Raw genomic sequence first — 57,671 nt, forward strand, 5'->3', positions numbered from 1 at the left:
CCGTCGCGGCCGCCTCCGAGGCCGCCGCGCTGGTGTTCACCGGGTTGCTCGGCGTCGCCGGCACCCTCGTCGTCGTCACCTCCGCGCCGTCCCGGCGCTGGCGGGCCGCGGCCCACGAGGCCCACTGGCTGGGCGCCCTGCGCTCCTCGGCGCTGGTCGCGCTGCTGGCCGCCTGCCTGTGCGTGGGCGTGTCCCTCGGCGCCTTCGCGCTGGCCGCCGTCGCCTACGCCGACCGCCACGGCGGCGGGGGCGCCGCCTCGTGCCTGCTGGCCGCCAACGGTGCCGGCGCCCTCGCCGGAGGCCTCCTGTACGGCGCCCGCGCCTGGGAGGGCGCGCCCGAGAGGCGGCTGTGGCCGCTGGTGGCCGGCCTGGCCCTCTGCTATCCGCTGCTGATGCTCACCCCCGGGCTCGGCTGGATGCTGGCGCTGTCGGCCCTGGCCGGGGTGTTCCTGGCCCCCGCCCTGGCCTGCGCCTTCCTGGTGGTCGACCGGCACGCGCCGGCCGGCACCGTCACCGAGGCGTTCTCGTGGGTGGTGACCGCCATCGGCGTCGGCAGCGCGGCCGGCACCGCCCTCGCCGGCGCCGAGGCCCAGCACGGCGGCGGCCGGGCCGCGTTCGCCGTCTGCGCGGTCGGCGGTGTCGCGGCGCTGGCCGTACTGCTGTGCGCCGCGCCGGTCCTGACGCCTCCGAAGGCGGCGGCCGAGGGTGAAAAAGATCGGAACCCGGGCGCCGATCCCCGTTTCAGCACGTCGGATCGGGCGTAATGTTCAGACATGGACCGCCGCATTTTCGGGCTGGAGAACGAGTACGGCGTCACTTGCACGTTCAGGGGACAGCGGCGCCTGTCTCCTGACGAGGTGGCTCGGTACCTCTTCCGCCGTGTCGTGTCATGGGGTCGCAGCAGCAACGTGTTCCTGCGCAATGGCGCCCGGCTCTACCTGGACGTCGGTTCACACCCGGAGTACGCCACTCCGGAGTGCGACAACGTCACCGAACTCGTCACGCACGACAAGGCCGGCGAACGCATCCTCGAAGGGCTCCTGGTGGACGCCGAACGGCGCCTGCACGAGGAGGGGATCGCCGGGGACGTCTACCTGTTCAAGAACAACACCGACTCCGCCGGCAACTCCTACGGCTGCCACGAGAACTACCTGGTGGCCCGGCACGGGGAATTCTCCCGGCTGGCGGACATCCTCATTCCGTTCCTGGTCACCCGGCAGCTGCTGTGCGGTGCCGGAAAGGTGCTCCAGACCCCCAGGGGCGCGGTCTTCTGCGTCAGCCAGCGGGCCGAGCACATCTGGGAGGGCGTCAGCTCCGCCACCACCCGCTCGCGCCCCATCATCAACACCCGGGACGAGCCGCACGCCGACGCCGAGCGGTACCGCCGGCTGCACGTCATCGTCGGCGACTCCAACATGTCCGAGACCACCATGCTGCTCAAGGTCGGCGCCACCGACCTGGTGCTGCGGATGATCGAGGCCGGCACCGTCATGCGCGACCTCACCCTGGAGAACCCCATCCGGGCGATCCGCGAGGTCAGCCACGACATCACCGGCCGCCGCAAGGTCCGGCTCGCCTCCGGCCGCGAGGCGTCCGCCCTGGAGATCCAGCAGGAGTACTACGACAAGGCCGTCGAGTTCTGCGAGCGGCGCGGCATCCGCAGCGGCGTGATCGACCAGGTGCTGGAGCTGTGGGGCCGCACCCTGGAGTCGATCGGCAGCGGCGACCTCGACCGGATCTCCACCGAGATCGACTGGGTGATGAAGTACCAGCTCATCGAGCGCTACCGGAACCGGGACAACATCACCATGTCCCACCCCCGGGTCGCCCAGATAGACCTCGCGTACCACGACATCCACCGCCGCCGCGGGCTCTACTACCTGCTGGAGCGCAAGGGCCAGGCCCGCCGGATCTGCAGCGACCTGAAGATCTTCGAGGCCAAGTCGGTGCCGCCGCAGACCACCAGGGCCAGGCTCCGCGGCGACTTCATCCGCCGCGCCCAGGAGCAGCGGCGGGACTTCACCGTCGACTGGGTCCACCTGAAGCTCAACGACCAGGCGCAGCGCACCGTGCTGTGCAAGGACCCCTTCCGGGCCGTGGACGACCGGGTGGAGAAGCTGATCGCCGGCATGTAGCCGTAGCGGTCCGCCCGGCCCGCCTCCGCATCCGGGTCCTCCTGGGCACCCGGGTCCTCCCGGCCCGTCCCTCCGGAGGGCCACCCGCCGCCCCGGCGGCACCGCAGGCCCCGTGCGTACCTCGTGCGGGGCCTGCACCACGTCCTAAGGTGTGGGGGCGTCATATCGGACCAGCTGATCCGCCCCCGCGACCCCTGCCCCCACACCGACCCGAACGAGGACCCCGTGCGCCGACGCTCCGCCCTGCTCGCCGTGCCCGCTCTCCTGCTCACCGCCGCCGGCTGCGGCAGCGACAACAAGGACAAGGGCGGTTCGGCGACCGCCAGCCCGACCGGCTCCACCCCGACCAGCCCCGGGGCGTCCGGCACCACGGCCACGCCCTCCACGCAGATCGTCTCCGGCCCGGTCCCGGAGATCACCGCCGGCAAGGGCTTCGGCCAGAAGCCCACCGTCGCCAAGGGGACCGTCGCCCCCTCGCCGCAGCTCGCCGTGAAGACGGTGGTGCAGGGCAGCGGCCCGACCGTCGCCGGCGGCGACTACGTCACGGTCAACTACCTCGGCCAGATCTGGAACACCGCGAAGGTCTTCGACACCTCCTTCGGCCGCGGCCCGTACACCACCGTCATCGGGCAGGGGCAGGTCATCCCCGGCTGGGACGAGGGGCTGCTCGGCCGGAAGACCGGCAGCCGACTGGAGCTGGCCATCCCGCCCTCGCTCGGCTACGGCGACTCCGGCAACGCCCAGGCGGGCATCTCCGGCACCGACACGCTGGTCTTCGTCATCGACGTCCTCGACCGCTTCAACGGCACCAGCTCCGCCACCGGCAAGCCCGTCCCGCAGAAGAACCCCGACCTGCCGAAGGTGGGTACGAACACCGACGGCAAGCAGCCCTCGGTGACCATCCCCAAGGGCGCCAAGGAGCCGACGAAGCTGGTCGCCGAGTACATCCTGGAGGGCTCGGGGCCCGCGGTCACGTCCAGTTCCACCGTGCTCGCCCAGTACCAGGGCCTGGTGTGGACGACCGGCAAGTCCTTCGACTCCAGCTACAGCCACGGCCAGCTGGCCCCGCTCCAGCTCAGCCAGCTCATCCCCGGCTGGCAGCAGGGCCTGGTCGGCAAGAAGGCCGGCAGCCGCGTCCTGCTGGTCACCCCGCCCGCCCTCGGCTACGGCAAGACCCCGCCGAGCGGCAGCGGCATCCCGGCCGACGCGACGCTCGTCTTCACCCTGGACATCCTCGCGGTGATGTGACCGGCCGCCGACCGGGGGAGGGGGACCTGTGACCGGGTGCCCCCACCCCGCGCCGTGCCCCCGGCGCCCCGCCGTGCGGGCCGGGCGCCGGGGCCGCCGCGCCCGGTCTGCAAGACTGTGCAGGTTGCCCGCACCACTACAAGGAGCACGCAGTGAGCACCGAAAAGCCCGAGGTCGACTTCCCGGGCGGCGAGCCGCCGGCCGACCTGGAGATCAAGGACCTCAAGGTGGGCGACGGCCCCGAGGCCAAGGCCGGCGCCGTCGTCGCCGTCCACTACGTGGGTGTCGCCTTCTCCACCGGCGAGGAGTTCGACACGAGCTGGAACCGCGGCGCCCCGCTGCGCTTCCAGCTCGGTGCCGGCCAGGTCATCACCGGCTGGGACCAGGGCGTCGAGGGCATGAGGGTCGGCGGCCGCCGCCAGCTGACCATCCCGCCGCACCTCGCCTACGGCGACCGCGGCGCGGGCAGCGCGATCGCCCCGGGCGAGACGCTGATCTTCGTCTGCGACCTGGTCGCGGTCTGAGGTTCCCGGGCGGGCTCGGGGCGGTGGCGCTGCCGGCGCCGCCGCCCCGAGCGCCTTCCGGCACCCCCGGGCCCGTCCTGGCCTGGGACGGGCGGGGTTTGGGGAGCGGCCCCCGGGGGCGGTACGGTCCCTCTGCGAGGGCACGGACAACGGCCAGACCCAGCCGTACGCCGCGCCGTACGGCCGCAGGCTGCCCGGTGCGAGGGCGAGCCGGTGAGTGAGCCGAAGGGGGCGCCGCCGCCGTCGGGGAGAACGCGCGGAGATCCGTGACCGGGTCCTGGACGGAACCCGGGGGAGAGCGGGTCGAGCGCGATCGACCGTCGGCAGCGGGTCGCGCTCCCGGAGGCGGGCGGACACACAAAAGGGGAACTATGGCGATCGCCAAGGCCGAGCGGCTGATGAACCTCGCGCTGTGCCTGATGAACACCCGGCGCCCGCTCAGCAAGCGTGAGCTGCGCGCTTCCATCGAGGCGTACCACGAGGTCACCTCGGACGAGTCGTTCAACCGGATGTTCGAGCGCGACAAGGACGACCTGCGCGAGCTCGGCCTGGTGATCGACACCGTGGAGAGCGTCGACGGCGAGTTCGGCTACCAGGCGCGCAGCGACCGCAACCGGCTGCCCGACATCGTGCTGGACCCGGAGGAGGCCGCCGCCCTCGCGCTGGCCGCTAAGGTGTGGCAGCAGGCTCGGCTCGCCGAGGCGGCCAGCGGCGCGCTGCAGAAGCTGCGCGCGGCCGGGGTCCCCTACGAGGACGTCAACAGCGCCCTGGAGCCGCGTATCCCCGCGCCCGAGCCCGCCTTCGAGGCGCTGATGCTCGCCACCCGGGAGCGCCGGGCCGTCGCCTTCGACTACCGCAAGGCCAACGCCGCCCGGCCCGAGCCGCGGCTGGTGGAGCCGTGGGCCCTGGAGTGCTGGCGCGGCCACTGGTACCTGGCCGGCCACGACCGGGACCGCGGCGCCGTACGGGTCTTCCGGCTCTCCCGGATCACCGGACGGGTGAAGGTGCGCGGCGCGTTCACCGCCGAGGTGCCCGACCACGTGGACGTGCGCGAGGCCGTGGCCCGGTGGGCCGGCGACGGGGCCACAGCGGCCACCGCCCGGCTGCGGCTGCGCCGCGGCAGCGGCTACCCGCTGCGGGCCCGTGCGGTCACCACGGAGCCCATGGACGCCGACTGGGACGAGCTGGAGGTGCCCTACGGCCACGGCCTGGACGCCTGGCTGGCCGAGTTCGGGCCGGACGTCGTCGTCCTGGCCCCCGAGGAGCTGCGCGCCGACCTGCTGGACCGGCTGCGCGCCGTGGCGAAGGGCTGAGGGGGAGAACGGCGTGAGCAACGCGATCGACCAGACCCGGCGGATGCTGTCGCTGGTGACCTATCTGCGGGAGCGGCCCGGGGCGCGGGTGAGCGAGGTGGCCCGCGCGTTCGGCGTGACCGAGGCCGAGCTGATCGGCGACCTGAACGTGCTGCCGCTGTGCGGCACCAGCTTCCGCGGCGGCGACCTGCTCGACATCGACACCGACGGCGAGCGGATCTGGTGGCACAACCCCGGCACGGCCGACGACGTGGCGCAGCCGCTGCGGCTGGCCGCCGACGAGGCCACCGCGCTGCTGGTGGCCGCCCGCGCGGTCGCCGAGCTGCCGGGCCTGCGCGAGCAGGACCGGCAGGCCCTGCAGCGGGCCGCCGCCAAGCTGGAGGCCGCGGCGGGCGAGGCGGCCGGCGCCAGCGGACGGCTGTCGGTCACCTTCGAGGCCGAGGGCAGCGTGTTCGCCACCGTCGACCGGGCCCTGACCGAGCGCCGCCGGCTGTGGATGCGCTACTACTCGCCGGCCCGCGACACCCTCACCGAGCGCGAGGTGGACCCGATCCGGCTGTTCACCGTCGGCCACACCTACGTCGAAGGCTGGTGCCGGCTGTCGGAGGACCGGCGCACCTTCCGGCTCGACCGGGTCGCCGAGATCCGGCTCCTCGACGAGCCGTCGGACCCGCCCCGGATCGAGCCGCGGGACCTGTCCCAGGGCCTGGTGCAGCCGGCCGGCGACGACCCCGAGGTGGTCGTGGAGGTCGGTCCGGGCGGCCGCTGGGTCGCCGAGTACTACCCGCACGACAGCGCCGAGGAGCTGCCCGACGGCGGCCTGCGGATCACCCTGCGCACCCCCGACCCGGGCTCCCTGCGCCGACTGGCGCTGCGGCTGGGCCGGGACGGCCGGATCACCTCGCCGTCCGACCTCGTCGACGAGGCCCGCGAGGCCGCCGTCCGCGCCCTGGCCGCCTACGGTGAGTGACCGCACCGGCGGCGGGGCCGTTCCTCCGGCGCCGGCCTCCGACCGGGCGCCCCGGAGCGTCGCGGCCGCCGCGGAGATCCCCGCCCCCGCCTTCCGGGCCGGCTGCCCGCACTGCCGCACCTGCTTCGAACTCCCAGCGGGGGCGCTGCGGCTGGCCATAGGGGCCTCCGCGCGCACCACGTTCTACTCCTTCACCTGTCCGGAGTGCGGTGAGGCGGTCCGCAAGCCGGCGGGGGAGCGGATCGTGGAGCTGCTCACCGGCGCCGGGGTGCGCACCATGCGGCTCACCGGCCGGTAGGCTCGCGGCCCATGTGGTGGCTCTTCCTCTCCGTCGGGCTGGCGGCCGCCGGCCTGGCCGTGCTCGCGCTGTGCGCCGTCCGGGTCTTCACGGCCGTCCGCCGGCTGGCCCTCCAGGTGGCCGCCAGTACGGAGGCGCTGGGCGCCGCGAGCGACCGGTTGCGCCGGGCGGCTGAGCCGCTGGCCGTGCGGGCCGGCGAGATCTCACGCCGTTGAACCTGCCGCTATGACGGGGGGTGCGGGTACGCTGGCCCAGGCGGTGGCACCCAAGCGCGGCGGGGGCGGCCGCCTGGTGGCCACCGGCAGTCCGCCGGGCGTTCACCGTGCCACGTTACGATGCAACGCACACGCCGCCCAGGTGAGAAGGTGGAACACTGATGCTCGGCAACCTGAAGCCCCTGGAACTCCTCCTCATCCTCGCTGTGATCGTCGTCCTCTTCGGCGCCAAGAAGCTGCCCGATCTGGCACGCTCCCTCGGCAAGTCCGCCCGTATCCTCAAGAGCGAGGCCAAGGCCATGAAGGACGAGGTCAAGGACGAGTGGGCGGGCAAGGGAGAGTCGGCCGCCGCGCAGCAGGCCGCCGCCCGCACCATCCAGTCCGCGCCCGGCGACACCGCCAGCGCCCGCCCGGTCGCCGAGCCGGAGCACACCTCCGCCGCGAGCTGACCGCCCGGACAGACGACCGACCGGCCCCGCCCCCGCCGAAGCGGACGGGGCCCTGGTGAAGGACGAAGCCGTCACGGAACGATGACGGCTGCCGCACGAGACGAGGACGTGGGTGCCCAAGACCGCCCCCAAGCAGGACAAGGACCCCGAAGGGCGGATGCCCCTGGCGGACCACCTGCGTGAGTTGCGCAACCGGCTGGTCAAGTCGGTGCTCGCCATCATCGTGATCACCATCGTGGCGGCGTTCTTCTACAAGCACATCATCGAGCTGCTCCAGCACCGCATCCCCGCGAACGTGCGCTGCGTGAACGGGGCCACCCACCAGAAGAGCACCGCGCCCTGCGCCCAGATGACCGTCAACGGTCTGCTCGGCGGCTTCTCGATCGCGCTGAAGGTCTCGCTGATGGCCGGCGTGGTGCTCTCCTCGCCGGTGTGGCTCTACCAGCTGTGGGCGTTCCTCGCGCCGGGCCTGCACAAGAACGAGAAGCGCTACACCCTCGGGTTCGTCGCCGCCGGCGTGCCGCTCTTCCTGGCCGGTGCCACGCTGGCCTACGAGATCCTGCCGCAGACCGCGCGGATCATGATCGGCTTCGTGCCGAACGACACCACCAACCTGCTGGCACTGGACGACTTCCTGGACCTGGTGGTCCGCATGGTCGTCGTCTTCGGGCTCGCCTTCGAGCTGCCGCTGGTGCTGGTGCTGCTCAACTTCACCGGCATCGTCACCGGCCGCCGGATGCTCGGCTGGTGGCGGTGGATGGTCATCGGCATCACCGTCTTCGCGGCCGTGGCCACGCCCACCGGCGACCCGCTGACGATGTGCCTGCTGGCCGCGCCGATCGTCTTCCTGTACTTCCTCGCGATGGCCGTCTGCTTCCTCAACGACCGCCGCCGCGCCCGGCTCCGCGCCGCCGACCCGGACTTCGGCCTCGACCCGGACGAGGCGTCCGGCCTCGCCCACGTGCCGGAGCAGATCGCCGCCGAGCCCTTCGACGCCGAGGCCGAGCGCCGCGCCACCGACGCGGACTACGACGACGCCACCTGAGACCGGTGGTCGGCCCGGGCGCACCCGAGGCGCCCGGGAGGTTCGGCGGAGCGCAATCCAGGGGATGTCCCGCGGGCCGGGGGAGCCGGTAGGGTCCGCCCGTGACCCGCGACATCGCGCTCCTCGTCAACCCCTCGGCGGGCCGCGGCCGGGGCGCCCGGGCTGCCGTGCCGGTGCTCGAAACGCTGCGCCGCGCCGGGCACCGGGTGCGGACCGTGGTCGGCCGCGACGCGGCCGAGGCGCTGGACCTGGCGCGGGCCGCGGTGGCCGGCGGCCCGGACGCGCTGGTCGTCGTCGGCGGGGACGGCATGGTCGGGCTGGCCCTGCGGGCGGTGGCCGGCACGGATACCCCGCTGGGCGTGGTGGCCGTCGGCACCGGCAACGACTTCGCGCGGGTCAACGGCCTGCCGGTGCGCGATCCGCGGGCCGCCGCCGAACGGGTCGCGGAGGCCGTCGCCGCGGGCCGGACCCGCCGGCTGGACCTCGGCCGGGTCGAGGGGCGCTGGTTCGGCACCGTGCTGGCCTCCGGCTTCGACTCCCGGGTCAACGACCGGGGCAACCGGATGTCGCTCCCGCTCGGCCGGTTCCGCTACGACGCCGCGATGCTCGCCGAGCTGGCCGCGCTGCGCCCGATCCCGTACCGGGTCACGTTCGACGACGGGCCCGAGCGGGAGCTGGAGGCGGTGCTGATAGCGGTCGGCAACGGCTCCTCCTACGGCGGCGGGATGCGGATCTGCCCGGACGCCGACATGGCCGACGGCCTCTTCGACGTGTGCGTGGTCGGGCCGTGCAGCCGCACCACCCTGGTACGGGTCTTCCCGCTGGTCTACTCCGGTTCCCACCCCCGGCACCCGGTGGTGGCCGTGCACCGGCCGCCCGGGTGCGGCTGGCCGCGCCGGACGTCACGGCGTACGCGGACGGTGAGCGGGTGGGCCGCTGCCGGTGGCCGCGGAGACGGTGCCGGGGCGCTGCGGCTGCTGGCCTGAGCGGGCGGCCCGGCGCGGACCCGTACCGCGGGCTCGTCCGGGTGCGCCCGGGCGGCTTCGTGGCAAGGTGGGACAAGCCAGGGCAATGTTGCCCCCAGGTGCTGTCCGACGGGAAGAAAGATCACGCGCCGTGTCGGTCCCCTTGGGTACGCTCAAGGAGAGATGACCGAAGAGATGCCGCCAGCCGAGCGCTACGCCGCCAGCCTCCGCCGCGCCGCCGAGAACGCCACCGCCCTCGCCCAGTTCCGCGAACTCTACGAGTTCGGCCTCGACCCGTTCCAGACCGAGGCGTGCCAGGCCCTGGAGGCCGGCAGCGGCGTCCTGGTCGCCGCCCCCACCGGATCGGGCAAGACCGTCGTCGGCGAGTTCGCCGTGCACCTGGCCCTGCGCGAGGGCCGCAAGTGCTTCTACACCACCCCGATCAAGGCGCTGTCGAACCAGAAGTACAACGACCTCGCCAAACGCTACGGCGCCGACCGCGTCGGCCTGCTCACCGGCGACAACAGTGTCAACGGCGACGCGCCGGTGATCGTCATGACCACCGAGGTGCTGCGGAACATGCTCTACGCGGGCTCCGCCGCCCTCGACGGCCTCGGCTACGTGGTGATGGACGAGGTCCACTACCTCTCCGACCGCTTCCGCGGCGCCGTGTGGGAGGAGGTGATCATCCACCTGCCGCAGTCCGTCACCCTCGTCTCGCTGTCGGCCACCGTCTCCAACGCCGAGGAGTTCGGCGACTGGCTGGACACCGTCCGCGGCGACACCAGGGTGATCGTCTCCGAGCACCGCCCCGTCCCGCTGTGGCAGCACGTGCTGGCCGGACGCCGGATGTACGACCTCTTCGAGGAGAAGGCCGGGGTCGCGGGCGGCAAGCGCGAGGTCAACGCCGACCTGGAGCGGCTGGCCCGGATGGAGAGCCAGCGCCCCTACACGGGCCGCGGCAAGCGCGGCCGGGAGGCCGACCGGGAGCGCGAACGGCGCGCCCGCAGCCGGGTGTGGACGCCGAGCCGGGCCGAGGTCGTCGACCGGCTGGACTCCGAGGGGCTGCTGCCCGCCATCACCTTCATCTTCAGCCGGGCCGGCTGCGAGGCCGCCGTCCAGCAGTGCCTGTACGCCGGCCTGCGGCTCAACGACGACGCGGCCCGCGCCCGGGTGCGGTCCATCGTCGAGGAGCGCACCAGCGCCATCCCCGACGAGGACCTGCACGTCCTGGGCTACTTCGAGTGGCTGGAGGGTCTGGAACGGGGGATCGCCGCCCACCACGCCGGCATGCTGCCGACGTTCAAGGAGGTCGTCGAGGAGCTGTTCACCAAGGGCCTGGTGAAGGCGGCGTTCGCCACCGAGACGCTGGCGCTCGGCATCAACATGCCGGCCCGCTCGGTGGTGCTGGAGAAGCTCGTCAAGTGGAACGGCGAGACCCACGCCGACATCACCCCCGGTGAGTACACCCAGCTCACCGGCCGCGCCGGGCGGCGCGGCATCGATGTCGAGGGCCACGCGGTGGTGCTGTGGCAGCGCGGCTTCAACCCGGCCGCCGTGGCCGGCCTCGCCGGCACCCGCACCTACCCGCTGCGGTCCTCCTTCAAGCCCTCGTACAACATGGCGGTCAACCTCGTCGGCCAGTTCGGCCGGCACCGCTCCCGGGAGCTGCTGGAGACGTCGTTCGCGCAGTTCCAGGCCGACCGCTCGGTGGTCGGCATCTCCCGGCAGGTGCAGCGCAACGAGGAGGGCCTGGACGGCTACGAGGAGGCGATGACCTGCCACCTCGGCGACTTCGGCGAGTACATGGCGCTGCGCCGCGACCTGAAGGACCGCGAGGCGGAGCTGTCCCGGCAGGGGTCCGCCCAGCGCCGGGCCGAGGCCATGGGCGCGCTGGAGAAGCTGAAGCCCGGGGACATCATCCAGGTGCCGGCCGGCAAGTACGCCGGGCTCGCGCTGGTGCTGGAGCCGGGCATCCCCGGCCGGGCCGCCGGTGCCCACCACCCGCGCGGCGGCGAGTTCCACGAGGGCCCGCGCCCGCTGGTGCTCACCGCCGAACGGCAGGTCAAGCAGCTGGGCCAGATGGACTTCCCGGTGCCCGTGGTGGTGCTGGAGCGGATGCGGGTGCCGAAGTCCTTCAACCCGCGCAGCCCGCAGTCCCGCCGCGACCTGGCCTCGGCGATGCGCAGCAAGGCCGGCAGCGCGGGCTGGGCCGGTCCGGTCCGGCACCGCCGGGAGCGGTCGGCCGCCGCCGACGACACCGAGATCGCCCGGCTGCGCACCGCCATCAGGGCCCACCCCTGCCACGGCTGCGAGGACCGCGAGGACCACGCCCGCTGGTCCGAGCGCTACCACCGGCTGCGCCGGGACACCCAGGCGCTGGAGCGGCGGATCGAGGGCCGCACCAACACCATCGCCCGCACCTTCGACCGGGTCTGCGGGGTGCTCGCCGACCTGGACTACCTCGACGGCGACACCGTCACCCCGGACGGCCGCCGGCTGGGACGCCTCTACGGCGAGCTGGACCTGCTGGCCAGCGAGTGCCTGCGCGAGGGCGTGTGGGACGGCCTGGGGCCGGCGGAGCTGGCCGCGTGCGCCTCGGCGCTGGTCTACGAGGCCCGGCAGTCCGACGACGCCGTGGCGCCCCGGCTGCCCACCGGCAACGCCCGGGCCGCACTCGGCGAGATGGTGCGGATCTGGGGGCGGCTGGACGCCCTGGAGGAGCAGCACCGGATCAACCAGGCCGAGGGCGTGGGCCAGCGCGAGCCCGACCTCGGCTTCGCCTGGGCCGCCCACCGCTGGGCCTCCGGCCACACCCTGGACGCGGTGCTCTCCGACGCCGACATGCCGGCCGGCGACTTCGTCCGCTGGTGCAAGCAGCTGATCGACGTCCTCGGCCAGATCGGCAACGCCGCGCCGGAGGCCAGCCCGGTGCGCGGCAACGCCCGCAAGGCGGTCGACGCACTGCGGCGAGGCGTTGTGGCGTACTCCTCAGTCGGGTGAATCGTGCGGCGCGGGGTTGACGCACCCCGCGCCGCGGCCCGGCCGGCGGTCCGAAACCCCGCATTTCCTCAACTTCCCCTGGTCCCCGCCTTGATGGCCGGCCACGGAGTCGCGCAGACCGGCCCTCCTGGCCTTCCGCTCCTGTCCGGGTCATGGGCAGGACCTGTGCGGATCGTGTGAAACGGGGGTTCCGTTTTATCTTTTGCTTACCTGAGCACTGGTTGGCTAGAGCCGATGTATTTGCCATCGACAGCCGAATGCCGGGAAGCGGTACCTGCGTGAGCAGCCGACCCTCCGCCACCACGTGGCCCAGCGACAGCACAGGTACGCGCCTCAGAGCGGACGCCGACCCCCCCGGGCCGGCGGGATTCCCCTGCGCGGTGCGGAAGTCCGGCAAACGGGTCGACGGCATCGACGGGCTGCGCACCTTCGCCGTCATGCTGGTGATCATCTACCACTTCCGGCCCGACCTCCTGCCCGGGGGCTCCATCGGGGTCGACATCTTCTACACCATCAGCGGCTTCGTGATCACCCGGCTGCTCATCGCCGAGTACGCGAGAACCGGCGGCATCAGCCTGCGGCAGTTCTACCGACGCCGCTGGCTGCGGCTGGTACCCGCGCTGCTGGTGGTCTGCGCGCTCACCGCGGGCCTCACGTTCGCACCGGTGCCGGGGTTCCGGCACGGCTGGTCCGCCGCGCTGCTGGCCGCCGGCTCGCTGGTGAACATCGTGCGGGCCGCCCAGTCCGGCGCCTACTCCGCGGTGACGGCGCCGCTCGGCCACACCTGGTCGCTCGGTGTGGAGGAGCAGTTCTACCTGCTGTGGCCGCCGGTGCTGGTCGCCCTGCTGCACCGGTTCAGCAGCCGCACGGTGCTGCTGAGCGCCGGCGCGCTGGCGGCGATCCCGGTCTTCTGGCGCTTCCACCTGTGGTCCGACACCGCCGCCCACCGCATCTACAACGGCCCCGACACCCGCGCCGACCAGCTGCTGGCCGGTGCCGTGCTGGCCATCCTGCTGGCCCGGCTGCACACCGCCAGCCCCTGGCGGGACCGGCTGCGGACCTGGTCCACACGGCTGTGGGCGCCGGCCGTGGTGCTGCTGGGGCTCATCGTCTGGCAGGTGCCGATCACCGGGCGGAGCGCCTGGGAGGAGCCGGTCTACACCATCGGCTTCCTCGTCATCGCGCTGCTCACGGTGGTGCTGCTGGCCTGCGTCGAGCTGCGGCCGGACGCAGCCCTCAACCGGCTGCTGTCGCTGACGCCGCTGGTCTGGGTGGGCCGCAACCTCAGCTACGGCCTCTACCTGTGGCACTACCCGCTGATGCACCTGCTGTCCGGCCTGGGCGTGGGCAGGATGCTCTTCCCGTCGACGATGCTGGCCACGTTCATCCTGGCGACGGCGTCGTACTACCTGGTCGAGGAGCCGTGCCGACGGCTGAAGAGCCGCCGCCGGGCGCCGCGTCCGGCGGCCCTGCCGGAGCCTGCGGCCGGTGCGGGCGCGCTGCCCGCCGCCGGCCTGGCGGCGGGCACCACCGCCGCCGCGGTGCCGGCCCAGGCGCTCGCCTCCCAGGACGGCCCCGCCGGGTCGGCCTGGGAGAAGCCGCGCGAGCTGCCATAGCGGCACGCGCCGCACCCGACGGCCAGGCGGCCGCCCCGCCGTCGGGTCGCGTGAAGGGCCGGGCGGGACCGGCCGGGCGCCGCGTCCGCCGGCGCCCGGACGTCGGGGCGAGGCGTACGCCGCGGACGCGGCCGCCGCCCTCCCGCCGGCGTTCCTCGACGGCACCGCACCGCAACCGCCGGGAGCGCGGCCGGCCCCGGTCCCGTACGCGGCGTGTACGGGACCGGGGCCGGGGCTGCCTTCGGCGGCGGGGGTCAGGCGGCGGGGGTGCCGCCCTCCTGCTCGCGCTCCACCTCGGCGTTCCACTCCCGCTTCGAGGACTGCCAGCCGTCCTCGTCCCGGCCCAGCCGCCAGTAGCCGGAGATCGACAGGTCCTCGCGGGGCACCCCGCGCTCCATTCGGAACTGGCGGCGCAGCTCCCGTACGAAGGTCGCCTCGCCGTGCACGAAGGCGTGCACCCGGCCCGGCGGGAACTCCAGCGCGGCCACGGCCTCCACCAGTGCGGCCCCCACCGCCCGGTCGCCGCGGTGCAGCCACACGACCTCGGTGCCGGCCGGGCCGGACAGCTTCTGCTCCTCCTCCGGCCCCGGGACCTCGACCAGCACCACCGCGCGGGCCCCGGCGGGCAGCCGCTCCACCGAGGCCGCGATGGCCGGCAGGGCGCTCTCGTCGCCGGCCAGCAGATGCCAGTCCGCCGCCGGGTCCGGCAGGTAGCCGCCGCCGGGCCCCATGAAGTGCAGCACCTCGCCCGGCTGCGCGCCGGCGGCCCACGGGCCGGCCAGCCCCTCGTCGCCGTGCACCACGAAGTCGAGGGCCAGCTCCCGGGTGCCGGGGTCCCAGGAGCGCACCGTGTACGTCCGGGTGCGCGGCCACCGCTCACGCGGCAGCTCCGCCCGCAGCGCCTCCAGGTCCAGCGGGTCGGGCAGCCGTTCGCCCGGAGCGGGGAAGAGCAGCTTCACGTAGTGGTCGCTGAACCCGCCCGCCTCCAGCGGCGGTTCCGGGTCCACGGTGAGCACCACCCGGACCATGTGCGGGGTCAGCCGCTCGGTGCGTGCCACCGTGGCCCGCTTCGGGGCCCTGCGCCGCGGTTGCTCCGCCATCGTTACCCGCTTCCTCGCGCCTCCCGGGCGCGCGATCCGCCTCGGCCGTGCGTCAACTTAGGCAAGCCTAACCCGAAGGGGTGCGGCGGTGCCCTCCGGTCCGTGCCTCGGCTACCGCGGAGGAAGGGCGGCGGCCCGGCCCGGCGTCGTCCAGGTCCGGGTACAGGCGTCGACACGGCGGCGGCCCGGTGCCAGTATCAGTGGGATGCCCGATGATCCCGGCCGCGGTCCCTCGTTGTGGCGCCATGGTGACTTCCTGCTCCTGTGGGGCGGTCAGACCGTCAGCGAGACGGGGTCGCAGGTCACCGTCCTCGCTCTGCCGCTGGCCGCCGTCGTGCTGCTGGGGGCCTCCGCGTTCCAGGTCGGCCTGCTCTCGGCCGCGCAGACCGGCGCGTACCTCCTGGTGGCGCTGCCGGCCGGGGCGGTGGTGGACCGGCTCGCCAAGCGCCGCCTGATGATCGCCTGCGACCTCACGCTGCTCCTGGTGATCGGCTCGGTGCCGCTGGCCCGCGCCGCGGGGGCGCTGACGCTCGCCCAGCTCTACGCCGTCGCGGCGGTCTCCAGCGTCCTCTCCGTGTTCTTCTCGGTGGCCTACCAGAGCTACCTGCCCGTGCTGCTCGACCGCGGCCGGCTCATGGACGGCAACGGCAAGCTGGCCGTGTCCCAGTCGGCGGCGCAGATCGCCGGGCCGAGCCTGGGCGCCGGGCTGGTGGCGCTGGTCGGCGCCGCGGGGGCGATGGGTGCCGACGCCCTCTCCTTCGCGGTGTCGGCGGGCTCGCTGGCGGCGATCCGCAGCCGCGAGCCGCGCCCGGCTCCGACCGGGGGGCGCGCACGGCCCAGGCTGTGGCCGCAGATCCGCGAGGGGCTCGCCCACCTCACGGGCGATCCCATCCTGCGCGCGGCGGCCGCCTTCAGCGGCACGGCCAACTTCTTCGTGATCATGGTGGAGACGCTCGGCCCGGTGTTCCTGGTCCGCACGCTGCACCTGCGGCCCGGCCTCGTCGGTCTGCTGCTGGCGCTGGGGGCGGTCGGCGGTGTGGCCGGCGGGGTGGCCGCGCGCCATCTCGCCCGGACGGTCGGATCGGCGCGGATCAGCTGGATCTCGATGACGGTGCTGTCGCTGCCCGGCCTGCTGATCCCGATGGCCGGGCCCGGCTGGTGGGCGCTGCTGTTCGGCCTCGGCTGGATCTCCTGGACCTTCGCCTCCACCGTCGCCGGCGTCTCGCTGACCAGTTACCGCCAGGCCGCCTGCCCGCCGGAGCTGCTGGGCCGGGTCAGCGCCGCCGCACGCTGGATCAACTGGGGCACGCTGCCGCTGGGCGGCCTGGCGGGCGGCGCGCTCGCCTCGGCCTGCGGCGTCCGGGAGGCCCTGTGGATCGCCGTCACGGGCGGCTGCTGCGCGGGGCTGTGGCTGCTCTTCTCACCGTTGCGCGGCATGCGCGACATCCCCCTCGGACAGCCCGAACCGGCCGCCGGAGCGGCGTGACGTCCCTGCGGGCCGCCCGGCGGGCGGGGACCGGCGCGGCGGCTTCAGGACCTGAAGCCGGTCCGACCCCTTGACGCCCCGGCACCGGCGTCGCTTACATGCAGGGAGCGGCACCATGGGAGCGCTCCCACTCCCGGCTGCCGCGAGTTCCGCCATGCCACGACAACACGCGTTCCGCCCCCCACCGAGAGGAATCGCACCGTGGTCTCCCTTCCGGGCCTCCGGAGCCCCCTGAGCAATCCACCGGCACGACCCCGCAGGCTGCGGGCCCTGGTAGCCGCAGGCGCGGCCGCCGCCCTGATGGGACTGCTCGCGCTCGTGGGCCAGCCGGCCGCCACCGCGGCTTCCCTCGCCGCCGCGCCCGCGGCGCCCGCCGCGACGGCCGCGGCCGGCACGGGCTACTGGCACACCAGCGGGCGGCAGATCCTGGACTCGGCCAACCAGCCCGTACGTATCGCGGGCGTGAACTGGTTCGGCTTCGAGACGTCCAACGACGTGGTCCATGGCCTCTGGTCGCGCGACTACAAGGACATGATGAACCAGATGAAGTCGCTGGGCTACAACACCATCCGGCTGCCGTACAGCGATGACATCTTCAAGCCGGGCACGATGCCCAACAGCATCAACTTCTACAACATGAACACCGACCTCCAGGGCCTGACGTCCCTTCAGGTGATGGACAAGATCGTGGACTACGCAGGGCAGATCGGGCTGAAGATCATCCTGGACCGGCACCGTCCGGACGCCGGCGGCCAGTCCGCCCTGTGGTACACGAGCTCGGTCCCCGAGTCGACGTGGATCACCAACCTCAAGGCGCTGGCCACCCGTTACCAGGGCAACCCGACGGTGGTCGGCATCGACCTCCACAACGAGCCGCACGACCCGGCCTGCTGGGGCTGCGGCGACACGACGATCGACTGGCGGCTGGCCGCCGAGCGGGGCGGCAACGCCGTCCTCGGCGTCAACCCGAACCTGCTGATCTTCGTGGAGGGCGTCCAGACCTTCAACGGCACCTCCGGCTGGTGGGGCGGCAACCTGATGGGCGCCGGCCAGTACCCGGTGGAGCTCAACGTGGCCAACCGGGTGGTGTACTCGGCCCACGACTACGCCACCAGCGTCTCCCAGCAGAGCTGGTTCACCGACCCGACCTTCCCGGCCAACATGCCCGGCGTGTGGGACAAGTACTGGGGCTACCTCTTCAAGCAGAACATCGCCCCGGTGTGGGTCGGCGAGTTCGGCACCACGCTCCAGTCGACCACCGACCAGCAGTGGCTGAAGGCGCTGGTGGACTACATGCGGCCGACGGCCACGTACGGCGGTGACAGCCTCAGCTGGACGTTCTGGTCCTGGAACCCCGACTCCGGCGACACCGGCGGCATCCTCAAGGACGACTGGCAGACGGTGGACACCGTCAAGGACGGGTACCTCGCGAGCATCAAGGCGCCCGGATTCGGCGGCACCGGCGGCACGTCGGGCGGTACGTCGGCGGGTACGACCGCGGGTACGTCGGCGGGCACGACGTCCGGCACCTCGGCGGGTACCACCACCGGTACGTCGGCGGGCACGACATCCGGTACCACCGCGGGCACTTCGAGCGGCACCACGTCCGGCACGTCGGCGGGTACCACGTCCGGCACGTCGGCGGGTACCACCACCGGTACGTCGGCGGGCACGTCGAGCGGGAGCAGCGGCGGCAGCACCGGGGGGACGGGGAGCGGCGGCTGCACCGCGACCCTGCACGTGGACAACCAGTGGGACAGCGGCTTCACCGCCACGGTCACCGTCACGGCCGGCGGTTCTGCCGTCAACGGGTGGACGGTGGCGTGGACCTGGCCGGGCTCCCAGCAGGAGACCAGCGGCTGGAGCGCGACCATCACGCAGACCGGCGCATCCGTGAAGGCCGTCAATCTCTCCTACAACGGCGCGCTGGCCGCGCAGGGCTCGACCACCTTCGGGCTCCAGGGCACCGGCACGGGAACGCTCACCGCGCCCGCGCTCACCTGCACGGCCTCCTGACCGGCAGCGGCGTGCCGCCGCATCCGTGACCGGCACGCCGTCTCGGCCCGTCCGGCGACCTGGCCGCGACGGGCCGGCCGAACCGCCGCTGGACCTGGGACGAGTGAACGGGCCGGCGCCCTCCGCATCGGGGCGCCGGCCCGAACGCGTTCCCGGGGAGGTGCCTCCCGGCGGGTGCGCGCCGGCGGGTGTGCCCGGCAGGGCCTGTCGGCGGCGGTGTGCGGCGTGCGGTGCGCGGCGCGTCGCGGGCGGAGGCCGGAGGCCGTGGGTGCCGGGCGTCGGGCCGAAGGGTGTGATGACGTTGTGTCAGTAATGTAAAGGCGGATAAACCTGCGACTCTACTCGGCGGGTGTCATCGCGTGATGTCGGTGGTGTGAATCGTGGCTGGCGGGAACGTGCCGGACCCGTGGGGCGCACTTCTTGGCAGGTATCCGTCAATCAGTAAAGGATTCGCAAGGGCCTGGTGATGCGTAGTTATACGCAAGCGGCCCATCGGGTCGTGGCCGGCCACCCCGGCATCCACGCAGGTAACGCTCCGAGGAGACCCCCCTTGCGTACAACCTCGCTCAGACGCGGCGCGGTCGCCGCCGTCGCGGCGGCGGCGCTCGCCGCCATCGGACTACAAGTGCCCATGGCGGTCACCGCCGCGGCCGCCACGGCGGGCGCGCCGGCGACGAGCCGTCAGGCGCAGCCGGCCCACCAGGCCGCGGACGCCGACCAGGCCGAACAGAAGCAGCAGAAGCAGCAGGACCAGCAGGCGGCGCAGGGCAAGGACGGCGCCGCCGCCGGCGACGTGGAGCGCGCGTGCCCCGCCGCGAAGCCCGGAGAGTTCACCTGCTTCGCTCTGCGGCGCACTGACATCGTTGCCAAGAAGGGGGTCCAGCCGGCCGCCGCCACCCCGGACGGATACGGCCCCGCGGATCTGCGCAGCGCCTACAGCCTGCCCGCCGACGGCGGAGCCGGTGCCACCGTCGCGATCGTCGACGCCTTCGACGACCCCACCGCCGAGGCCGACCTGGCCGTCTACCGGCAGCAGTTCGGGCTGCCCGCGTGCTCCTCGGACGACGGCTGCTTCACGAAGGTGAGCCAGCGAGGCGGAACCGACGACCTGCCCTCCCCCGACCCCGACTGGTCCGGGGAGATCTCCCTCGACCTCGACATGGTCTCGGCCGTCGCACCCCAGGCGCACATCCTGCTCGTGGAGGCGGACGCCGCCGACTCCACGGACCTCGGCGCGTCGGTGGACGAGGCGGTGGCACTGGGCGCCGGCTACGTCTCCAACTCCTACGGCTCCTACTACGACTCCACGGCCGGCAGCGGAGAGGACCCCTCCGAGACGACCGCGCTGGACCCGTACTACAACCACCCCGGCGTCGCGGTGATCGCCTCCAGCGGTGACGACGACTACGGCGTCTCCTACCCGGCGGCCTCGCCGTACGTCACCTCCGTCGGCGGCACCGCGCTGAGCCGCGACACCGGCAGCAGCCGCGGCTGGAGCGAGTCGGTGTGGAACAACTCCTTCGGCGGACCGGGCTCGGGCTGCTCGCTGTACGAGCCCAGGCCGTCCTTCCAGGGCGGCACCGCCACCTCCTGCGACAAGCGCGCGGAAACCGACGTGTCCGCGGTCGCCGACCCCGCCACCGGCGTGTCGGTGTACCAGACGTACGGCGGTGGCGGCTGGTCGGTGTACGGCGGCACCAGCGCCTCGTCCCCGATCATCGCCGGGGTCTACGCCGACGCGGGCACCCCGAGCGCCGGCACGTACCCCAACTCCTACCTGTACGACAACCCGAGCGCCCTCAACGACGTGACCACCGGCAAGAACGGCACCTGCACCCCCTCCGTGCTGTGCACCGCCGGGACCGGCTGGGACGGGCCGACCGGCCTGGGCACCCCCAACGGCCTGGCCGACTTCCGCAGCGGCCCGCACGGTGAGATCACCGGCACCGTCACCGACCACGCCACCGGCGCCCCCGTCGCCGGCGCCAGCGTCACCGCGGGCGGCAACACCGCCACCACCGGCGCCGACGGCACGTACACCCTCACCATCCCGCCGGGCACCTACACCGTGACCGCGTCCGCCTACGGCTACTCCAGCGGCACCGCCAGCGGAGTCGACCTGGTCGACGGCGCCACCGTCACCGAGGCGTTCGCCCTGGACGCGGTGGCCCGGCAGACCGTCAGCGGCAAGGTCACCGACGGCTCCGGCCAGGGCTGGCCGCTCTACGCGAAGATCACCGCCGACGGCGTGCCCGGCGGCCCGGTCTTCACCGACCCGGCCACCGGAGACTTCTCCCTGAGCCTGCCGGAGGACACCTCCTACACCCTGCACGTCACGGCCGCCTACCCCGGCTACCGGACGGTGGACGAGAAGGTCGACCTCGGTACCACCGCGAAGACCGTCGACATCCCGGTGAAGGTCGACCCGACCACCGACGAGGCGGCCGGCTACACCGTCGACCTCGTCGGCAAGACCGAGGCGTTCGACTCGACCACCGCCGCCCCCGACGGATGGACGGTCGACACGACCGCCGACAGCGCCACCGGCTGGTCCTTCTCGGACCCCGGCCAGCGCGGCAACCTGACCGGTGGCAAGGGCGGCTTCGCCGTCGTCGACAGCGACCACTTCGGCAGCGGCAGCCATGAGGACACCAGCCTGGTCTCCCCGCCGCTGGACCTCACCGGCGAAACCGGCCCGGTGATCGACTTCGACACCGACTACCGCGGGTACGGCCTGTCCAGCGCCGACGTGGACGTATCCACCGACGACGGCGCCACCTGGACGACGCTGTGGACGAAGTCCACCGCGTCCTTCACCGGCCACGTCGAGCTGCCGCTCACCGACTACGCGGGCAGCACCGTCCGGGTGCGCTTCCACTACACCGGCACCTGGGCGTACTGGTGGGAGCTGGACAACGTCTTCACGGGCAACCGCGCCTACGACCCGGTGACCGGCGGCCTCGTCGTCGGCACCGTCACCGACGCCAACACCAAGGCCGGCGTCAACGGCGCCACCGTCACCAGCCCCACCCCGGGCGACCTGCACACCACCACCATCGCCACCCCGGACGACCCGGGGCTCGGTGACGGCTTCTACTGGTCGTTCGCCGGCACCACCGGCGCCGTCCCCGTGACCGCGGCGGCCTCCCACTACACCGCCGTCACCGGTTCGGCCAAGGTCGTGGCGGGCGGCGCCGTCCAGCGCAACCTGAAGCTGACGGCCGGCCGGCTCACCGTCACCCCGGGCGCCGTCGACAAGACCGTGGCCTGGGGCAAGAGCGCCACGCAGAAGCTGACGGTGAAGAACACCGGCACCGAGCCGGCCACCCTCACCGTCGGCGAGACCCCGGGCGGCGCCGTACCGGCCGGCGCGGGTGCCCCGCTGGCCCTGATCAAGGGCGACTACAGCAAGCTGTCACTGGCCGAGTCCGCCACCTCCAGCACCACCGCGGCCGTCTCGGCGGCCCAACCCGCGGCCGGGAGCGCCTGGCAGTCGCTGCCGGACCTTCCGGTGGCCACCGGAAGCAACGCCGTCGACAGCTACGAGGGCACGGTCTACTCCTCCTTCGGCTACAACGGCCTGGTGGACACCAGCGACCTGTACGCGTGGAGCGCCGACACCGGAGCCTGGGCCAAGCTCGCCTCCGCCGCCGACGTCCGCGAGAGCCCGGTCCACGGCGTCATCGACGGCAAGCTCTACATATCCGGCGGCTGGGGCCCGGACGGCGCACCGGACGCCAAGACCGAGGTGTACGACATCGCCGCCGGCACCTGGTCCACCGCCGCCCCCCTGCCCCACCCCTTCGCCGGCGCCGGCAGCGCGGTCATCGACGGCAAGCTCTACTCCGTCGGCGGCTGCACCGACGAAAGCTGCGGCGTCAAGAACGTCTCCGTCTACGACTCCGCCACCGACACCTGGTCCGCCGCCGCCTCCTACCCGGAGCCGGTGTCCTGGAACAGCTGCGGGGCCGTCGCCGGCAAGCTCTACTGCTCCGGCGGCACCACCGACGAAGGCTCCACCAGCCACGCCTACGTCTACGACCCGTCCACCGACGCCTGGTCGCCGATCGCCGACCAGCCCACCGACGCCTGGGGCGCCTACTCCGCCGCGGCCAACGGCCTGCTGCTGGTCCAGGGCGGCATCGTCGACAACGGCGAGGCGCTGACCAACCAGACCTGGGCGTACAACCCCGACTCGGGCTCCTGGAGCGCCCTGCCCAACGCCAACGCCTCGCTCTACCGCGGCGGCGGCGCCCCCGGCTTCTTCGCGGTGGGCGGCCAGCAGGGCTACACGCCCGTCAAGACCGCCGAGGTCCTCGCCGGGTACGACCAGACCGCCGGCGGCGACGTCACCTGGCTGTCGGAGACACCGGACACCGTGACCCTGGCGCCGGGCGCCAGCACCACCGTGACCGTCGCCCTGGACGCCTCCGTCCCCGAGGTCACCCAGCCCGGCACCTACACCGCCAAGCTGTCGTTCAGCAGCGACACCCCCTACCGGCTCACCCCGGTGGACGTCTCGCTGACCGTCAACCCGCCCGCCACCTGGGGCAAGATCACCGGCACGGTGACCGGCCCGGACAGCGCCGGGCTGGCCGGGGCGACCGTCCAGATCGACACCTGGGCGACCCACTACACCCTCAAGACCGCGAAGGACGGCACGTACCAGCTCTGGCTCGACGTGCGGAACAACCCGCTCCAGCTCATCGTCGCCAAGGACGGCTACCAGCCGACCGTGGCCACCGTGAAGATCGTGAAGGGGGCGACCACGACGAAGGACTTCACCCTGGCCAAGGACTGACCCCGGCCGGCCGGACGGACCCCGCACCGGGGCCCGTCCGGCCGGCACCCCGCAACCCTTCAAGTCTCTTCAGCCCTTCGGACCCTTCCATCCTCCGACTCCTCAGACCGGCCGCGAGAAGGCGGGCCTCGGAACCGACCGGAGGACGGGGCGGACCGGTGAGGTACGGGACGGCCCGGCAATCCCGTGGCCTTCCGAACAGGCGGGTTGGTAGCTTCCGCCAAGTGACCACGATGAGCACCAAGAACGATCACCGTACGACCACCATGACGAACGATGAGCTGATCGCCGCCGCCCAGGCCGTGCTGAACCCGCACAGGGTGGGTGACCGGCTGTTCGGCGACGTGGGGTCCGCACTGGTCACCGATGCCGGTGGTCTGTACTCGGGCGTCTGTATCGACACCGGGTCGGGCACCGGGTTCTGCGCGGAGCACGCCGCCGTCGCCGCCATGGTGACCGCCCGCGAGTACCGGATCGCGAAGGTGGTCGCCGTGTGGCGCAACGACGAGGGCGTCCTGCACGTCCTCCCGCCGTGCGGCCGGTGCCGGGAGTTCATGCGCCAGATCGACCCGGCGAACCTCGACAGCGAAGTGGTTCTGGGCCGCCGCAGAACGGCGAGCCTTCGCGACCTGCTGCCCGCCAGCGACTGGCCCGATCCGCTGGACTGACTCGTGGTTCGTGTCGACGGGCCCGCGGAGAGGGACTCAGCCCGGCAGACCCGTGGTGCGGAGGGTCAGGTTGAGGCGGCCCGAGGCCAGGCCGGTGGAGGGGTCGCCGGTGCCGGGGAGCGTCCTGGGGACGCCGTGGAAGGCGAACCGGGAGGGGCCGCCGAAGACGAACAGGTCGCCCGACCCCAACTCGACGTCGGTGTACGGGCGGGTGCGGGTCTCGGTGTTGCCGAAGCGGAAGACGCAGCTGGCGCCGATGCTCAGGCTCACCACGGGTGCGGAGGAGCGCTCGTCCTTGTCCTGGTGCATGCCCATCGACGCCGCGCCGTCGTAGAAGTTGACCAGGGCCGTGTCGGGTGCGTACGCCGAGCTCGCCGCCGTGTCCTGGTAGGCGTCGGCCACCGCACGGCGGCCCAAGTCGGCCAGCCAGTCGGGGAAGGCGGCCACCCGGGCCCCGTTGACGTCCGGCGCGGTCCGCGAGTACGCGTACGGCCGCCAGTGCCAGCCCACGCAGACCGTCTGGACCGACATCACCCCGCCGCGCGGCAGCCGGGTGTGCCGCATCGGCACCGGGCCGCGCGCCCACTCCCGGCAGGCCGCGACCAGCTCGCGCCGGGCGGCCGGGTCCAGCCAGTCCGGAACGTGCACGGCGCCGGGCGCAACCTCCCGCCGCTCCCGCGGCAGCAGGCCGGTCACGCCCCGGCCTCCTGCCCCTCCGCCTCCCCGGCCTCCGGCGCCGCGGCGCCGTCCGTGTCCGCGGCGCCCTGCGGCGCGCGGGTGCCGCGTGCGGCCGGAGCCGCCACGGTGGCGTGCCGCGCGGGCAGGTCCGGGTTCGGCGTGGCGGACCCGGCGGGGGCGCCGGCCCGTTCGCCCGGTTGTTCCGGCGCCGCGGTCAGGGCGCGCAACTGCTCGCGGGTGGCTTCCAGTTCGACGGAGAGCACCCGGGCGGCGGTGTCCGGATCGCCCGCCACGACCGCCTCCACCAGCGCCGCGTGCGCCTCGGCTCCGTGCTCCACGTCGTGCTCGGCCACGTCCAGCAGGTCCAGCAGCGCCGTCAGGTTCTCCCGCAGCACCGGCGTGAACTCGGCGAAGAGGTCGGTGAGCACCGGGTTGCCGGCGGCGGCCACCACGGCCGCGTGCACGGCGATGTCGGCCTCGACGAACGCCGGGCCGCCGGAGCCGGCCGCCGCCGTCCTGGCGGCCAGCGCCTGGCGCAGTGCCGCCGCGTCCGCGGGGGTGCGCCGCTGCGCGGCCAGCCGGGCGGCCTGCACCTCCAGCATCGTCCGCACCTCGTAGACGTCGAGGAGCGCGGCACCGCGCAACTTCGCCGGCCAGTCCTCGACCGGACGGGTGGCGATGACGAACACGCCCGCGCCCTGCCGGGTGCGCACCAGGCCCGCACCGGCCAGTGCCCGCAGCGCCTCGCGGACCGTGGAGCGGCCCACGCCCAGCTCGGCCGCGAGCGAGGTCTCGCCCGGCAGCCGGCTGCCCACCGGCCAGTGGCCGTCGGCGATCTGCTCCCGCATCCGGAGAGCGGCCTGCTCCACCAAGGGGCTCGGCCGCAGCGAGTCGAGCGGCATGTCCGGTTCACCTCTCAGCTTGTCTGAGGAGTTGTTCTGTGGCTAGCCTACCCGCCATGACGCAGCGGGGCCTCCTTCTCGGCCGCCGCGGCGGGGCCTGACCGCGACCGGCACCCCGCCGCGGGGTTCGGTGCTGCCGGTCGGCCGGCGACCTGGGACGGACCGCGAGCGCGTCCGCCGCGCCGGGCGCCGGAGCCCCATCGCAGACGTAAGGCCCAACACGCATGCCCAGCAGGCACAGCACAGCCCGAGCCGTCCCCGAACCGGCCGTCGGCACCGAACCGGCCCCCGCCCCTGAACCGCCCATCGCCACCGAACCGGTCGCCGGCACCGGCGATCCCGGTGGCGCCCTCCCGGCCTCGGCCCCGCCCCCCAGCCCGCGACCACGGCTCCCGAGCCCGCGGCCGTCCGCCCGCCGCAGGGACCCGTACCCGGCGGTGCCCCCGCCTGGAACCCGCAGCGCGGCGGCGCCATGCCCTCCCACCGCTACCTGCCCGCCCACCGCCGCGTCGGACTGCCCGCCGCGCCGGTCCGCCAGTGGCCCGGCCGCCGCATCGAACAGGCGCCGCTGTGGGTCCCCGTCGACCTGCGCGACGGCAACCAGGCGCTCGCCGAGCCGATGGACCCCGACCGCAAGCAGCTGATGTTCGACCTCCAGGTGGCCATGGGCTTCAAGGAGATCGAGGTCGGCTACCCCTCGGCGAGCCGCACCGACTTCGACTTCGTCCGCCGCCTGGCCGTCCCGGGAGCCCTGCCGGAGGACGTCACCCCGGTCGTCTTCACAGCCGCCCGGGCCGACCTCGTCGAGCGGACCTTCGCCGCCCTGGCGGGCGTGCCCCGCGCGGTGGTCCACCTGTACACGGCGACGGCGCCGCTGTGGCGGCGGCTCGTCCTGGGCCGGGACCGCGCCGAGGTGCGCGCGCTGGTCGAGGACGCCGCCCGTCTCATGGCCCGGCTGGCCGGGGACCGTCCCGGCCTGCGGTTCCAGTTCTCCCCGGAGGTCTTCAACCTCACCGAGCCCGACTTCGTCCTGGAGGTCTGCAACGGCCTGACCGCGTTGTGGGACGCCGACCCGGCCCGGCCGGTGGTGCACAACCTGCCCGCCACCGTGGAGATCGCCACCCCGGACGTCTACGCCGACCAGATCGAGTACGCCCACCGGCACCTGGACCGCCGTGACGCCGTGGTGCTCTCCGTCCACCCGCACAACGACCGCGGCACCGGCGTCGCCTGCGCCGAACTCGCGCTGCTCGCGGGGGCGCAGCGGGTGGAGGGCTGCCTCTTCGGCAACGGCGAACGGACCGGCAACGTCGACCTCGTCACCCTCGCGCTGAACCTGCACACCCAGGGCGTCGACCCGATGCTGGACCTGTCCGACCTCGACGGCATCCGCGCCGTCGTGGAGTACTGCAACCGCCTGCCGGTGCCCGGGCGCCACCCCTACGCCGGGGACCTGGTGCACACCGCCTACTCCGGCACGCACCAGGACGCCATCAAGAAGGGCCTGGAGGCACACGCCCGGCGCGCCGCCGAGGCCGGACTGCCGCCCGGCCGCATCCCCTGGGAGGTGCCCTACCTGCCGATCGACCCGGCCGACATCGGGCGCGACTACGAGGCCGTCATCCGCGTCAACAGCCAGTCGGGCAAGGGCGGCATCGCCTACCTGCTGCTCGACCGGCACGGGCTGGACCTGCCACGCGGACTGCGGGCCGACTTCTCGCTGGTGGTCCAGGACGCCGCCGACGGCAGCGGGCGCGAGGTCATCGCGGAGCAGCTGGGCGCGCTGTTCGAGCGGGAGTACCTGGCCCCGGCCGACGCGGCGCCGCCGGCCCTGACCGAGTGGACGGCCACCGAGACCGCCCCGGGACGGTACGAGTTCCGCGGCGTCCTGCGGCATGAGGACGGCCCGGCGCGGGAGGTGCGCGGCAGCGGCGGAACGCCGTTGGCCGCCGTGGCGGCGGCGCTCGCGGCAACGGAGGAGACGGCGGACGGGGCGGCGGACGGCGCGGCGCACGGAGCCGGCATCAGCGTCGACCAGTGCGCCGGGCACGGGATCGAGCCGCGGCCGGGCGGCGAGCGGGAGCACGCCGCCTACGTGCGGATCGTGTCCGGCGGGCGCGGCGTGTGGGGCGCCGGGCGGGCCGGGACACCGGCGGGGGCGGCGGTGCGGGCGGTCCTCGCGGCGGTGAACCGGGCGGGCGCGGTCGTGCCGGCGGCCGGGTGAGGACCGGTCCGGCGCGCTGACGGCCAGACCCTCGGGACCTGACCGCGGCCCCGTACGCACCGCACCTGGGGGCAGGTGCCTCGCCCCCAGGTGCGGTACCGCCGGGTCGGCCGGGGGAGCCGGCTGCCGGTGCGCGTCCCACCGGAAGGCGAGGGCGCCTGCCCGCGCTTCGGATCAGCGGGTGGTGGCTCGGGCTTTCGGGTGGTGGCTCGGGCCTTCGGGCGGCGCGGCGTGCGCTCAGCGGGCGGCGAGGGCGTCCAGCAGGCGGCTGAGGGAGCCGCCCAGACCCCAGCGGGAGGCGAGCACGGCCAACTCCTCGGGTGCGGCCGGGGTCCGGGGCAGTTCGGGGGAGAGCGGGGGCAACGGCACGTCGTCCGCGACCCGCACCACCTTGGGCGCCACGTCCAGATAGGCGGAGGCGGCCAGGATGTTGCGCCGGCGCGCCGGGGTCAGCTTCGAGAACGGCTCCTCGGCCGCCGCCCGCACCCCGGCGAGGTCGCCGTACTGGCGGACGAGCTCGGCCGCGGTCTTCTCGCCGATGCCCTTCACCCCGGGCAGGCCGTCGCTCGGGTCGCCGCGCAGGGCCGCGAAGTCGGCGTACTGGCCTGGGGTGACGCCGTACCGCTCCACCAGCGCCGCGCCGTCCAGCACGTCCACGTCGCCGACACCCTTGCGGGGGAAGAGGACCCGGACCCCGCGCGCGTCGTCGACCAGCTGGAACAGGTCGCGGTCCCCGGTGACGATCGCCGCCGGGCCGGGCGCGGCCGTCGCGAGGGTGCCGATCACGTCGTCCGCCTCGTACCCGGGCACGCCCACCCGGGTGATGCCCACCGCGTCCAGCACCGCCTCGATCACCGGCACCTGCGGCGAGAGGGTGTCGGGGACCTCCTCGCTGCCGTCGGCCGGATCGGCCACCCGGTGCGCCTTGTACGACGGGATGAGGTCCACCCTCCACTGCGGCCGCCAGTCGGCGTCCATGCACGCCACCAGCGAGCCGGGGGAGTGGTCGGACACCAGCCGCGCGATGAAGTCCAGCAGTCCGCGCACCGCGTTGACCGGCGTGCCGTCCGGCGCCTTCACCGACTCGGGCACGCCGAAGTACGCGCGGAAGTACAGGCTCGCGGTGTCCAGCAGCATGAGCCCGCCGCCGGACCCGCCCTCCGTGGTCGCATCGTTCACGCCCGCCAGCATGGCACGCCCCACCGACACCCGGCGGCAGCGGCCGGGCGGGGCCGTCGTACCGGACACGGGCGAGGTGCGCGAGCGCCTGCCGGTCGCCCCGGCGCCCCGGGCCGGCGGGCCGTGGCAGCCGGTACGCCCGTTCCGCACGCTCGTAGGGTGGGGAGGTGACCGTGCAAGAGCAGGCCCACCGGGTGCGGCGGGTCGTCTCCCTCGTGCCCTCGCTCACCGAGTCCGTCGCCCTGACCGCGCCCGGACTGCTGGTGGGCGCCACCGACTGGTGCACCCACCCGGCCGGCCTGGACGTGGTGCGGATCGGCGGCACCAAGAACCCCGACACGGCCGCCGTCATGTCCCTCGCCCCCGACCTCGTCGTGGCCAACGAGGAGGAGAACCGCGAGGCGGACCTGGCCGTACTGCGCGCGGCCGGGCTGCGGGTGCTCGTCACCCGGGTGCGGACGCTGCCGGATGCCTTCGCCGAGATGGAGCGGCTGCTGGTGGGCGGCTGCGGGCTGCCCCGGCCGGCCTGGCTGGACGCCGCCCGGGCCGCGTGGGCCCGGCCGCCCGTACCCGCCGGGCCGCGCCGCCGGGCGGTGGTGCCGGTGTGGCGGCGGCCGTGGACGGGGCTGGGCCGCGACACGTTCGCGGGGGACCTGCTCGCGCGGCTCGGCGTCGACCACGTGCTGTCCGGCGCGGCCGAGCGCTATCCCCGCTTCGACCCCGCGCGGCTGCCGGGCACCCCCGGCCTCGTGGTGCTGCCCGACGAGCCGTACCGCTTCACCGCGCAGGACGGGCCCGAGGCGTTCCCCGGGCTGCCCGCCGCCCTCGTCGACGGCCGCCGCCTGACCTGGTACGGGCCGTCGCTGGTGGACGCGGCCGAGGTGCTGGCACGTCAGCTGGCCGCCGCCCGCGCCTACTGATCCGGCGGGGCGGGGGCTGGGCGCACCGCCTCCCGTACCCGCGCGCTTCACCGGGGCGCGCCGTCAACCCCGGTACCGAGCGCTCCGGCCCGGTGGACGGGGAACGCCGTCCCCCCGCCGTCCCCCTGCCGCCGTCCACGCGGTCACGCCGCGCGGCGCGCGCCCGCCAGCTGCCGTACGGTGCCGCCGGCCGCGCCGAGGAAACCGGCCGCGAGCAGGACGTAGAGGGCCGCCGCGAGCCACGTCACCGGGTGGACGCCGGTGTGCCGGGCCAGCGCCGAGGCGCCCGTCACGATGGTGCCCACCGGGAAGGTGAAGGCCCACCACGTCATCGCAAAGCCCATCCCGGCGCGGGCCGCCCGCAGCAGCAGCGCCGCCGACAGCACCAGCCACAGCAGCGCGAAGCCCATCACCGGCACCCCGTACAGCACCGAGAACGCCCGCAGCGCGCCCGCGTACACCGGGAGCCCGCCCGAGGCGGCGTCGGCGAGGTTGCCGGCGGCGGTGGTGGACTGGCCCAGCGGCCCCAGCACCAGCAGCAGCGTCGGGGTCAGCGCCAGCGGCAGCGGGTGCCGCACCAGCCGCCCCCACACCAGCGGCAGCACCACCAGCACGCACAGCAGGCTCGCCCCGAACATCCCCGAGCAGGCCAGCAGCAGGGTGGCGCGGGCCTGGTGCGCCCCGGCCGGCAGGTGCGCCACCAGCGCCGGACCGGACGCGGCGGCCACCATCGGCGCCACCAGCGGCAGCAGCCACACCGGGGAGGCGTCGTCCGGGCCGATCCGGTGCCGCGTCACCATCAGGTACGGCACCGCGATCGCGACCAGCAGCGCCGCCGCCGCTCCGACCGTCCAGAGCACCGCGTCCACCGCGACCGCCGTGTGGGCCCCCAGCACCCCGGGCCCCAGCAGCAGGGTTCCGGTGCCCACGGCCAGCAGCGCCATCGGCAGGCAGCCGTAGAACGGGGCGACCGCGGGGTCGGCCAGGTGCTCGCGGGCCCGGTCGGCGTGGCGCAGCCAGTGCCCGGCACGGGCGGCCAGCACGGCCAGCAGCACCACGACGGACAGCGCCCACAGCCCCGTGCACGCGGCGTGCAGCCACCCGGGGCGGCCGGGCAGTCCGGCCCCGGCGCTGGCCGTGATCGACGTGCCCATCACCGCCGCGTACCAGTTCGGGCCGAACTCCCGCAGCGCGCCGCCCCGGACACGGGTGGAACGGGGTGGGGCGGGGGCTGCGGGCGCGGTGAGGGTGCTCATACCTGCGACGATGCCGCCGCGCGGGGCGCTCCGGTAGCGACCGCGCGGCTATCAGGTCATAAGCTGGAGTGATGAGCGCACTCGCGATTTCTCCCCATACGCACCCGCCCGAGGACGCCGGTGCCCCGGGCGGTCCGGGTGCCCAGGGTGCTGCGGGCGGGTCGCGCGCTACCGGGGCCTCGGGTGGGCCCCGTGGGCCCGTGGGTCCCGTGGGTCCGGGGCCTCGGGTGGGTCCGAGGGTTCTGGACCGCTCGGCGGGGCCGGGCGGGCGGCTCCGGGGACCGCGCCGCTGGCGCACCGGGTGCCCGACCTCGGCGCGCTGGAGCTGCTGCTGGCCGTCGCCCGGCTGGGCAGCCTGGGACGGGCCGCCCGGGAGCTGGGGATCAGCCAGCCGGCGGCGAGCGGGCGGCTGCGCGCGCTGGAGACCCGGCTCGGCGTCGCGCTGGTCCGCCGCTCCCCGCGCGGCTCGCGGCTCACCGACGAAGGCGCCCTGGTCAGCGAGTGGGCGCAGCGGGTGGTGGAGGCCGCGGAGGTGTTCGACGCCGGGGCGCGGGCGCTGCGCGGGCGGCGCGACTCCCGCCTGCGGGTGGCGGCCAGCATGACGGTGGCCGAGTACCTGCTGCCCGGCTGGCTGGTGGCGCTGCACGAACGGCTGCCGGATACCGCGGTCTCCCTGGCCGCGGGCAACTCCGCGGCCGTGGCCGAGCAGGTGGGCGCGGGCGCCGCCGACCTCGGCTTCGTTGAGGGCCTGGACGTACCGCCCGGCCTGGACGCGGCCGTCGTGGGCCACGACCACCTGCTGGTGGTCACCGCGCCCTGGCATCCGTGGGCCGTCCGGCGCACCCCGCTGCGAGCGGCCGAGCTGGCCGCGGCACCGCTGCTGCTGCGCGAACCGGGTTCGGGGACGCGCCAGGTGCTGGACGCGGCCCTGACCGGACACGGCGGACCGGCCGCGCCGCTGCTGGAGCTGGCGTCCACCACGGCGGTCAAGTCCGCGGCGGTCGGCGGGGCCGGGCGGCCGTGCTCAGCGAGCTGGCGGTGGCCGAGGAGCTGGCCGCGGGGCGGCTGGTGCGCGTCCCGGTGGCCGGCCTCACCCTGCGGCGGGCCCTGCGCGCGGTCTGGCCGGCCGGCCACCGGCCGGCCGGCCCGGCCCGCGACCTGCTCGCGCTGACCCGCTCCCGGCCCGGAGCCGCTCCGGGCGGTGCGGACCGTGCCGGCGGCGGGCATCCCGGCTGACGGGACGCCGGCGGACGGCGTCGGCCAGGGAGCGGGCCGGGAGCGCGGCGCCCGGTGGGAAGGGACCCGCCACCGACCTGCCGGATCCTGTCCGGGCCGTTCCCCACCCGCCCTGACATGGGCGGATTCGCCTGGGCGGGACGCCGCCGTGCCGCTGCTGAGGCGTCCGCTGCCCGGTGTGACCGCCCTGTGACCGCCGTGCTTACGGGATTCTCATGCTCGGGCCATAAGGTGACGCCGTGACGACGACGACCCCGCCCGGCTGGTACCCAGAACCCGGGCACACAGGCAACGGCCCGGCCATGGAACGCTGGTGGAACGGGACCGAGTGGACGGAGTACACGCGGACCGCGCCGGGCCCGGGCACGCCGCAGCAGGACACCCCGCAGCAGGGCGCCCAGCCGTACGGGCAGCCCCAGGACCAGCCGTACGGTGTCCAGCCCTACGGTGTCCAGCCCTACGGCGGGCAGCCGTACGGCGGCTATCCACCCGCCACCGTCATATCCGGCGGCGGGGGCGGGCGGCGGCGCACCAGCACCGTGGTGCTCTCGATCGTCGCCGCGCTCGTGGTGATCGGCGGCGTCATCGCGGGCGTGCTGGTGCTGGGCGACAACAGCAGCAGCGACAACAAGGCCCAGAGCACTCCGAGCACGGCGCCCAGCGGCGGCTTCAACCGTGGCGGGAACGGCAACGGCAACGGGAGCGGCGGCCTGGGCGGGGATAGCGGCGGCCTGGGCGGCAGCGGCGGCCAGGCCCCCGACACCCAGCAGCCGGAGAGCCCGGGCACCGGCGGCAAGACCGTCACGGGTCCCGGCACCGCGGCGGACCCGCTGGACGGCATCAGCCTGCCCGTCCTGAAGGGCTGGACCGGTGACGAGTCCACCGACAGCAGCACGGCCGACGTCGTCACCGGCAGCTACCCCTGCCCGCAGGACTCGACCTCGACGTGCGTGCGCGGCGGTGTCTTCGCCCAGCCCGCGCTGGCCCTGAACCTGAAGTCCACCACGGCCGAGGCGGCCGCCAAGGAGGACATCGCCGGCAACGCCGAGCAGGCGTACGGCTCCGACATCTACGGCAAGACCACCTCCCACGAGCAGCTGGCGTCCGAGTCGGTCACGGTGGCGGGCAAGCAGGGCTACCTGGTGCGGTGGAAGGTCGACACCGCGTCCGGAACCAGCGGTTACGTGGAGTCCCTGGCGTTCCCGTCGCCCACCCGCGACCTGCTGGTCGTGATCCGCTTCGGGTTCGACGTCAGCGGCAAGGCACCCGGCCTCGACACCATGGACACGATCACCAAGGGCATCAAGGCATCCAGCGGCACCGCCGGTTCCGGCGGGGGCGGCACCGGCGTCTGAGCCCGGTCCGCGACGAACCATCCCGCCCGACACCCGGCGGCCCCGCCTTCTCAGGGCCCCCGGACCCGCTCCGCGCGCACCCGGCCTCCGCAACTGCGGGGGCCGGCCGTGCGTCCGGGGTCCGTGCGTCCGGGGTCCGTGCGCCGCGGGGCTCCCGGACGCGGGTGTTCCCGGGGACCCGACGGGAGCGGTGGGAGGTCCCCGACGGGAACGGAGGAGCGGACCCGACAGGCGGGGGAGAGGGGGAGTGCTACAGGAACGTCCGGCCCTCGCCCCGGTACGTCGGGGCCACCGCGACCACTGACTCGCCCTCCACCAGATGGAGTTCGGCGAAGCGCTCGCACAACTCGCCCGCCTTGGCGTGCCGGAACCACACCTTGTCGCCGATCAGCAGGTCGTCGGCGGCCGGCCCGAGCAGCGGGGTCTGCACCTCGCCCGGACCCTCCTGCGGGTCATAGCGCAGCCCCTCGGGCAGCCAGGGCTCGGGCAGCCGGTCCCTGCCCGCCGCGCCGGAGGCCGGGTAGCCGCCGCCGAGCACGGTCACCACGCCCACCCCCGGCCGCCGCACCACCGGCAGCGCGAACAGCGCGGCGGGGCGGCCGTGGAAGGACGTGTAGTTGTCGAACAGCCGCGGTACGTACAGGCCCGAGCCCGCCGCCACCTCCGTCACCGCGTCCTCCGCCGCCGTGTGCTGGACGCTGCCGGTCCCGCCGCCGTTGACGAACTCCAGGTCCGGAACGGCCTCCCGCACCGCCGCCACCGCGGCGGCCCGCCGGCCGGCCAGTTCCCGCCGGGCCGCGGACTGCATCAGCCGCACCGCGAGCGACCGGCCCGGACGCCCGCGTACCGTGTCGCCGACGCCGGCGATGTGCCCCTCGTAGGCCATCACCCCCACCACGCGGAAACCCGGCCGGGCGGCGACCCGCCGGGCGAACGCGCCCAGTTCGCCGGGGGCGCGCAGCGGCGAGCGCAGCGCGCCGACACGGATCCGGCCGGCCAGCGCCCGCAGGCTGGTGTCCAGTTCGAGACAGACCCGGACGCGTTCGGTGCCCTCCGCGCCCCGGGAGGCGTCGATCAGGTCGAGTTGGGCCTCGTCGTCCACCATCACCGAGACGGCGGCGGCGAGTTCCGGGTCCGCCGCCAGCTCGGCGAAGGCTGTCCGGTCCGCCGACGGGTAGGCCAGCAGGATGTCGTCGAAGCCGGCCCGGGCCAGCCACAGCGCCTCCGGAAGGGTGAAGGCCATCACCCCGGCGAACCCCTCGCGGGCCAGCACCCGTTCGAGCAGCGCCCGGCACCGCACCGACTTGGAGGCGACCCGTACCGGCTTGCCGCCCGCACGGCGGACCAGGTCGGCCGCGTTCACGTCGAACGCGGCCAGGTCGACGATGGCGACGGGGGCGTCGAGATGGGCGGTCGCCCGGTCGTACCGGGTCCGGTCCGCGCTGCGCAGGGACATGGGCGCAGCCTGCCAGACCCCGCTACCAGGCGGTAGGCCCGCGGCCCGGATCCCGGCCACCGCACCCGTCGCGCCCCGGCGCAGCCGCATCTCCCGCCAACCCCGTAAAGTGACGCGCACACGAACGGGTACCACGCTGGTACAGGGCATGAGGGAGCGCCGGGTGAGCACCGGAGTGGAGAAAGGCAACACCCCGCCCGCTTCTGCCCCTTCACCCTTCCCCACACTCCAACCGCACCTGCGCGGCGCCTCCTCGGCGGAACAGCCCGCCGCCGCCCCGGGGAGCGGTCCGGTCCCGGCTCCGCCCCCGGCCTCGCTGCCGTCGTCGGCAGGGTCCCCCGAGGGCGGTCGGGGCCCGGCGCCCCTTGCGTCCTCCGGCCAGGAGCCCGTCGAGCCGCCTCCTGCGGTGGCCGAGGACCCCGGCGGACGGCCCGGAACGCCTCCGCCCGCCCGTCCGGGCGCTGTTACGGCACAGGCTGGTCCCCCGCCGCCCGCCCCGCCCGAGCCTCCCTGCGCGGGCGCTGCCGGGCGGGCGAGTGCGGCGCGGTGGCCCGCAGGGGCCGAACAGCGGTCATCCGAAACCATCTTGGATGGCGCAGGGGCTGAACACCAGCAGCAGGGAGGGGCCTTGGGCCGGCCTCCGGCTGAACGCCAAGCGTCCGAGGCCCCCTCGGGGGGAGCCTCCGCGACAGCGGCGGGGGACGACGACCCGTGGCCGCTCGCCCCGCCCGCGCGGGGCGGCTCCCTCCCGCCGCCGCCCCGGCAGGCCCTCCGGCCCCCGCCCCTCCGGCAGCACCCCCTCGGCCGTCGGCGCGACCCATGGCCGGGCCTGCCGTACCGCCGCCCCCGGCCGGGCCGCCGACCTCCGGCGGCGCCCGGCCACTGCCGGCGCAAACGCCCCGGCCGGCCGCCGCTGTGCCCGTCCCCCGCCGCCAAGCAGGCCCCTGCCGCCCCGCGCCCCCGCCCGGCCTGCCCGGTGCCGCGCCTTACCCCGCGCCGCCGGCCCCGGCAAGCTACCCCGAGACGGTGTCCTTCGCGCCCGCGCCCCTCGGGACGGCACCGGAGACGGCCGGAACGGAGCCGCGCCGAGCCGTGGTGAGGGTGCGGAGACAGCGTGTACTGGCCGCCGCGTGCCTGGTGGTGGGCCTCGGGCTGCTCGGCGGCGCCGTCGCTGGAGCCGCGCTCAACGGCGGCACCCGGCCCCGCCTCCGCTCGCCGACGGCAGCCCGGAGGCGTTCGCCAAAGCCCGCGAGGTGTGGCGCGACACCCCCGTGGACAGCCTCTTCCCACCCGAGCTGAGTGCCAAGGGCGGCGGCCCCGGCGGTGCCGACCGCTCCTGGGTGCGGATCGGAGTGGCCGCACCGGCAGGCTGTGCGGGTGCCTTCGACCCGCTGCTCCAGCACGTGCTGGCCCCCGTCGGCTGCGCCCGGCTGCTGCGCGCCACCTACGTCGACAGCACCTCGACGACGGTGACGACGGTCGGGCTGCTCGTCGCCTCCGGCGAGGAACCCGCCATGAGCGCGCTGGGCACGCGCTGGACCTCGGAGCACCTCGGCGAGCGAGCGGATCTGCTGCCGCGTACGGCGGCGTTCCCCGGTACCCAGGCCGCCCACTTCGGGGCCCGACAGCGCGGCAGTTGGGACGTGCGGATCTCCTCCGGCCTGCCCTTCGTCGTCTACGCCGTCAGCGGCTTCGCCGACGCCCGCGCCGTCGCGCAGCCGCAACCGGCCGACCAGGCCGACAAACCCGGCGCCACCAGCGCCGCCGCCCAGGCCGGGCTCGGCTTCGACGCCAGCGGCCTGGCCGGCGCCGTCGACACCCGCCTGCACGCCGCCGTGGCCACCCTCCTCCACCCGCCGACCAAGGGCACGCAGCAGCGATGACCAGCAGCCACCCGGCACCCCTCCGAGCCCCTCGCGCCGTCCGGCTGCTGGCCGTCCTCGCCGCCGCCGGCACGGTGGGCGTCCTAGCCACGCCGCCGGCAGCCGCGGACCCCGCGCGCAGCCAGGACTGGGCGCTGTCCGCGCTCCACGCCCAGCAGGCGTGGCAGACCACCAAGGGCGCGGGCGTCACCGTCGCCGTCCTGGACACCGGCGTCGACGACACCCACCCGGACCTGACCGGGCAGGTGCTGCCGGGCAAGGACGAGATCGGCTTCGGCGCCAAGCGCGGCGACTCCTCCTGGGCACGACACGGCACCGGCATGGCCGCGATCATCGCCGGGCACGGCCACGGCCCCGGCGACAGCGACGGCGTGCTCGGCCTCGCCCCGCAGGCCCGCATCCTGCCGGTGCGGGTGATCCTGGAGGACAAGGACCCGCAACGGCAGAAGGCCAGGACCGACCGCGGCGACGCGCTGCCCGACGGCATCCGCTGGGCGGTGGACCACGGCGCCGACGTCATCAACCTCTCGCTCGGCGACGACAGCGCCACCGCCGCGCCGGTGGCCGCCGAGGACGACGCGATCCGGTACGCCCTGAGCAAGGGCGTCGTGGTCGTGGCCTCGGCCGGCAACGGCGGCGACGGCGCCGACCGGTCCTCCTACCCGGCCGCCTACCCCGGGGTGATCGCCGTCGCAGCCGTGGACCGCCACGGCGACCACGCCTCCTTCTCCACCCACCGCTGGTACGCCTCCGTGGCCGCGCCCGGAGTCGAGGTGGTCATCGCCGCGCCCGACCGCTCCTACTACAACGGCTGGGGCACCAGCGCCGCCTCCGCGTACGTCTCGGCCGCCGCCGCCCTCATCCGCTCCGCCAACCCCGGGCTCAGCCCGGCGCAGGTCAAGCAGGTGCTGGAGGACACCACGCAGGACCGGCCCAAGGGCGGCCGCAACGACGACGTGGGCGCCGGCATGATCGACCCGCCCGCCGCGGTGGCCGCCGCGAAGAAGCTGAAGCCCGCGTCGGTGCTGCCCGCGCCCGCCGCCTACGCGCACACCTACTTCCCGCCCGGACCCGTCGCCGCGCCCGCGTCCCAGGACCACTCCCAGCTCCTGGGCGACGGCGTTGCCGCGGGCTTCGCCGCCGCCGGAGCCGCCCTCACCGGATGCGCCGGCGTGCTGTGGTACCGGCTGCGCCGACCCGCCTGAGCACTGCCCTCCTTCCGCCGCGCTCCTTCCGCGAGGCTGGGGGAAAGCCGCCGTCTGTCTTCCGCGCGGCTGGGGGAGAGCCGCCGTCCGGTGCGGCGGCCTCCGGAACGCGCGGCAGGCGTCAGCGTGCTGCCGGCCAGCGGCAGCCAGGGCGGCCAGCGCGGTGCACCACCAGTACGCGGCGGCCGAGGTGGCGTGCCGTCAGTTGCGTATGAGGGTCCGGAGCGCCTTGCGGGTGCGGCCGCGCAGCACCAGTCGGCGCATGTCCGAGGGGCTGGGCTGGAGGTAGAGCACCGCCCCGGGCAGCCGGTGCACACCCGGCTGCCCGGCCACGGCGACGGCGGCGTCACGGAGTGCGGAGAGGTCGGCTGCGGTCAGCTCCAGACGCTGCTCGCGGGGCTGGTAGGAGGCGCCGATCGGGTACTCGTGGCCGGGCCGTCGGCCCATCTCTACATGGCCGCCCAGGACATGAGTCACCGGGTGCTCGGCGGCGAAGGCCACCAGCCGGTCCAGCGTGGCCAGGTACGCCGGGCCGTCGAAGGCGTACAGCCGACCGGGCAGCACCGTGTCCCCGGTGAGCAGCACGCCCGTGCGGCGGTCGTAGAAGGTGACAGCCGCCTCCTGGTGGCCGGGCGAGCCGATCACGTCGAGCACCCGGCCGCCGAGGTCGAAGGGCACCTCGGCCTCCGGCCACGAGGAGCCGAAGCCGAAGAACTCCCTCACCGCCGCGGCCTCGTGGGCGACCACGGTGGTGTGCGGGCGGTCGGCGAACTGCCCGTCGGCCGCCACGTGGTCGCCGTGCGCGTGCGAGTGCGCGACGACCAGGCCGTACGTGCCGCCCGCGCACTCCGGGTGGGCCGCCAGCCACGCGTCCACCAGGGCGTCGACGGTCCTCCGCAGCGGGAACAGAGCCGGGTCGGAGGTCGCCCCGGTGTCCAGCAGCAGGGCCCGCTCCCGGCCGAACAGCAGGTACAGGAAGGGCGCTTCGTAGTTCAGCTCCTTGCTCTGCCGCAGGATGACCGTGGCCCCGTCGTAGTGGTGGACCTGGATCGCCGGGCCCGCGGCGCTCCAGCGGAAGCGGGCCCCGTGCGCCCACTCCACCTCCATCGAGCCGGCGACCGGACCCTGCTGTCCTTCGTCCCCGGTGCTCCGTGCCGTGCCGTGCGTCGTCATCTCCGACTCACTTTCTGGTGCGTGCCTGCGTGCCTGCCTGGTCGCCTGTCCGGATTCGTTCCTGTTCATCTCCGCGACCGCCCCTTCGTGCCGGCGGCCCGCCCCGTCGCTGCTTCCCGGGGCCCCTCCTCCGCTCCTCCCTCCTCTTCCTCTTCCTCTTCCGCTGTGCCGGCCGACGGCTCCGCCTCCACCACGACCCCGGTCAGCGGGGTGGCCGCCATGAAGTAGCGGATGTGGCGCAGCCCGGACTGCTCCGGCGCGGAGGCCTCGGCGCTCCTGGAGAGGTACGGGGCGAGCAGCTCCTGCCACTTCCGCTCGATCTCCCCGGCCTCCTCGGCGGTCACCGCGGTGACCGCCGAGACGATTCCCGTCCCGGCCCGCCACTCGGGCGGCTCCTGCTCCCGGTGCTCCGCGTGTTCCAGGATCGCCGCCAGCGCCCGCTCCACCACGGTGCGTTCCAACTGGCGGCGCAGGGTCTCCTCCGCCGCGGTGAACCGCATCGCCGGCCGTTCGTCGGGCAGCCGCCACTGCCGCTCGCGCCGGTCCGCACCCGGACCGGCCTCCTCGACGTACCCATAACGCGCCAACTGCCGCAAGTGGAAAGAGCAGTTGGCCTGAGGGATACCGAGCGCGCGTCCGCACTGGGCGGCGGTGGCCGGACCGCTCGCGGCCAGCAGCTCCAGCAGGTCGAGCCGCAACGGGTGTGCGAGCGCCCGGATGGCCCGCGGATCGGTGATCTCCATGTGTCAAAGACTACTTTGGTTTCTGCTTTTGTCAAAGGGTTCTTTGGGGTTCCGTGTGTCGTGTTCGCGCCGCGGGCTCCGCCACCTGACCAGACGTCAGCGGGCAAAGCGGACCAATCCGGTGTCGGCGACTCCCTGCGACGCCCGCGGTCCTGGCGATCGCCCGGAGGTGCCTCGCTGCTACGTTGACCCGAAAACGTGGGAGGGGTGAGCCGCCAGGTGGACGGTGGCCGGCGGTACGCAGCCGTCGTGGCGCTCGGTGAACTCGGGCGAAGCCGCGACGTTCGCGACCGGGCGGATGCCGGTCGCGGCCTGGCGGGCTTCGCCGAGATGCGGGAGGCCCTCGGTCCACTGCCGGCGCTCCTGCTCGACCCGGGCGACACCTCCGTCACCAGGGCGACCGCGGAAGCCCTGCTTCGGCGGAAGGACGGGATCGGGCTGGCGACAGTCGCCTCCGCGCTGGCGGTCGCCGACCCGAATCACGGCGACTGGATCCACTCCGCAGTGCACGAGGTGTTCGGCGTCTTCTCCGAGGACCGGGACAGCGCGATGCGGTTGTGCGAGGAGATGCCGGGGCACCCGGACGACCGCGTTGCCCTGGGGGCTCGTCAGATGCTCTCGACCCTTGCGGAGATCGACCCCGTTCTTCGGCCCCTGTAGCTGCGGGTGGCATCTGGGGAATCCCGTCGCGGAACTCGTCAGCGGACCTCCGCGCGCCCGTCGGTGCCATCTCGAAGGCCGCCGATCAGCCGGTCGGCCGGAGGGGGCCGGCGTCAGCGCGTCGTGGGGCGGGTGCGGCCCGCCGCCGATAGGCGGTGGAGGGTGAAACCCCGGCCGGACGGGTCGAGCCCGCGGGTCGCCGCGCTGAACACCTCGGCCGCGCGGCGGTAGGAGAGCCTGCGCCCCCGCCCGGAGGCGAACAGCGGCCCGTCGACGCGGCCCAGGGCGAGCAGCGGTAGCAGGCCGGCTGCCCCCTCCCGCCAGCGCAGTGCCGGCTCGTGCCGGACGCGGGTGCGGCGGCCGGGCAGGTCGAGGTCGTCGACGTCCAGTGCCAGGACGGCCTCCACGGTGCCGCCGCTCTCGTACAGCACGTGCCACAGGGCCTGTTCGCGCAGCGGCGCACGCAGCGCCAGGACCGCCGCGGCCTCGCCGGGGGCCAGGGCGGTGGTGCGGCGCCCCGGCGGCGGCAGCGGGCGCAGCCCGGCCACCGGGTCCCCGCCGCGCAGCCAGCCGCGCGCCCGCCACCAGGTCACCGCGCTGACCAGTGCGGACAGTTCGCGGTTGGCGGTGCGGGCTCCGACAGCGGCCGAACGCGCGGCGAACGCCGCCCGGAGCCGTTCTCCGGCGCCGGGGGAGTCCAGCAGATGCAGTGGAACCGACGGAGCAACCGCGCCCCGCCGCAGCCCGCCGCCCGGCGGCGCGCCCCGACCAGCGCCCACGCCCACGTGGTCAGCGCGATCCGGTACACCCGCCGCGACGCCTCGCCGAGCGCCGCGGCCGCGAGGTAGCGGTCGACGGCGACGGCGTACTCGACGGGCGCCGTGAGCTCAGCGGGCCGGGGAGCGACGCGTCCGGCCCGGCCGCCGTCCGGGGTGGGCCGCGTCCCGGCGGCGGGATCAGCGCCCTGCGGGTCCTCGCCGACGGGACGGGACGCGGCGCCCTGCCCGGGTGCGGCCGCCGCGACGGAAACGGAACCGGTGTCCGACCTGTACCCGGACGGCACGCGCGTCCCCGAGCGGTCCTCCTCCGGCCGCGCGCCCGCCGGTGTCTGTGGCTCCGTCATGCCCGCCAGCCCCTCCCGCCCGGCGACCGCCACCTCGCCCGACGACCTCCCGAGCGGCGGCTGCTGGATGATCAACCGCAGTAAACGCACCTGCGGTCGCACTCAGTTCAGACTAGCTTGACAGCACACGACTCAATGTCTTGCGCAGTCGGCTCTGGCGTGTCGTCATGCGCGCAGATCACGCTGGCGCCATGCCTACTGCGAAGCCCGCCGGGCCCGCCGGGCCTGCCCGTACGACCGCGTCCGGACCCGGCCCCGGACCCGGCCCCGGCCCCGGACCCGGCGCCGGTGCGGAGACCGGTGGGCCACCGTCCCGCGGGCCCACCGCCGTACTCCGCGAACCGCTCTTCCGGCGTTTCGCCATCGGCCGCGCCACCTCCCTGCTCGGGTCGGGGATGACGAGTGTCGGGCTGAGCTTCGCCGTGCTGGGCAACGGCGGAAGCGGCTCCGACCTCGGGCTGGTGCTGTCCGCCCGCGTCCTTCCACTGGTGCTGGTGCTGCTGGTCGGGGGCGTGGCCGCCGACCGGGTCGGCAGCCGGAGGATGATGCTCGCCGCCGACATCACCCGGGTGCTCACCCAGTTCGGCATGGCCCTGCTGCTGGTCGGCGACGCGCCGCCGCTGTGGACGCTGGTCGCGCTGGTGGCGTGCTGGGGCGCGGCGGAGGCGCTGTTCACGCCCGCCCTCAACGCGCTGGTCCCGCAGCTGGTCCGGCCCGAGCGGCTCGCCGACGCCAACGCGGTGCTGAACGTGGCCGGTTCGGCCGCCTCCATCGCCGGGCCCGCGCTGGCCGGCCTGATCGCCGCGGTTGCCGGTTCCGGGCCGGTGCTGGCCGCGGACGGGGCCAGCTACCTGGTGAGCGTCGTCGTCCTGCTGACCCTGCCCAGTGCGCCGCGCCCGGCAGCCGGGCGGAGGGGGCGGTCGTTCCCGCGCGAACTGCGCGAGGGGTGGGCGGAGTTCAGCTCGCGACCGTGGCTGTGGGTGTCCACCGCGCACATCAGCCTGTTCAACCTGCTGGTCTGGGCGCCCTTCCTGGTGCTCGGGCCGGTGGTGGCGCGGCAGCGGCTCGGCGGGGCGGGTGCGTGGGGGCTGCTCCTGGCGCTCTACGGAGCCGGCGCGGTGGCGGCCGGGCTGGCCGTGCTCGGCCGCCGCCCCGGCCGGCCGCTGCGGGTCGCCACGGCTGCCACGGCCTGCTGGGCACTGCCCTCGGCCGCGCTCTCCACCGGCCGGGCGCTGCCGTGGGCGTGCGCGGCGGCCGTCGCCGCCGGAGCCTGCTCCTCGGTCTGCGGCACCCTCTACACCACGGCCATCCAGCACGGCGTCCCGGCCGACGCGCTCGGCCGGGTCAACGCCTTCGACTCCTTCGGCGCGTTCGTGCTCGGCCCGGTGGGGCTGGCCGCGGCCGGACCGGTGGCGGCGCTCGCCGGCGTCCGGCGCGTCCTCGGCTTCGGCGCGCTGTGGCAGCTCGCCTCCGTGGCCGTGGTGCTCGCCCTCCCCGCCGTGCGAAACCACAGGCCGCCCGCTCCCTCCCCGGGCACGCCGGAGCCGGAGCCGGAGCCGGAGCCGGAGCCGAGCCGGAGCCCGAGCCCGAGCCCGAGCCGGAGCCCGAGCCCGGCCCGGAGCCAGGCCCCGACCCCGAGCCCGACCCGGCCCAGCGGTCTCCGGCGCCCGGCCCGGACGCCCCGCCCGGAGCCCCGGTCTCGGCCGGATAGGCTGCGGGGGTGGCGCTCAAGAACATCCCGGACCCCGGCTTCGCCGACGACGACGGCTCCGCCCACCCCGCGCTGGCCGCTGCCCTCGACCGCTACCGGCAGGGCGCGGCCACGGACGCCGAAGTGGTCGACGCCCTGCGCGGTGCCCGCCTGCTCGTGCCCGTCGTCGCCGTGCTCGGCGAGGTGGAGACCGGCCCCGACGGCCTGGCCCGGGAGAAGAGCAGCGACATGGCCGTACCCACCCTCCAGGCGCCCGACGGGCACCGCGCGCTGCCCGCCTTCACCTCCACCGCCGCGCTCGCCCGCTGGCGGCCCGACGCCCGCCCGGTCGCCGTACCGCTCCTGCAAGCACTCCAGGCGCTGGCCCACGAGCGGGCCGACTCGCTCCTGCTCGACCTGGCCGGGCCGGTGCCGTACGAGCTGACCGGCGCCGCGCTGCGGGCCGCCGCCGGCACCCCCGACCCGCTGGCCGGCCCGCCGTACGGGAGGCGCTGCGGGCAGCCGTCGCCGCGGCCCCCGGCGTCGTCCGCGCCCACCTGACGCCCGGCGCGCCCGGGACCGACAGCGACGGCACCCTCGGCCTCGTCGTCGGGTCTGCCGCCGACGTGGCGGCCGTCGCCAGGCAGGTGTCCTCCGCCCTGGCCGAGGACGCCGTGCTGCGCGCCGCGCTGGTCCGGGGCATGGACCTTGCGCTGCTCCCCCCGGACGCACAGGTGCCCGGCGAGCCGTTCTTCGTCCGCTGACGGGGGCCTCTCCGGTCTTCCGGGTCCTCCCGGTCCGGTGAGTCCTCCGGGTCCTCCGGGTCCTCCGTCTGTCCGGCAGGCCGCACCCGCCTCCCGGGCGCAGCGAGCCGGGCAGACGCCTGTGGGCCTCGCCTCCCTGCCGCGCCATGGGCGCTTACGCAGCCTCCCAAGATGTGCGATTCACCCGATAAGCCGACAATGCGTAAGCGGGGGGATCGTCGTGAGGAGGCACCCCATGGACAGCCGCACCCGCGCGCCACTCGACCTCGGTTCGGTGGACGTGCGCACGGTGGCGTGCGAGTTCCTCGGCACGCTGCTGCTCGTCTTCCTGGCCGTGGGCGCCGCCGTGATCGGCGGGCAGTTCATCGGCACCGTGGGCATCTCGCTGGCCTTCGGCTTCACGCTGCTGGTGCTCGCGTACGTCTTCGGCCCCGTCTCCGGCGCCCACCTGAACCCGGCGGTGACGCTCGGCATGCTGGTGGCGCGGCGGATCACCGTACGCACCGCGGTGGAGTACTGGGTCGCGCAGATCGTGGGCGGGATCATCGGCGCCGCGCTGCTGCTGATGGTGGTCAGGCAGGTGCCGGGGCTCACCGTCCACGGCCGGTTCGGCACCAACGGCTACGGCTACCGGTCGGCGGTCGGCGTCAACATCTTCGGGGCCTTCGTCGTGGAGCTGATCCTGACGTTCCTGCTGGTCTACGTGTACCTCGCGGTGACCCGGCGGGTGGCCCTGATCGGTTTCGGCGCGCTGGCCGTCGGGCTCGCCCTCGCGGTGATCAACCTGATGGGCATCCCCATCACCGGCGCCGGCGTCAACCCGGCCCGCAGCCTGAGCCCGGCGATCTTCGCCGGCAGCCCGCCGCTCATCCAGGTGTGGCTGTTCCTGGTCGCGCCGCTGGTCGGCGGGGCACTGGCGGCGGTCGTCCACGAGGTCACCCACCCGGCGCTGGACGCGCTCAGGGCGGCACACGCCGCAGGCGGCGAGGACGTCGACCCGGCGGGCGGCCTGGACCTGGACGACGGCCGCTGACCCCGGCGCCCGGTCCGCGCACACCTCCGCCCCGGTAGCCTGGGAAGGCCGCCGGGGCGGAGGTACGTACGAAGTCGGGCTGGAGGCGTCAGGCGCGGAAGGCGCGGGCCGGACGGCCGTTCAGCCGCCGGGCCGGGCCGGCCTCAGGAGTAGACGGGGCCGGTGAACTTCTCGCCGGGCCCGGCGCCGGGCTCGTCCGGCACCACCGACGCCTCGCGGAAGGCCAGCTGGAGCGACTTCAGCCCGTCCCGCAGCGGGGCGGCGTGGAAGGAGCTGATCTCGGTGGCGCTGGCGGTCACCAGCCCGGCCAGGGCCTGGATGAGCTTGCGCGCCTCGTCGAGGTCCTTGTGCGCGTCGCCCTCCTCGGCCAGGCCCAGGTTCACCGCGGCGGCGCTCATCAGGTGGACGGCCACCGTCGTGATCACCTCGACGGCCGGGACGTCGGCGATGTCCCGGGCCATGGCCCCGGCTGCCGCGTCGGAGGGGGCGGTGACGGGTACGTCGGTCGGTGCGGGTGCGTCGCTCATGGGGCACACGATATGCCCCGTCCGGTCGATTACGCCCTGTCCGGCCACGCTGGTATGCTGCTAGGACGACCGGTCGGACGCATGCGTGTCCGGCCACAAGTGGAGGCTCCGATCTCCCACCCGCGCGGCCCCCGGGCCGACGGGTCCCCGGTCAGACGGCTCGGGCCGGCGCTCTGCGCCGAGTCTGCTGCTGTCCGATGCGCCCCGCGGAACAAAGCGGCGGTGTTCCCGGTTTTGAGGAGCCCCGCCACGTGTCCCGTCCGGGGCGTTTTTTGACGCTTCGGCCGCTTCGGGGCACGGCGGTCGCGAAGACGAAGAAACCCAGCGCGGCTGTCGGCCAGTCAGCCGCGCGGCGCAACCGAGGAGGCCCCATCAGCGCCGAGCCCCGCATCAACGACCGGATTCGCGTTCCCGAGGTGCGACTTGTCGGCCCCAGCGGCGAGCAGGTCGGCATTGTGCCGCTTGCCAAGGCCCTGGAGCTTGCGCAGGAGTACGACCTCGACCTGGTCGAGGTCGCGGCGAACGCCCGTCCGCCCGTGTGCAAGCTCATGGACTACGGGAAGTTCAAGTACGAGTCGGCCATGAAGGCCCGTGAGGCGCGCAAGAACCAGGCGCACACGGTCATCAAGGAGATGAAGCTCCGGCCGAAGATCGACCCGCACGACTACGACACCAAGAAGGGTCACGTCGTCCGGTTCCTCAAGCAGGGCGACAAGGTCAAGATCACGATCATGTTCCGCGGACGCGAGCAGTCCCGGCCGGAGCTCGGCTTCCGGCTGCTCCAGCGGCTCGCGGAGGACGTCCAGGACCTCGGCTTCATCGAGTCGAATCCCAAGCAGGACGGCCGGAACATGATCATGGTCCTCGGTCCGCACAAGAAGAAGACCGAGGCGATGGCCGAAGCCCGCGAGGCACAGGCCGCCCGCAAGACCGGCCGCCTGGGCGAGCAGGGCGAGGTCGAGGTCGACACCGAGGTCGAGACCGAGACGGATCTGGACGGCGAGGCCCCGGCCGACGCCGGCTGAGCCTGGTGGACGAAGCACCCCGGAGCCCTCGGGCTCCGGGTACGTAATGCAGGACTGACGCTCTCCGTGCGCCCTTGGCGGCGGACGGGAGGGCCAGCGACGAGGAGACCACGGCGCCATGCCGAAGAACAAGACGCACAGCGGTACGAGCAAGCGCTTCAAGATCACCGGCTCCGGCAAGGTGCTGCGCGAGCGTGCCGGCAAGCGCCACCTGCTTGAGCACAAGCCGTCCAGCAAGACGCGGGCCCTGACCGGTACGGTCGAGGTGGCCCCGGCTGACGCGAAGAAGATCAAGAAGCTTCTCGGTAAGTGAGCCGCGCCGCCCCGTAGCGGGCGGGCGCCCTCGTAACCGGGACCCCCATTCATCGGATCGCGTGAGGACGACCGCGATCCCCTAGAAGGAGTTATTCACGTGGCACGCGTCAAGCGGGCAGTCAACGCCCAGAAGAAGCGCCGGGCGATCCTTGAGCAGGCCAGCGGCTACCGCGGTCAGCGTTCGCGCCTGTACCGCAAGGCCAAGGAGCAGGTCACCCACTCCCTGGTCTACAACTACAACGACCGCAAGAAGCGCAAGGGCGACTTCCGGCAGCTGTGGATCCAGCGGATCAACGCCGCCGCCCGCGCCAACGGCATGACGTACAACCGCCTCATCCAGGGGCTGAAGGCCGCCAACGTCGAGGTCGACCGCAAGATCCTCGCCGAGCTGGCCGTCAACGACGCCCCGGCGTTCGCCGCGCTGGTCGAGGTCGCGCAGAAGGCGCTGCCCGCCGACGTCAACGCCCCCAAGGCGGCCTGACGCTCGCCTGACGGCACGCGACACCTGCCGGGCGCCTCAGCGTCCGGCGGCCGAGGTCTCCGGGCCCGCGGGTGGTTTCCCCCGCGGGCCCGCTGCCTGCCCGGCCCCGGCCCCTCGCCGTTACGGCGCCCGCCGTCCGGCCCGGCTCCCGCGCCTCCGCGGTCCGGCCCCGGCCCCCGCCCTCGCGCCGCCGTCGAGCCGACCGGTCACGCCACGCACCCCACCCCGAGACGGAGCAGCCACCCGCCCATGGGCACCACCCCCGACCTCACCTCCCTGCGGTCCACGCGGGTGACAGCCGCCCACCGGCTGGCCAAGCGCAGCTTCCGCGGCAAGGAGCGCCGCTTCCTCGCCGAGGGCCCGCAGGCGGTGCGTGAGGCCGTGGCCCACGCCGGCGGCCCCGACGGCCGCACTCTCATCGAGCTCTACGCCACCCCCGAGGCGGCCGAGCGCCACGCCGACCTGGTCGGCGCCGCCCGTGCGGCCGGCGCCCCCGTGCTCACCGCCACCCCCGAGGTGATGGCCGAGATCTCCGACACGGTCACCCCGCAGGGCCTGGTGGCCGTCTGCCGGTTCCTGGACGCCCCGCTGGCCGCCGTGCTCGCCGCCCGCCCCAGGCTCGTCGCCGTCCTCGCCAACGTCCGCGACCCGGGCAACGCCGGCACCGTGCTGCGCTGCGCCGACGCCGCCGGCGCCGACGCCGTGGTGCTCACCGACGCCTCCGTCGACCTGTACAACCCCAAGGCCGTGCGGGCCTCGGCCGGCAGCCTCTTCCACCTGCCGGTCGCCGTCGGGGTGCCCGTCGAGGAGGCGGTGGCCGGGCTGCGCGGCGCCGGGCTGCGGGTGCTGGCCGCCGACGGCGCGGGCGCCGGCGACCTGGACACCGAACTCGACGAGGGGCGGATGGGAGCCCCCACGGCCTGGGTCTTCGGCAACGAGGCGTGGGGCCTGCCCGAGGAGACCCGGGCGCTGTCCGACGCGGTGGTCCGGGTGCCCATCCACGGCCACGCCGAGAGCCTCAACCTCGCCACGGCCGCCGCGGTCTGCCTGTACGCCTCCGCTCGGGCGCAGCGCGCACCCGCGGGGTGCCGCAGCGTCACTTCCACCTAGTAGGGTGTTCCGCCCCGGGCCCTGAGAGGGGGGTGGCTGTGGCGGATGTCATGCCGCAGGAGGGCGTGCTCGGCGCGCCGGGACGGCTCGCGCCGGCGGCCGGCCGCAGAACGCACCCGGCACCGTCCCTGCTCGCGCCCGCCGAGCCCGCGGACACCGCCTGCCCGCCCGCGTCCGGCGCGGTCCTCGACCCCGACGACCTGCCCGACGGCCTGCTCGTGGCGGACTCCGCCGGCCTGGTGGTCGGCTTCAACGCCGCCGCCGCCCGGATCACCGCCCTCGACCCGGCCGCGGTGCTCGGCCGCCCGGTCGAGCAGGCGCTGCCGCTGGAGGACCTCGACGGCCGCCGCTGGTGGCAGCTGACCGACCCGTACGGCGGGCTGGCCATCCGCACCGGCCAGCCGGAGCGCAACCTGCTGCTGCCCGGCGGCCGGGAGGTGCTGGTCGCCGCCCGCTACGTGCGCTCCCACCCGCGCGGCCCCGTCGTCCGGCTCGTGGTCACCCTGCGCGGCACCGAGGCCCGGCGCCGCACCGAACGCTCGCACGCCGAGCTGATCGCCACCGTCGCCCACGAGCTGCGCTCCCCGCTGACCTCGGTGAAGGGCTTCACGGCCACCCTGCTGGCGAAGTGGGAGCGTTTCACCGACGACCAGAAGAAGCTCATGCTGGAGACGGTGGACGCGGACGCCAACCGGGTGACCCGGCTGATCGCCGAGCTGCTGGACATCTCCCGGATCGACTCCGGCCGGCTGGAGGTGCACCGCCAGCCCGTCGACATGGTTGCCGCCGTCCGCCGCCACGTCGAGGCCCACCTCGCGGCGGGCCAGCCCGCCGACCGGTTCGCCGTGCAGGTCGCCGCCGGGCTGCCGCAGCTGTGGGCCGACCCCGACAAGGTCGACCAGATCCTGGGCAACCTGCTGGAAAACGCCGTGCGCCACGGCGACGGACGCGTCACCATTGAGGTCGCGGCGGCCCGCGCGACGGGCGGGGACGGCGCCGAACGCGACACGGAGGGCACGGCGGTCACGGTGAGCGACGAGGGTCCCGGCATCCCCGAGGAGTCGGTGGGTCGCGTCTTCACCCGCTTCTGGCGGGGCAGCAAGCGCGGCGGCACCGGGCTGGGCCTGTACATCGTCAAAGGCATCGTGGAGGCGCACGGCGGCGCCATCAGCGTGGGCCGGGCCCCCGGCGGCGGCGCCGAGTTCCGATTTACCCTGCCCGTCGGGGCCCCCGCGTTCCTGGGCTGAGCCCGGCCGGCGAAAGCGCCGGCCCGCCGGCCCCGCGCGGCAGCCGCCCCGGCGGGCGTCCACGCGCGTTGTCCACAGGCGGGCACGCGGCGGCAGCGGGCGGTTGTACGGACCCGGATAGACTCGGCCCCTGGCACGCGTCCGAAAAGGTCCGCCTCCTGCGAGGCCGTCCCTGGGAGGCCCGCCACCAGCATCCAATGCGGAACGGGAAGAGATGTCGGCACCGAACAAGTCGTACGACCCAGTGGAGGTCGAGGCGTTGCAGCCGGAGCAGATCGAGCGGATGCGCGACGAGGCACTCGCCGCGATCGCGGCTGCCGCCGATCTTGACGCACTGGCCCACGTCAAGACCGCGCACACCGGCGGCACCTCGCCGCTCGCGCTGGCCAACCGGGAGATCGGCGCGCTGCCGCCCCAGGCCAAGGCGGAGGCGGGCAAGCGGGTCGGACAGGCCCGCGGCGCCGTCAACAAGGCGCTGGCCGCCCGGCAGGCCGAGCTGGAGACGGAGCGGGACGTCCGCGTGCTGGTCGAGGAGGCGGTGGACGTCACCCTTCCGTACGACCGCAGGCCGGCCGGCGCCCGCCACCCGATGACCACGCTCAGCGAGCGCATCGAGGACATCTTCACCGCGATGGGCTACGAGGTCGCGGAGGGTCCCGAGGTCGAGGCGGAGTGGTTCAACTTCGACGCCCTCAACATCTCGGTGGACAACCCGGTCCGCAGCGAGCAGGACACCATGTTCCTGGCCGGCCCGGACGGCACCGAGGACACCGGCCGGGTGCTGCGCACCCACACCTCCGGGGTGCAGATCCGCTCCCTGCTCGAACGCGAGCTGCCGGTCTACGTGATCGCCCCCGGCCGCGTCTACCGCACCGACGCGCTCGACGCCACGCACACCCCGGTCTTCCACCAGGTCGAGCTGCTCGCCGTGGACGAGGGCCTGACGATGGCGGACCTCAAGGGCACGCTCGACCACATGGTGGTCTCCCTCTTCGGCGAGGGCATGACGACCCGGCTGCGGCCGAACCACTTCCCGTTCACCGAGCCGTCCGCCGAGATGGACATGCTCTGCTACGTCTGCCGCGGCACGTCCGCCGAGGACCCGGAGCGCCCCTGCCGCACCTGCTCCTCCGAGGGCTGGATCGAGCTGGGCGGCTGCGGCGTGGTCAACCCCAAGGTGCTGACCGCCTGCGGTATCGACCCCCAGCGGTACAGCGGCTTCGCGTTCGGCTTCGGCATCGAGCGGATGCTGATGTTCCGCCACAACGTCGAGGACATGCGAGACATCGTCGAGGGTGACGTGCGCTTCACCCTCCCGTTCGGGATGGAGATCTGATGCGGGTCCCGCTTTCTTGGCTGCGGGAGTACGTCGACCTGCCGGCCGGCACCACCGGCCGCGACGTCCAGGCCAAGCTCATCTCCGCCGGCCTGGAGGTCGAGGCCGTCGAGCAGCTCGGCGCCGACCTGACGGGCCCGCTGGTGGTCGGCGAGGTGCTCACCATCGAGGAGCTGGAGGGCTTCAAGAAGCCCATCCGCTTCTGCACCGTCGACGTGGGCAAGGCCAACGGCAGCGGTGAGCCGCAGGAGATCGTCTGCGGCGCCCGCAACTTCGCCGTCGGCGACAAGGTCGTCGTGGTGCTGCCCGGCGCCGTGCTGCCCGGCAACTTCGAGATCGCCGCCCGCACGACGTACGGCAAGGTCTCGCACGGCATGATCTGCTCCGCCAGCGAGCTGGGCATGGGCGACGACCACGACGGCATCATCGTGCTGCCGCCGGAGCACGAGGCCGGCACCGACGCGATCGCGCTGCTGGAGCTCGTCGACGAGGTGCTGGACATCGCGGTCACCCCGGACCGCGGCTACTGCCTGTCGATGCGCGGCGTGGCCCGCGAGGCCGCGACCGCCTTCGGGCTGCCGCTGAGCGACCCGGCGCTGATCGACGTGCCCGCGCCCAACGCCGCCGGCTACCCGGTGCGGGTCGCCGACCCGGCCGCCTGCGACCGGTTCACCGCCCGCACCGTCACCGGCGTGCACCACGAGGCCCGCTCGCCGATCTGGCTCCAGCGGCGGCTGCAGAAGGTCGGCGTCCGGCCGATCTCGCTGGCCGTCGACATCACCAACTACGTGATGTTCGAGGTCGGCCAGCCGCTGCACGCCTACGACCGGGCCCGCCTCAACGGCCCGATCGGGGTGCGCCGCGCCGAGCCCGGCGAGCACCTCACCACCCTCGACGGCACCAAGCGCGAGCTGGACCCCGAGGACCTGGTGATCACCGACGACTCCGGCCCGATCGGCCTGGCCGGCGTGATGGGCGGCGCCAACACGGAGATCGCCGACGTCGCCGCGGAGACCGGCACCAGCGAGATCGTCATCGAGGCCGCGCACTTCGCGCCGACCGTGGTGGCCCGCGCGGCCCGCCGGCACCGGCTGTCCAGCGAGGCGTCCCGCCGCTTCGAGCGCGGCGCCGACCCGCAGGCCGCCTCCGCCGCCGCCCAGCGCGCGGTGGACCTGCTGGTGCTGCTGGCCGGCGGCACCGCCGAACCCGGCGTCACCGAGGTCGTCACGCCCTACCCGCCGCGCACCATCGCGATGCCCGCCGACCACCCGGAGAAGGTCGCCGGCACCACCTACGGCCGCGCCACGGTCGTCCGCCGCCTCCAGGAGGTCGGCTGCGACGTCTACGGCTCCGACGACCTGATCGTCACGGTGCCCAGCTGGCGGCCCGACCTCACCCAGCCCAACGACCTCGCCGAGGAGGTGCTGCGGCTGGAGGGCTACGAGAACCTGCCCTCCCGGCTGCCCCGGGTGCCCTCCCAGCGCGGCCTCACCGAGTCGCAGCGGCTGCGCCGCCGGGTCGGCCGCGCCCTGGCCGGCGCCGGCTACGTCGAGGCGCCGACCTACCCCTTCCTCGACCCGGCCGTGCTGGACCAGTTCGGCGCCGGCGCCGACGACAGGCGGCGGGACGTGGTGCGGCTGGCCAACCCCATCGACGACACCCAGCCGGCGCTGCGCACCACCCTGCTGCCCGGGCTGCTGGCCACCCTGCGCCGCAACCACGGGCGCGGCGCGCACGACCTGGCGCTCTTCGAGACCGGGCTGGTCTTCCACCCCACCGAGGGCAGCCGGGCCGCCGCGCTCCGCGAGGTGCCGGTGGACCGCCGCCCCTCCGACGAGCAGATCGCCGCGCTCAAGGCGGCGCTGCCGTACCAGCCGCGGCACGTCGCCGTGGTGCTCGGCGGGGCCCGCGAGCCCGAGGGCTGGTGGGGCCAGGGCCGCCCGGCCACCTGGGCCGACGCGGTCGAGGCGGGTCGGATCGTCGCCCGCGAGGCACGGGTGACGCCGACCGTCCGCGCCGCCCAGTACGCGCCGTTCCACCCGGGCCGGTGCGCCGAGTTCACCGCGACGGGTCCGGACGGCACCGAGGTGGTCCTGGGCCACGCCGGCGAGCTGCACCCCCGCACGGTGAAGGCGCTGGGCCTGCCCGAGCGCGCCTGCGCCATGGAGCTGGACATCGACGCGCTGGAGCGGGTCGGCGGACAGCCCGCCGTGGGCGCCACGGTGTCGACGTTCCCGGTGGCCACCCAGGACGTCGCCCTCGTGGTGGACGCGGGCGTGCCCGCGGCCGACGTCGAGGCCGCGCTGCGCGAAGGGGCCGGCCCGCTGCTGGAGTCCCTGCGGCTGTTCGACGTCTTCACCGGCGAGCAGATCGGCGAGGGCCGCAAGTCGCTGGCCTACGCACTGCGGTTCCGGTCCCCGGGCCGGACGCTCACCGCGGACGAGGCCAGCGCCGCCCGCGACGCCGCGGTGGCAGCCGCCGCGGCCGCCACCGGAGCCCAGCTCCGAGGCGCCTGACCGGCCGCCGACCGGGGCCCCGCCCCGGTCGGCACCCGCTGCCCCATCGCGCCCCCACGGCACCTGCCGTGGGGGCGCGCTGCTTTTCCGGCCTTTTCCGGCCCTTTCCGGTCCCTACTCGGGCCCTTTCCAGCCGGGTGGGCGCGCCGGGCCTACGGCGCGCTCGCGGGCGCTCCCGCCCGGCACCCGAGGGCGACCTGGAGGCGAGGCGACGGCGCATCCGACGGCGACCTGGAAGCGAAGCGACGGCGAGCCGGGTGGCCGGCGGGCGCTTGCCGCGCCAGGGTGGTAGCGGACACACCCGACCTGACCGGGACGTACGCGGGCGAACTTCCCCGTAACCGGAAACGCGCGGGCCCGCATCCGGGCCGGGCCCGGCCGCCCCGGGGTCCGCCGGCCCCCGCCCGGGTGGAACGCCGCAGGCAAGGAGCACCGACGTGACGGACGACGCGAGCCCCCGGCAACCGCCCGCCCGTCCGGGCCGCCCGCTCGGCCCGGCCCGTCCGGAGAGCGTGCCGCTCGACGGCGTCCGGCGCGGAGAAGCGCCGCCGGCCGACGGCCCGGCCCCCGCGGACGCGTTGGCAGACTCAGCACCCGCCGAGGCCAGGGCCGAGGCCGACACCGTGACCGAGGCCGCCCCGGCTCCCGCCCCCGCGCCCGGAGCGGCGGCCGGCTCCGCACCCGCGCGCACCGCGCGGGCGGACGGTACGGTCCGTACGGACGCCGAAGGCGCGGCTGCGGGGACGGGCAGCCCCCGCGTGCCGACCGTGATCGTGGACGACCTGCACGTCACCTACCGCATCCACACCAACGGCTCCGGCCACGGCAGCGCGGCCGCCGCCCTCGGCCGCCTGGTGACCCGCCGCGCCTCGCCGAACGTCCACCTCGTGCACGCGCTGCGCGGCATCAGCTTCACGGCCTACCGGGGGGAGGCCATCGGCATCATCGGCTCCAACGGCTCCGGCAAGTCCACCCTGCTCAAGGCCATCGCCGGGCTGCTTCCGGCCGAACGCGGCCGGGTGCACACCGACGGCCAGCCCGCGCTGCTGGGCGTCAACGCCGCCCTGATGAACGACCTCACCGGCAGTGTCAACGTCGTCCTGGGCGGCCTGGCCATGGGGATGAGCCGCGAGGAGGTCATGGAGAGCTACCAGGAGATCGTCGAGTTCTCCGGGATCAACGAGAAGGGCGACTTCATCTCGCTGCCGATGCGCACGTACTCCTCCGGTATGGCGGCCAGGCTGCGGTTCTCCATCGCCGCCGCCAAGCAGCACGACGTGCTGATGATCGACGAGGCGCTGTCCACCGGGGACCGGGCCTTCCAGCGGCGGTCCGAGGAGCGCATCCGCGAGCTGCGCGCGGAGGCCGGCACGGTCTTCCTGGTCAGCCACAACAACAAGTCCATCCGGGACACCTGCGACCGCGTCCTGTGGGTGGAGAAGGGCGAGCTGCTGCACGACGGCCCCACCGAGGAGGTGGTCGCCGCCTACGAGGCCCGGCACGGATGACGCGCGGCCCGAGCCGCCGCCCCGCGGCGAAGGCGGAAAGCGGGCGGGGGCCCGACCGGTCGCACCGGTCGGGCCCCCGCCCGCGCTCGGCGGAATCTCAGCGCAGTCGCGCCGCCTGCGAGGCGGGCAGCGCGGCAGCCGGCCCACCCGTCGGGGCGGTGGCGCCGCCCGCCGTGCGGTGGCCGCCGGAGCCGCCGCGCAGGGCGTGGGCCAGCGCCGGGAGACCGCCGACGAGCGGCAGGTCGGCGCTGGACCGGGAGAGGTCGACGCTGATCGACGGCCTGGTGTCCGGGGCGACGATCAGCCCGTTGTCGGTCCCCGCCACGATCAGCGCGAGCCGGTGCCCGGCCGGGACCACGTGGTCACTGGAGGCCAGCTGGATGGTGATGGTGTACGCCTTGCCCGGGGTGAGCGACACGCCGTGCAGCGACGGGTCGTAGTGCCCGAGGTCGGCCCAGCCGCGGCTGAAGACCGTCTGCTGGACGTTCTCGGTGTCCGCCGCCGTGTCGTAGTAGCAGGAGCTGTCCCCCGAGGTGCTCGCGCCCCAGCAGGACTTGCTCGACAGCGTGGTGGTGATGCCCTCCTCGTCGCCCTCGTAGTTCCGGATGGTCGACGGGCCGAGGTCGACCAGGACCGCGGACAGGTGCGCGCTGGTGGTGGACGGGGTCGCGGTGACCGTCACCGTGCCGCCGCCCGACAGCCGCAGGTCGCTGGAGAGCACCCCGGTGGTGAACGACACCTTGTCCCCGGTCGCCTGGTCCGCCTGCGCCGCCCAGTCGTCCTCGCTCTGCGAGGGGTCGTCGGTGTACTGCTCGCTGCCGCTCGCCGGCGGGGGCCGGCGCTCAGCGTGCCGAGGCCGTTGGCGGAGCCGGGCTTGAGGGCCACCTTGGTCGCGGTGGTGCCCGGGGCGGGCCAGACCGCGTCGGTGGTCCAGTGGTCGGGGGTCCGTTCGATGTCGGCCATCGGCTGGTCCTGGACACCGTTGTCGACGCCCATCAGGTAGTGGTCGAACCACTGGTGCAGGGTGTCGACCCAGGCGCTCCGCCGGTAGTCGAACGGGTCGACGTGACCGGTCTGCGACAGCCAGATCTTGCGCTGCACCCCGTTCGCGGCGAGGGCGTTCCACCACTGGCCGAAGTTCTTGGTGCGCACGTTGAGGTCCTGCATGCCCTGCGCGACGAAGACGCTGGCCTTCACCTTCGAGGCGTCGGCGTAGTAGTCGCGCTGCTGCCAGGCACTGGTCCAGTCGCCGTCGCGCGGCGCCCCGTCGCGCAGTGCCTGCTCCTCGGCGGAGCACTTGGACTGCGCGTTCGGACTCTCGACCTCGTAGGCGAGGTCGTCGGGGCCGCCGTCGTAGAGGGCCGCGCCCTGCGCGAAGTAGTAGTCGTACCAGGAGCTGATGCCGCTGATGTCGACGATGGTCTTCAGCCCGTCGACGCCCGTGGCGGCGACGCCGTTGGCGATGGTGCCGTCCCAGCTCTTGCCGATCATGCCGACCGACCCGTTGGACCAGCTCGCCCGCGCGGTGCTGCTCCCGGTGCGGCTGGTGTACGCGGTGGCCCTGCCGTTCAGCCAGTCGATGACGGCCTTGGCGGAGGTGATGTCGGAGGGGCCGCCGACGTCGACGCAGCCGTCGGAGCGGTCGGTGCCCGCGAGGTCGACGAGCACGACGGCGTAGCCGCGCGGCACGAAGTAGTTGTCGTAGTAGAGCGGGAAGCCCACCGGGTTCCCACTGCTGTCGTACGTCTTGATCTGGCTCTCGTTGCCGCGGCCGCAGCACGAGTAGTAGGGGCTGGCGTCCATGATGACCGGAACCCGTTTGCCGGCCGCGGCGGGTTCCGATGGCCTGATGATGTCCGCCGCCACCCGGTCGGACGTGCCGTCGTGGTCGCTGTCGAGGCCGGTGTCGACCCAGACCGACTGGCGGACGGCGTTGGCGTAGGAGTCGACCGGTTGGGTGCCGGCGGCCCGTGGGTGCGGACCGGCGTGCGCGGCGGCCGGGGCGAGGAGGACGAACATCAGGGCGGCGAGTACCGCCGCCACGACGGACGTCGAGCGGGTACGGGATCTCCGAGTATGTGACAGCACCCCGGGACGCTATCGCCTGACGCCGTCATGACAATAGATCGTTTTCGAGACACCCGGCCGGTCCGGGGCCCGGCGCCGAGGACGGCTCGCGACCCCGATCCACCTGGGCCCGGGCCGATCCGACCGGGCCAGGCGGACCGACGGGCACGTTAGTGGCCGCCGACGGAGAAGCGGGCGACCACGGAG

General features: G+C 74.6%; 40 protein-coding genes and 6 pseudogenes (1 of these 46 running past the window's edge). 35 read left to right on the top strand and 11 right to left on the bottom strand.

The window, feature by feature from the left end:
* The 13 genes and pseudogenes from BS72_RS27180 to BS72_RS27240 all read left to right on the top strand — a co-directional run.
* On the top strand, positions 1 to 764 hold the 3' portion of the coding sequence (locus BS72_RS27180) for an MFS transporter (protein WP_037914385.1). Its footprint begins 484 nt before the window's first position; 764 of the gene's 1,248 nt are visible here — the last part of the coding sequence; the start codon falls outside the window, past its left edge; its stop codon occupies positions 762 to 764.
* 9 nt (positions 765 to 773) lie between these two features.
* Entirely contained in the window at positions 774 to 2,135 is a 1,362-nt protein-coding gene (pafA, locus tag BS72_RS27185) for a Pup--protein ligase (RefSeq protein WP_037914386.1), read from the top strand.
* Between the two features lie 225 nt (positions 2,136 to 2,360).
* Positions 2,361 to 3,383 carry an FKBP-type peptidyl-prolyl cis-trans isomerase gene (locus BS72_RS27190; protein WP_037914387.1) on the top strand — a complete coding sequence of 341 codons (1,023 nt, stop codon included), beginning with the start codon at positions 2,361 to 2,363 and terminating at the stop codon, positions 3,381 to 3,383.
* 152 nt (positions 3,384 to 3,535) lie between these two features.
* Positions 3,536 to 3,907 carry an FKBP-type peptidyl-prolyl cis-trans isomerase gene (locus BS72_RS27195; protein ID WP_037914388.1) on the top strand — a complete coding sequence of 124 codons (372 nt, stop codon included), beginning with the start codon at positions 3,536 to 3,538 and terminating at the stop codon, positions 3,905 to 3,907.
* 371 nt (positions 3,908 to 4,278) lie between these two features.
* Complete coding sequence (locus BS72_RS27200; protein ID WP_037914390.1) at positions 4,279 to 5,220, top strand: helix-turn-helix transcriptional regulator; 942 nt, start codon at positions 4,279 to 4,281, stop codon at positions 5,218 to 5,220.
* A gap of 43 nt (positions 5,221 to 5,263) precedes the next feature.
* The gene (locus BS72_RS27205) at positions 5,264 to 6,190 is read left to right on the top strand and encodes a helix-turn-helix transcriptional regulator (protein WP_037917891.1); all 927 of its coding nucleotides are present in this window, start codon (positions 5,264 to 5,266) and stop codon (positions 6,188 to 6,190) included.
* Between the two features lie 76 nt (positions 6,191 to 6,266).
* Entirely contained in the window at positions 6,267 to 6,488 is a 222-nt protein-coding gene (locus BS72_RS27210) for a hypothetical protein (RefSeq protein ID WP_037917894.1), read from the top strand.
* An 11-nt stretch (positions 6,489 to 6,499) separates the two neighbouring features.
* Positions 6,500 to 6,703 (top strand): hypothetical protein, encoded by a 204-nt coding sequence (locus BS72_RS35990; RefSeq protein ID WP_037914392.1) that lies wholly within the window; start codon positions 6,500 to 6,502, stop codon positions 6,701 to 6,703.
* A gap of 161 nt (positions 6,704 to 6,864) precedes the next feature.
* On the top strand, positions 6,865 to 7,152 hold the full coding sequence (tatA, locus tag BS72_RS27220; RefSeq protein ID WP_037914393.1) for a Sec-independent protein translocase subunit TatA: 288 nt from the start codon (positions 6,865 to 6,867) through the stop codon (positions 7,150 to 7,152).
* A 112-nt stretch (positions 7,153 to 7,264) separates the two neighbouring features.
* The gene (tatC, locus tag BS72_RS27225) at positions 7,265 to 8,197 is read left to right on the top strand and encodes a twin-arginine translocase subunit TatC (protein ID WP_037914394.1); all 933 of its coding nucleotides are present in this window, start codon (positions 7,265 to 7,267) and stop codon (positions 8,195 to 8,197) included.
* Positions 8,198 to 8,298: 101 nt separating this feature from the next.
* Positions 8,299 to 9,163, top strand: a pseudogene (locus tag BS72_RS27230) (diacylglycerol kinase); the annotation flags it as partial.
* Positions 9,164 to 9,345: 182 nt separating this feature from the next.
* The gene (locus BS72_RS27235; RefSeq protein ID WP_037914395.1) at positions 9,346 to 12,165 is read left to right on the top strand and encodes a DEAD/DEAH box helicase; all 2,820 of its coding nucleotides are present in this window, start codon (positions 9,346 to 9,348) and stop codon (positions 12,163 to 12,165) included.
* A gap of 380 nt (positions 12,166 to 12,545) precedes the next feature.
* Positions 12,546 to 13,781: an acyltransferase family protein gene (locus tag BS72_RS27240; protein WP_063836147.1), complete on the top strand. Its 1,236-nt coding sequence runs from the start codon at positions 12,546 to 12,548 to the stop codon at positions 13,779 to 13,781.
* Between the two features lie 254 nt (positions 13,782 to 14,035).
* Here the strand turns inward: BS72_RS27240 and BS72_RS27245 are convergent, their stop codons facing one another.
* On the bottom strand, positions 14,036 to 14,881 hold the full coding sequence (locus BS72_RS27245) for a siderophore-interacting protein (protein ID WP_037914396.1): 846 nt from the start codon (positions 14,879 to 14,881) through the stop codon (positions 14,036 to 14,038).
* 205 nt (positions 14,882 to 15,086) lie between these two features.
* Here BS72_RS27245 and BS72_RS27250 point away from each other — a divergent pair, with 205 nt between their 5' ends.
* From BS72_RS27250 to BS72_RS27265, 4 genes are all read left to right on the top strand, one after another.
* A complete protein-coding gene (locus BS72_RS27250; RefSeq protein WP_037914397.1) occupies positions 15,087 to 16,367 on the top strand; it encodes an MFS transporter in 1,281 nt (426 codons plus the stop codon).
* 300 nt (positions 16,368 to 16,667) lie between these two features.
* Entirely contained in the window at positions 16,668 to 18,383 is a 1,716-nt protein-coding gene (locus BS72_RS27255; RefSeq protein ID WP_078901670.1) for a cellulase family glycosylhydrolase, read from the top strand.
* 550 nt (positions 18,384 to 18,933) lie between these two features.
* Positions 18,934 to 23,184 carry a carboxypeptidase regulatory-like domain-containing protein gene (locus BS72_RS39330; protein ID WP_265736813.1) on the top strand — a complete coding sequence of 1,417 codons (4,251 nt, stop codon included), beginning with the start codon at positions 18,934 to 18,936 and terminating at the stop codon, positions 23,182 to 23,184.
* A gap of 224 nt (positions 23,185 to 23,408) precedes the next feature.
* Positions 23,409 to 23,852 carry a cytidine deaminase family protein gene (locus tag BS72_RS27265; protein WP_198545961.1) on the top strand — a complete coding sequence of 148 codons (444 nt, stop codon included), beginning with the start codon at positions 23,409 to 23,411 and terminating at the stop codon, positions 23,850 to 23,852.
* A 36-nt stretch (positions 23,853 to 23,888) separates the two neighbouring features.
* Here BS72_RS27265 and BS72_RS27270 read toward each other — a convergent pair whose 3' ends face one another.
* Positions 23,889 to 24,548 carry an alpha-ketoglutarate-dependent dioxygenase AlkB family protein gene (locus BS72_RS27270; RefSeq protein WP_037914402.1) on the bottom strand — a complete coding sequence of 220 codons (660 nt, stop codon included), beginning with the start codon at positions 24,546 to 24,548 and terminating at the stop codon, positions 23,889 to 23,891.
* A 203-nt stretch (positions 24,549 to 24,751) separates the two neighbouring features.
* Positions 24,752 to 25,432, bottom strand: a pseudogene (locus BS72_RS27275) (FadR/GntR family transcriptional regulator); the annotation flags it as partial.
* Positions 25,433 to 25,904: 472 nt separating this feature from the next.
* Here BS72_RS27275 and BS72_RS27280 point away from each other — a divergent pair.
* Positions 25,905 to 27,656: a 2-isopropylmalate synthase gene (locus tag BS72_RS27280; protein ID WP_037914403.1), complete on the top strand. Its 1,752-nt coding sequence runs from the start codon at positions 25,905 to 25,907 to the stop codon at positions 27,654 to 27,656.
* A 237-nt stretch (positions 27,657 to 27,893) separates the two neighbouring features.
* Here BS72_RS27280 and BS72_RS27285 read toward each other — a convergent pair whose 3' ends face one another.
* Positions 27,894 to 28,793 (bottom strand): 5'-3' exonuclease, encoded by a 900-nt coding sequence (locus BS72_RS27285; RefSeq protein ID WP_037917912.1) that lies wholly within the window; start codon positions 28,791 to 28,793, stop codon positions 27,894 to 27,896.
* A 209-nt stretch (positions 28,794 to 29,002) separates the two neighbouring features.
* Here BS72_RS27285 and BS72_RS27290 point away from each other — a divergent pair, with 209 nt between their 5' ends.
* Complete coding sequence (locus BS72_RS27290) at positions 29,003 to 29,755, top strand: helical backbone metal receptor (protein ID WP_232792545.1); 753 nt, start codon at positions 29,003 to 29,005, stop codon at positions 29,753 to 29,755.
* Between the two features lie 143 nt (positions 29,756 to 29,898).
* On the opposite strand, the gene BS72_RS27295 is transcribed toward BS72_RS27290, so the two are convergent.
* Positions 29,899 to 31,011 carry an SLAC1 family transporter gene (locus BS72_RS27295; protein WP_051951762.1) on the bottom strand — a complete coding sequence of 371 codons (1,113 nt, stop codon included), beginning with the start codon at positions 31,009 to 31,011 and terminating at the stop codon, positions 29,899 to 29,901.
* Positions 31,012 to 31,300: 289 nt separating this feature from the next.
* Here BS72_RS27295 and BS72_RS27300 point away from each other — a divergent pair.
* Positions 31,301 to 32,247, top strand: a pseudogene (locus BS72_RS27300) (LysR family transcriptional regulator).
* Between the two features lie 239 nt (positions 32,248 to 32,486).
* On the top strand, positions 32,487 to 33,602 hold the full coding sequence (locus BS72_RS27305; protein ID WP_037914404.1) for a DUF2510 domain-containing protein: 1,116 nt from the start codon (positions 32,487 to 32,489) through the stop codon (positions 33,600 to 33,602).
* A 250-nt stretch (positions 33,603 to 33,852) separates the two neighbouring features.
* Here BS72_RS27305 and BS72_RS27310 read toward each other — a convergent pair whose 3' ends face one another.
* The gene (locus BS72_RS27310) at positions 33,853 to 35,058 is read right to left on the bottom strand and encodes an amino acid deaminase/aldolase (RefSeq protein ID WP_037914405.1); all 1,206 of its coding nucleotides are present in this window, start codon (positions 35,056 to 35,058) and stop codon (positions 33,853 to 33,855) included.
* A 1,271-nt stretch (positions 35,059 to 36,329) separates the two neighbouring features.
* On the opposite strand from BS72_RS27310, the gene BS72_RS27315 reads away from it, so the two are divergent.
* Positions 36,330 to 36,941, top strand: a complete 612-nt coding sequence (locus BS72_RS27315) for a hypothetical protein (RefSeq protein ID WP_198545963.1) — start codon at positions 36,330 to 36,332, stop codon at positions 36,939 to 36,941.
* Positions 36,938 to 38,146 carry a type VII secretion-associated serine protease mycosin gene (gene mycP / locus BS72_RS27320; RefSeq protein WP_037914406.1) on the top strand — a complete coding sequence of 403 codons (1,209 nt, stop codon included), beginning with the start codon at positions 36,938 to 36,940 and terminating at the stop codon, positions 38,144 to 38,146. Before BS72_RS27315 ends, mycP begins: the two co-directional genes overlap by 4 nt.
* 201 nt (positions 38,147 to 38,347) lie before the next feature.
* Here mycP and BS72_RS27325 read toward each other — a convergent pair whose 3' ends face one another.
* Entirely contained in the window at positions 38,348 to 39,319 is a 972-nt protein-coding gene (locus tag BS72_RS27325; protein ID WP_063836148.1) for an MBL fold metallo-hydrolase, read from the bottom strand.
* A 65-nt stretch (positions 39,320 to 39,384) separates the two neighbouring features.
* Positions 39,385 to 40,062, bottom strand: a complete 678-nt coding sequence (locus BS72_RS37520) for a helix-turn-helix domain-containing protein (RefSeq protein WP_051951763.1) — start codon at positions 40,060 to 40,062, stop codon at positions 39,385 to 39,387.
* A 207-nt stretch (positions 40,063 to 40,269) separates the two neighbouring features.
* Between BS72_RS37520 and BS72_RS27335 the strand changes: the two genes are divergently transcribed.
* Positions 40,270 to 40,722 carry a hypothetical protein gene (locus BS72_RS27335; RefSeq protein ID WP_232792546.1) on the top strand — a complete coding sequence of 151 codons (453 nt, stop codon included), beginning with the start codon at positions 40,270 to 40,272 and terminating at the stop codon, positions 40,720 to 40,722.
* Positions 40,723 to 40,835: 113 nt separating this feature from the next.
* Here the strand turns inward: BS72_RS27335 and BS72_RS27340 are convergent, their stop codons facing one another.
* Positions 40,836 to 41,501: a hypothetical protein gene (locus BS72_RS27340; protein ID WP_198545964.1), complete on the bottom strand. Its 666-nt coding sequence runs from the start codon at positions 41,499 to 41,501 to the stop codon at positions 40,836 to 40,838.
* A gap of 535 nt (positions 41,502 to 42,036) precedes the next feature.
* Between BS72_RS27340 and BS72_RS34790 the strand changes: the two are divergent.
* The 3 genes and pseudogenes from BS72_RS34790 to BS72_RS27355 form a co-directional block, all read left to right on the top strand.
* Positions 42,037 to 43,281, top strand: a pseudogene (locus tag BS72_RS34790) (MFS transporter); the annotation flags it as partial.
* A 284-nt stretch (positions 43,282 to 43,565) separates the two neighbouring features.
* Positions 43,566 to 44,299: pseudogene (locus BS72_RS27350) on the top strand (SseB family protein).
* A gap of 235 nt (positions 44,300 to 44,534) precedes the next feature.
* Complete coding sequence (locus BS72_RS27355) at positions 44,535 to 45,332, top strand: MIP/aquaporin family protein (RefSeq protein ID WP_051951764.1); 798 nt, start codon at positions 44,535 to 44,537, stop codon at positions 45,330 to 45,332.
* 143 nt (positions 45,333 to 45,475) lie between these two features.
* Here the strand turns inward: BS72_RS27355 and BS72_RS27360 are convergent, their stop codons facing one another.
* Positions 45,476 to 45,859 (bottom strand): DUF1844 domain-containing protein, encoded by a 384-nt coding sequence (locus tag BS72_RS27360; protein ID WP_037914407.1) that lies wholly within the window; start codon positions 45,857 to 45,859, stop codon positions 45,476 to 45,478.
* A 371-nt stretch (positions 45,860 to 46,230) separates the two neighbouring features.
* On the opposite strand from BS72_RS27360, the gene infC reads away from it, so the two are divergent.
* From infC to BS72_RS27400, 8 genes are all read left to right on the top strand, one after another.
* Entirely contained in the window at positions 46,231 to 46,884 is a 654-nt protein-coding gene (gene infC / locus BS72_RS27365) for a translation initiation factor IF-3 (protein WP_078901930.1), read from the top strand.
* Positions 46,885 to 47,002: 118 nt separating this feature from the next.
* Positions 47,003 to 47,197: a 50S ribosomal protein L35 gene (gene rpmI / locus BS72_RS27370; RefSeq protein ID WP_037914410.1), complete on the top strand. Its 195-nt coding sequence runs from the start codon at positions 47,003 to 47,005 to the stop codon at positions 47,195 to 47,197.
* Positions 47,198 to 47,296: 99 nt separating this feature from the next.
* On the top strand, positions 47,297 to 47,680 hold the full coding sequence (gene rplT / locus BS72_RS27375) for a 50S ribosomal protein L20 (protein ID WP_037914413.1): 384 nt from the start codon (positions 47,297 to 47,299) through the stop codon (positions 47,678 to 47,680).
* A gap of 249 nt (positions 47,681 to 47,929) precedes the next feature.
* On the top strand, positions 47,930 to 48,790 hold the full coding sequence (locus BS72_RS27380; RefSeq protein WP_037914414.1) for a TrmH family RNA methyltransferase: 861 nt from the start codon (positions 47,930 to 47,932) through the stop codon (positions 48,788 to 48,790).
* A 50-nt stretch (positions 48,791 to 48,840) separates the two neighbouring features.
* Positions 48,841 to 50,037: a sensor histidine kinase gene (locus tag BS72_RS27385; protein WP_078901674.1), complete on the top strand. Its 1,197-nt coding sequence runs from the start codon at positions 48,841 to 48,843 to the stop codon at positions 50,035 to 50,037.
* A gap of 214 nt (positions 50,038 to 50,251) precedes the next feature.
* A complete protein-coding gene (gene pheS, locus BS72_RS27390) occupies positions 50,252 to 51,373 on the top strand; it encodes a phenylalanine--tRNA ligase subunit alpha (protein WP_037914415.1) in 1,122 nt (373 codons plus the stop codon).
* Positions 51,373 to 53,889, top strand: coding sequence for a phenylalanine--tRNA ligase subunit beta (gene pheT, locus BS72_RS27395; protein ID WP_037914416.1), 2,517 nt, complete (start codon positions 51,373 to 51,375; stop codon positions 53,887 to 53,889). Before pheS ends, pheT begins: the two co-directional genes overlap by 1 nt.
* 758 nt (positions 53,890 to 54,647) lie before the next feature.
* Positions 54,648 to 55,397, top strand: coding sequence for an ABC transporter ATP-binding protein (locus BS72_RS27400; RefSeq protein ID WP_037917935.1), 750 nt, complete (start codon positions 54,648 to 54,650; stop codon positions 55,395 to 55,397).
* A 97-nt stretch (positions 55,398 to 55,494) separates the two neighbouring features.
* Here the strand turns inward: BS72_RS27400 and BS72_RS27405 are convergent.
* Positions 55,495 to 57,416 (bottom strand): annotated as a pseudogene (locus tag BS72_RS27405) (Xaa-Pro dipeptidyl-peptidase).
* Positions 57,417 to 57,671 lie beyond the last annotated feature (255 nt).

It is taken from the genome of Actinacidiphila yeochonensis CN732 (assembly GCF_000745345.1).
In the GTDB taxonomy this organism is placed as follows: Bacteria; Actinomycetota; Actinomycetes; order Streptomycetales; family Streptomycetaceae; genus Actinacidiphila; species Actinacidiphila yeochonensis.

Excerpts from the sequence above, each read along its gene's own strand:
- pafA (WP_037914386.1), top strand. The coding sequence starts at position 774 with ATGGACCGCCGCATTTTCGGGCTGGAGAACGAGTACGGCGTCACTTGC.
- BS72_RS27200 (WP_037914390.1), top strand. The coding sequence starts at position 4,279 with ATGGCGATCGCCAAGGCCGAGCGGCTGATGAACCTCGCGCTGTGCCTG.
- BS72_RS27205 (WP_037917891.1), top strand. The coding sequence starts at position 5,264 with ATGCTGTCGCTGGTGACCTATCTGCGGGAGCGGCCCGGGGCGCGGGTG.
- BS72_RS35990 (WP_037914392.1), top strand. The coding sequence starts at position 6,500 with ATGTGGTGGCTCTTCCTCTCCGTCGGGCTGGCGGCCGCCGGCCTGGCC.
- tatA (WP_037914393.1), top strand. The coding sequence starts at position 6,865 with ATGCTCGGCAACCTGAAGCCCCTGGAACTCCTCCTCATCCTCGCTGTG.
- BS72_RS27235 (WP_037914395.1), top strand. The coding sequence starts at position 9,346 with ATGACCGAAGAGATGCCGCCAGCCGAGCGCTACGCCGCCAGCCTCCGC.
- BS72_RS27245 (WP_037914396.1), bottom strand. The coding sequence starts at position 14,881 with ATGGCGGAGCAACCGCGGCGCAGGGCCCCGAAGCGGGCCACGGTGGCA.
- BS72_RS27250 (WP_037914397.1), top strand. The coding sequence starts at position 15,087 with ATGCCCGATGATCCCGGCCGCGGTCCCTCGTTGTGGCGCCATGGTGAC.
- BS72_RS27255 (WP_078901670.1), top strand. The coding sequence starts at position 16,668 with ATGGGACTGCTCGCGCTCGTGGGCCAGCCGGCCGCCACCGCGGCTTCC.
- BS72_RS27280 (WP_037914403.1), top strand. The coding sequence starts at position 25,905 with ATGCCCTCCCACCGCTACCTGCCCGCCCACCGCCGCGTCGGACTGCCC.
- BS72_RS27285 (WP_037917912.1), bottom strand. The coding sequence starts at position 28,793 with ATGCTGCTGGACACCGCGAGCCTGTACTTCCGCGCGTACTTCGGCGTG.
- BS72_RS27295 (WP_051951762.1), bottom strand. The coding sequence starts at position 31,011 with ATGAGCACCCTCACCGCGCCCGCAGCCCCCGCCCCACCCCGTTCCACC.
- BS72_RS27310 (WP_037914405.1), bottom strand. The coding sequence starts at position 35,058 with ATGTCCCTGCGCAGCGCGGACCGGACCCGGTACGACCGGGCGACCGCC.
- mycP (WP_037914406.1), top strand. The coding sequence starts at position 36,938 with ATGACCAGCAGCCACCCGGCACCCCTCCGAGCCCCTCGCGCCGTCCGG.
- BS72_RS27325 (WP_063836148.1), bottom strand. The coding sequence starts at position 39,319 with ATGACGACGCACGGCACGGCACGGAGCACCGGGGACGAAGGACAGCAG.
- BS72_RS37520 (WP_051951763.1), bottom strand. The coding sequence starts at position 40,062 with ATGGAGATCACCGATCCGCGGGCCATCCGGGCGCTCGCACACCCGTTG.
- BS72_RS27355 (WP_051951764.1), top strand. The coding sequence starts at position 44,535 with ATGGACAGCCGCACCCGCGCGCCACTCGACCTCGGTTCGGTGGACGTG.
- BS72_RS27360 (WP_037914407.1), bottom strand. The coding sequence starts at position 45,859 with ATGAGCGACGCACCCGCACCGACCGACGTACCCGTCACCGCCCCCTCC.
- rpmI (WP_037914410.1), top strand. The coding sequence starts at position 47,003 with ATGCCGAAGAACAAGACGCACAGCGGTACGAGCAAGCGCTTCAAGATC.
- BS72_RS27380 (WP_037914414.1), top strand. The coding sequence starts at position 47,930 with ATGGGCACCACCCCCGACCTCACCTCCCTGCGGTCCACGCGGGTGACA.
- BS72_RS27385 (WP_078901674.1), top strand. The coding sequence starts at position 48,841 with ATGCCGCAGGAGGGCGTGCTCGGCGCGCCGGGACGGCTCGCGCCGGCG.
- pheS (WP_037914415.1), top strand. The coding sequence starts at position 50,252 with ATGTCGGCACCGAACAAGTCGTACGACCCAGTGGAGGTCGAGGCGTTG.
- pheT (WP_037914416.1), top strand. The coding sequence starts at position 51,373 with ATGCGGGTCCCGCTTTCTTGGCTGCGGGAGTACGTCGACCTGCCGGCC.